Annotated in this window: 44 protein-coding genes and 2 pseudogenes (1 of these 46 running past the window's edge); 27 read left to right on the top strand and 19 right to left on the bottom strand. The window is 70.2% G+C overall.

Annotation, left to right across the window (positions count from 1 at the left end; genetic code table 11):
• Nucleotides 1-590: the 5' portion of a PucR family transcriptional regulator gene (locus OH809_RS22125; RefSeq protein ID WP_406425051.1), read on the bottom strand. It extends 481 nt beyond the left edge of the window; the window shows 590 of its 1071 coding nt (coding positions 1-590); its start codon is at nucleotides 588-590; its stop codon lies off the left edge, out of view.
• A 301-nt stretch (nucleotides 591-891) separates the two neighbouring features.
• Between OH809_RS22125 and OH809_RS22120 the strand changes: the two genes are divergently transcribed.
• From OH809_RS22120 to OH809_RS22095, 6 genes are all read left to right on the top strand, one after another.
• On the top strand, nucleotides 892-1551 hold the full coding sequence (locus OH809_RS22120; protein WP_406420746.1) for a hypothetical protein: 660 nt from the start codon (nucleotides 892-894) through the stop codon (nucleotides 1549-1551).
• 62 nt (nucleotides 1552-1613) lie between these two features.
• Entirely contained in the window at nucleotides 1614-3728 is a 2115-nt protein-coding gene (locus OH809_RS22115) for a flotillin family protein (RefSeq protein ID WP_406420747.1), read from the top strand.
• A gap of 280 nt (nucleotides 3729-4008) precedes the next feature.
• Entirely contained in the window at nucleotides 4009-9033 is a 5025-nt protein-coding gene (locus OH809_RS22110) for a DNA repair ATPase (protein ID WP_406515480.1), read from the top strand.
• Nucleotides 9034-9072: 39 nt separating this feature from the next.
• Nucleotides 9073-11076 (top strand): NAD-binding protein, encoded by a 2004-nt coding sequence (locus tag OH809_RS22105; RefSeq protein ID WP_406420749.1) that lies wholly within the window; start codon nucleotides 9073-9075, stop codon nucleotides 11074-11076.
• A gap of 52 nt (nucleotides 11077-11128) precedes the next feature.
• Nucleotides 11129-12157 (top strand): sensor histidine kinase, encoded by a 1029-nt coding sequence (locus OH809_RS22100; protein WP_406515479.1) that lies wholly within the window; start codon nucleotides 11129-11131, stop codon nucleotides 12155-12157.
• Between the two features lie 11 nt (nucleotides 12158-12168).
• On the top strand, nucleotides 12169-12825 hold the full coding sequence (locus OH809_RS22095) for a response regulator (protein ID WP_406516271.1): 657 nt from the start codon (nucleotides 12169-12171) through the stop codon (nucleotides 12823-12825).
• Between the two features lie 791 nt (nucleotides 12826-13616).
• Here OH809_RS22095 and OH809_RS22090 read toward each other — a convergent pair.
• On the bottom strand, nucleotides 13617-16640 hold the full coding sequence (locus tag OH809_RS22090; RefSeq protein ID WP_406515478.1) for a hypothetical protein: 3024 nt from the start codon (nucleotides 16638-16640) through the stop codon (nucleotides 13617-13619).
• A gap of 532 nt (nucleotides 16641-17172) precedes the next feature.
• Here OH809_RS22090 and OH809_RS22085 point away from each other — a divergent pair.
• The 3 genes from OH809_RS22085 (at nucleotide 17173) to OH809_RS22075 (ending at nucleotide 19227) form a co-directional block, all read left to right on the top strand.
• The gene (locus OH809_RS22085) at nucleotides 17173-17655 is read left to right on the top strand and encodes a tetratricopeptide repeat protein (RefSeq protein ID WP_406420752.1); all 483 of its coding nucleotides are present in this window, start codon (nucleotides 17173-17175) and stop codon (nucleotides 17653-17655) included.
• The gene (locus OH809_RS22080) at nucleotides 17652-18926 is read left to right on the top strand and encodes a glycosyltransferase (protein ID WP_406420753.1); all 1275 of its coding nucleotides are present in this window, start codon (nucleotides 17652-17654) and stop codon (nucleotides 18924-18926) included. The genes OH809_RS22085 and OH809_RS22080 overlap by 4 nt, the downstream gene beginning before the upstream one ends.
• A 139-nt stretch (nucleotides 18927-19065) precedes the next feature.
• Complete coding sequence (locus tag OH809_RS22075) at nucleotides 19066-19227, top strand: hypothetical protein (protein ID WP_406515477.1); 162 nt, start codon at nucleotides 19066-19068, stop codon at nucleotides 19225-19227.
• A 15-nt stretch (nucleotides 19228-19242) separates the two neighbouring features.
• Here OH809_RS22075 and trpS read toward each other — a convergent pair whose 3' ends face one another.
• Complete coding sequence (gene trpS / locus OH809_RS22070; protein ID WP_406515476.1) at nucleotides 19243-20301, bottom strand: tryptophan--tRNA ligase; 1059 nt, start codon at nucleotides 20299-20301, stop codon at nucleotides 19243-19245.
• A 340-nt stretch (nucleotides 20302-20641) separates the two neighbouring features.
• Complete coding sequence (locus OH809_RS22065; protein WP_234432866.1) at nucleotides 20642-20770, bottom strand: DUF6126 family protein; 129 nt, start codon at nucleotides 20768-20770, stop codon at nucleotides 20642-20644.
• A gap of 160 nt (nucleotides 20771-20930) precedes the next feature.
• Here OH809_RS22065 and OH809_RS22060 point away from each other — a divergent pair, with 160 nt between their 5' ends.
• The 3 genes from OH809_RS22060 (at nucleotide 20931) to OH809_RS22050 (ending at nucleotide 23218) form a co-directional block, all read left to right on the top strand.
• Complete coding sequence (locus OH809_RS22060) at nucleotides 20931-22013, top strand: LLM class flavin-dependent oxidoreductase (protein ID WP_037701859.1); 1083 nt, start codon at nucleotides 20931-20933, stop codon at nucleotides 22011-22013.
• A gap of 6 nt (nucleotides 22014-22019) precedes the next feature.
• Nucleotides 22020-22670: an FMN reductase gene (locus tag OH809_RS22055; RefSeq protein WP_406420755.1), complete on the top strand. Its 651-nt coding sequence runs from the start codon at nucleotides 22020-22022 to the stop codon at nucleotides 22668-22670.
• A gap of 125 nt (nucleotides 22671-22795) precedes the next feature.
• Nucleotides 22796-23218, top strand: a complete 423-nt coding sequence (locus OH809_RS22050) for a universal stress protein (protein WP_406420756.1) — start codon at nucleotides 22796-22798, stop codon at nucleotides 23216-23218.
• Nucleotides 23219-23420: 202 nt separating this feature from the next.
• Here OH809_RS22050 and OH809_RS22045 read toward each other — a convergent pair whose 3' ends face one another.
• Nucleotides 23421-23822 (bottom strand): hypothetical protein, encoded by a 402-nt coding sequence (locus tag OH809_RS22045; protein ID WP_406420757.1) that lies wholly within the window; start codon nucleotides 23820-23822, stop codon nucleotides 23421-23423.
• Nucleotides 23823-23939: 117 nt separating this feature from the next.
• Between OH809_RS22045 and OH809_RS22040 the strand changes: the two genes are divergently transcribed.
• From OH809_RS22040 to OH809_RS22025, 4 genes are all read left to right on the top strand, one after another.
• Nucleotides 23940-24827 (top strand): hypothetical protein, encoded by an 888-nt coding sequence (locus tag OH809_RS22040; RefSeq protein ID WP_406420758.1) that lies wholly within the window; start codon nucleotides 23940-23942, stop codon nucleotides 24825-24827.
• Between the two features lie 134 nt (nucleotides 24828-24961).
• On the top strand, nucleotides 24962-25906 hold the full coding sequence (locus tag OH809_RS22035; protein ID WP_406420759.1) for an NADP-dependent oxidoreductase: 945 nt from the start codon (nucleotides 24962-24964) through the stop codon (nucleotides 25904-25906).
• A gap of 30 nt (nucleotides 25907-25936) precedes the next feature.
• Nucleotides 25937-26182, top strand: coding sequence for a DUF2630 family protein (locus OH809_RS22030; protein WP_406420760.1), 246 nt, complete (start codon nucleotides 25937-25939; stop codon nucleotides 26180-26182).
• A 26-nt stretch (nucleotides 26183-26208) separates the two neighbouring features.
• Nucleotides 26209-28185, top strand: coding sequence for an FUSC family protein (locus tag OH809_RS22025; protein ID WP_406420761.1), 1977 nt, complete (start codon nucleotides 26209-26211; stop codon nucleotides 28183-28185).
• 145 nt (nucleotides 28186-28330) lie between these two features.
• Here OH809_RS22025 and OH809_RS22020 read toward each other — a convergent pair whose 3' ends face one another.
• Nucleotides 28331-28741, bottom strand: coding sequence for an RNA-binding S4 domain-containing protein (locus OH809_RS22020; protein WP_037701878.1), 411 nt, complete (start codon nucleotides 28739-28741; stop codon nucleotides 28331-28333).
• A gap of 250 nt (nucleotides 28742-28991) precedes the next feature.
• Here OH809_RS22020 and OH809_RS22015 point away from each other — a divergent pair, with 250 nt between their 5' ends.
• Both OH809_RS22015 and OH809_RS22010 read left to right on the top strand, forming a co-directional pair.
• Complete coding sequence (locus OH809_RS22015; protein ID WP_406420762.1) at nucleotides 28992-30473, top strand: APC family permease; 1482 nt, start codon at nucleotides 28992-28994, stop codon at nucleotides 30471-30473.
• A gap of 51 nt (nucleotides 30474-30524) precedes the next feature.
• The gene (locus OH809_RS22010) at nucleotides 30525-31496 is read left to right on the top strand and encodes a hypothetical protein (RefSeq protein ID WP_406420763.1); all 972 of its coding nucleotides are present in this window, start codon (nucleotides 30525-30527) and stop codon (nucleotides 31494-31496) included.
• Between the two features lie 19 nt (nucleotides 31497-31515).
• Here OH809_RS22010 and OH809_RS22005 read toward each other — a convergent pair whose 3' ends face one another.
• Nucleotides 31516-33585 carry a PhoX family protein gene (locus tag OH809_RS22005; protein WP_406420764.1) on the bottom strand — a complete coding sequence of 690 codons (2070 nt, stop codon included), beginning with the start codon at nucleotides 33583-33585 and terminating at the stop codon, nucleotides 31516-31518.
• A 237-nt stretch (nucleotides 33586-33822) separates the two neighbouring features.
• On the opposite strand from OH809_RS22005, the gene OH809_RS22000 reads away from it, so the two are divergent.
• The gene (locus OH809_RS22000; RefSeq protein WP_406515475.1) at nucleotides 33823-35691 is read left to right on the top strand and encodes a VWA domain-containing protein; all 1869 of its coding nucleotides are present in this window, start codon (nucleotides 33823-33825) and stop codon (nucleotides 35689-35691) included.
• On the opposite strand, the gene OH809_RS21995 is transcribed toward OH809_RS22000, so the two are convergent.
• Together OH809_RS21995 and OH809_RS21990 are read right to left on the bottom strand one after the other, a co-directional pair.
• Nucleotides 35622-36848 (bottom strand): sensor histidine kinase, encoded by a 1227-nt coding sequence (locus tag OH809_RS21995; RefSeq protein WP_406420766.1) that lies wholly within the window; start codon nucleotides 36846-36848, stop codon nucleotides 35622-35624. The genes OH809_RS22000 and OH809_RS21995 overlap by 70 nt on opposite strands.
• A complete protein-coding gene (locus OH809_RS21990) occupies nucleotides 36845-37498 on the bottom strand; it encodes a response regulator transcription factor (RefSeq protein WP_366136545.1) in 654 nt (217 codons plus the stop codon). The genes OH809_RS21995 and OH809_RS21990 overlap by 4 nt, the downstream gene beginning before the upstream one ends.
• Nucleotides 37499-37645: 147 nt before the next feature.
• On the opposite strand from OH809_RS21990, the gene metG reads away from it, so the two are divergent.
• Nucleotides 37646-39250 carry a methionine--tRNA ligase gene (metG, locus tag OH809_RS21985; RefSeq protein ID WP_406420767.1) on the top strand — a complete coding sequence of 535 codons (1605 nt, stop codon included), beginning with the start codon at nucleotides 37646-37648 and terminating at the stop codon, nucleotides 39248-39250.
• An 82-nt stretch (nucleotides 39251-39332) separates the two neighbouring features.
• On the opposite strand, the gene OH809_RS21980 is transcribed toward metG, so the two are convergent.
• The 3 genes and pseudogenes from OH809_RS21980 to aspS form a co-directional block, all read right to left on the bottom strand.
• The gene (locus OH809_RS21980; RefSeq protein WP_406515474.1) at nucleotides 39333-40139 is read right to left on the bottom strand and encodes a L,D-transpeptidase family protein; all 807 of its coding nucleotides are present in this window, start codon (nucleotides 40137-40139) and stop codon (nucleotides 39333-39335) included.
• A gap of 272 nt (nucleotides 40140-40411) precedes the next feature.
• A pseudogene (locus OH809_RS21975) lies at nucleotides 40412-40660 on the bottom strand (dioxygenase); the annotation flags it as partial.
• A gap of 95 nt (nucleotides 40661-40755) precedes the next feature.
• On the bottom strand, nucleotides 40756-42540 hold the full coding sequence (aspS, locus tag OH809_RS21970; protein WP_406420769.1) for an aspartate--tRNA ligase: 1785 nt from the start codon (nucleotides 42538-42540) through the stop codon (nucleotides 40756-40758).
• Nucleotides 42541-42723: 183 nt separating this feature from the next.
• Between aspS and OH809_RS21965 the strand changes: the two are divergent.
• Nucleotides 42724-44138: pseudogene (locus OH809_RS21965) on the top strand (GAF domain-containing protein).
• 34 nt (nucleotides 44139-44172) lie between these two features.
• Here the strand turns inward: OH809_RS21965 and OH809_RS21960 are convergent.
• The 3 genes from OH809_RS21960 to OH809_RS21950 all read right to left on the bottom strand — a co-directional run bounded on the left by OH809_RS21960 (nucleotide 44173) and on the right by OH809_RS21950 (nucleotide 46936).
• Nucleotides 44173-45273: an AI-2E family transporter gene (locus OH809_RS21960; protein WP_406420770.1), complete on the bottom strand. Its 1101-nt coding sequence runs from the start codon at nucleotides 45271-45273 to the stop codon at nucleotides 44173-44175.
• A gap of 86 nt (nucleotides 45274-45359) precedes the next feature.
• Nucleotides 45360-46322, bottom strand: a complete 963-nt coding sequence (locus OH809_RS21955; RefSeq protein WP_406420771.1) for a pirin family protein — start codon at nucleotides 46320-46322, stop codon at nucleotides 45360-45362.
• Nucleotides 46323-46495: 173 nt separating this feature from the next.
• Nucleotides 46496-46936: an SseB family protein gene (locus OH809_RS21950; RefSeq protein ID WP_037701899.1), complete on the bottom strand. Its 441-nt coding sequence runs from the start codon at nucleotides 46934-46936 to the stop codon at nucleotides 46496-46498.
• A 172-nt stretch (nucleotides 46937-47108) separates the two neighbouring features.
• Between OH809_RS21950 and OH809_RS21945 the strand changes: the two genes are divergently transcribed.
• The 4 genes from OH809_RS21945 (at nucleotide 47109) to OH809_RS21930 (ending at nucleotide 51105) form a co-directional block, all read left to right on the top strand.
• The gene (locus OH809_RS21945) at nucleotides 47109-48935 is read left to right on the top strand and encodes an acyl-CoA dehydrogenase (RefSeq protein ID WP_406420772.1); all 1827 of its coding nucleotides are present in this window, start codon (nucleotides 47109-47111) and stop codon (nucleotides 48933-48935) included.
• Nucleotides 48936-49138: 203 nt separating this feature from the next.
• Complete coding sequence (locus OH809_RS21940; RefSeq protein WP_406420773.1) at nucleotides 49139-49411, top strand: hypothetical protein; 273 nt, start codon at nucleotides 49139-49141, stop codon at nucleotides 49409-49411.
• A gap of 85 nt (nucleotides 49412-49496) precedes the next feature.
• Nucleotides 49497-50795 (top strand): M18 family aminopeptidase, encoded by a 1299-nt coding sequence (locus tag OH809_RS21935; protein WP_406420774.1) that lies wholly within the window; start codon nucleotides 49497-49499, stop codon nucleotides 50793-50795.
• A gap of 88 nt (nucleotides 50796-50883) precedes the next feature.
• Nucleotides 50884-51105, top strand: coding sequence for a DUF6458 family protein (locus OH809_RS21930; protein ID WP_406420775.1), 222 nt, complete (start codon nucleotides 50884-50886; stop codon nucleotides 51103-51105).
• A gap of 50 nt (nucleotides 51106-51155) precedes the next feature.
• On the opposite strand, the gene OH809_RS21925 is transcribed toward OH809_RS21930, so the two are convergent.
• Nucleotides 51156-52973 (bottom strand): NHL domain-containing thioredoxin family protein, encoded by a 1818-nt coding sequence (locus OH809_RS21925; protein ID WP_406515473.1) that lies wholly within the window; start codon nucleotides 52971-52973, stop codon nucleotides 51156-51158.
• 121 nt (nucleotides 52974-53094) lie between these two features.
• Here OH809_RS21925 and OH809_RS21920 point away from each other — a divergent pair, with 121 nt between their 5' ends.
• The gene (locus OH809_RS21920; RefSeq protein ID WP_406420777.1) at nucleotides 53095-53586 is read left to right on the top strand and encodes an LURP-one-related/scramblase family protein; all 492 of its coding nucleotides are present in this window, start codon (nucleotides 53095-53097) and stop codon (nucleotides 53584-53586) included.
• A 111-nt stretch (nucleotides 53587-53697) separates the two neighbouring features.
• Here the strand turns inward: OH809_RS21920 and OH809_RS21915 are convergent, their stop codons facing one another.
• The gene (locus OH809_RS21915) at nucleotides 53698-54498 is read right to left on the bottom strand and encodes a carbon-nitrogen family hydrolase (protein WP_406420778.1); all 801 of its coding nucleotides are present in this window, start codon (nucleotides 54496-54498) and stop codon (nucleotides 53698-53700) included.
• 182 nt (nucleotides 54499-54680) lie between these two features.
• Here OH809_RS21915 and OH809_RS21910 point away from each other — a divergent pair, with 182 nt between their 5' ends.
• The gene (locus tag OH809_RS21910; protein WP_406420779.1) at nucleotides 54681-55505 is read left to right on the top strand and encodes a maleylpyruvate isomerase family mycothiol-dependent enzyme; all 825 of its coding nucleotides are present in this window, start codon (nucleotides 54681-54683) and stop codon (nucleotides 55503-55505) included.
• Nucleotides 55506-55577: 72 nt separating this feature from the next.
• On the opposite strand, the gene OH809_RS21905 is transcribed toward OH809_RS21910, so the two are convergent.
• On the bottom strand, nucleotides 55578-56888 hold the full coding sequence (locus tag OH809_RS21905) for a nitrate/nitrite transporter (protein ID WP_406420780.1): 1311 nt from the start codon (nucleotides 56886-56888) through the stop codon (nucleotides 55578-55580).
• The gene (locus OH809_RS21900) at nucleotides 56885-57559 is read right to left on the bottom strand and encodes a GntR family transcriptional regulator (protein WP_406515472.1); all 675 of its coding nucleotides are present in this window, start codon (nucleotides 57557-57559) and stop codon (nucleotides 56885-56887) included. The genes OH809_RS21905 and OH809_RS21900 overlap by 4 nt, the downstream gene beginning before the upstream one ends.
• Between the last annotated feature and the right edge of the window lie 112 nt (nucleotides 57560-57671).

Raw genomic sequence — 57671 nt, 5'->3', positions numbered from 1 at the left:
CGCAGGACGTCCGGCTGGGCGCCCGGGGCGATGCAGACCAGGCGCCCGTCCTTGGTCGTGAGGAGGATCTTCCGGCCGTCGAAGCGGGCGAGCAGCGCCGCCTCCACCATGCGGGGCACCGCATCCGTCTCGGTGTACGCCTCCGGGCCCGTCGCCACCGCGACCGCGTGAGCGCGCGACAGCCGCAGCCCGAAGCGGGTGGCCCGCTCGGCGAGCCGGCCCAAATCGCTGCGCCCGTACAGCAGATCGTCGATGAACTCGCGGCGCGCCGCCTCCTCCCGCCGCACGGTGAGCCGCTGGGCGCGCTCGAACCCCTCGGCGAACGCGTCGACGGCCTGCTCGACCGCGGCCAGCACGCAGTCGGTGGACGCGGGGTGCGCGGCTGTGGCGCGCGGCCAGGCGGTGCGGGTCGCCGCCAGATGGAGACCGACCAGGGCGCGCAGCTGGAATCCCGCCTCGGCCGCCTCCCGGCCCAGGGTGCGGCGGGCGTCCAGCTCGTCGCGGGTCAGCCGGCGGCCGGTCGCCGCGACCTCCTCCAGGATGTGGGCGTACTCCCCCAGATACTCGTCGGGAATCTCCGGCTCCGGCACGCCCATGCCTCCAGTTCTGATGCGTTACTGACACCCACTCAACGCATATGAGCAGGTGTCGGTGCCCGGCATCAAAGACGTACAAAGATTGCCGGATTCCGGCAGTGCGATACGACGGCGTCGGCTGTCATGATCAGGCCCAGCACCAACCGGGGGAACACGGGGGAATACGGGGGATACGGGACGGGGGGGGGACGACCCGGTAGCCGCGACGCCGCATGTCGGCGGTGTCGCGGCTACCGGAGTCACCGCCGGACGTCCCATCCACCGCACCCCCACCGACAGGCAGGGGAGTGGACCGATGCAGGAATTCCTGAGAGCCGCATCCTCCTTCCCCGCCGTCCTCTTCGGCGCCGCTCTGATCGTCGTCATCTGCTTCTGGCTGCTGGTCCTGGCGGGCGCGGCCGACCATCACTCCTTCGACGCCGACCTCGACACCGACCTGGCCGGGATCGGAGGTGTGCCGGTCGCCGTCTCGGTGTCCGTGATGGTCGCCGTCGCCTGGTTCACCAGCCTGACCGGTTCCGTCCTGCTGCTCCGCAGCGCGGTCACCGGCACCGCCCGGGCCGCGCTCGCCTGTGCCGTGCTCGCCGGGGCGCTGCTGATCTCCTGGGCCGTGGTCCGGGTCCTCGTCAGCCGATACCGGCGCCACTTCCCGGCCGAACCCCCGCCGTCCCGGCAGGACTTCCTCGGCCGGGTCTGCACCGTCCGTACCGGCTCCGTCAGCTCCGACTTCGGCCAGGCCGAGGTCGCGGCGGCCGACGGTTCGACCGCGATGGTGCAGGTCAGGCTGTTGCGGCAGACCGATGAGGCGGCGTTCACGGCGGGCAGTGCGGGGCTCCTGTACGCGTACGACGACGAGGGTGAGTTCTTCTGGGTCTCGCCGTACGACGTGACGCTCGACCCGGGACCGCCGAAGCCCCCACGGCCGCTGCCGCGCACCCGACGCCGTACCCGCTGAGCCGCCCGCACCGCCGGGTGCCCCGCACTTCTCACCTTCCTCACCAGCCGCCAAGGACTGTCATGGATGCAATCTCCCTGGGCTTCGGTGTGCTCGTCGCCGTGGTCCTGCTCATCGCGATCGCCCTGCTCCTCGTCATCGGCCGGCTCTTCCGCAAGGTCGAACAGGGCAGGGCCCTGATCATCTCCAAGACCAAGAAGGTCGACGTGACCTTCACCGGAGCCGTCGTCCTGCCGGTGCTGCACAAGGCCGAGTACATGGACATCTCGGTGAAGACGATCGAGCTGCGCCGCACCGGGCGCGAGGGCCTGATCTGCCAGGACAACATCCGCGCCGACATCCACATCAACTTCTTCGTACGGGTGAACAAGACCGTCGAGGACGTCATCAAGGTCGCCCAGTCCATCGGCACCGAGCGGGCCAGCGACAAGGCCGCCATCCAGGAGTTCTTCGCCGCGAAGTTCGCCGAGGCGCTCAAGACGGTCGGCAAGCAGCTGGACTTCGTCGATCTCTACACCAAGCGCGAGGAGTTCCGGGACCGCATCATCCGGGTCATCGGCACCGACCTGAACGGCTACCACCTCGACGACGCGGCGATCGACCACCTGGAGCAGACACCGATGGCGCAGCTCGACGGCGCCAACATCCTCGACGCGCAAGGCATTCGTAAGATCACCGAGCTGACGGCGATCGAGCACGTGCGCACCAACGAGTACCAGCGCACCGAGCAGAAGGAGATCACCCGGCAGAACGTCGACGCCCGCGAGACCATCCTGGAGCTGGAGCGCCGGCAGGCCGAGGCCGAGATCAAGCAGCGGCGCGAGGTCGAGACGCTGCGGGCCCGCGAGGAGGCGGCCACCGCCCGGGTCCAGGAGGAGGAACGGCTCGGCGCGCAGACCGCGTTCATCCGTACCGAGGAGCAGCTCGGCATCCAGCGCGAGAACCAGGCGCGGGAGATCGCCGTCGCGCAGAAGAACCGTGAGCGGGTCATCGCGGTGGAGAACGAGCGCATCGAGAAGGACCGGCTGATCGAGGTCATCGGACGCGAACGGCAGACCGAGCTGAACCGGATCGCCGCGACGAAGGAGGTCGAGGCCGAGCGCCGCGAGGTCGCCGATGTGATCCGGGAGCGGATCGCGGTGGACCGAACGGTCGCCGAGCAGGAGGAGTCCATCAAGACGCTGCGGGCGGTCGAGGAGTCGGAGCGCACCCGCAAGTCGGTGATCATCGCAGCCGAGGCGGAGGCCCAGGAGAAGCTGGTCAAGGACATCAAGGCGGCGGAGGCGGCCGAGGCGGCGGCCACGCACCGGGCGGCGGAGCAGTTGACTCTCGCCGAGGCCCGGCTGAAGAGCGCGGACCTCGACGCCCGGGCCAAGCTGCGGCTCGCCGAAGGCGTCCAGGCGGAGTCCGCGGCGCCCGGACTTGCCGAGGTGCAGGTACGCGAGGCGGCGGCCGATGTCATCGAGAAGACCGGTCTCGCCGAGGCCGGGGCCACGTCCGCCCGGCTCAAGGCCGAGGCCGAGGGTGCGCGGCTGAAGGCTCTCGCCACAGCCGAGGGCACGCAGGCGCAGGCCACGGCGGACGCGGCGATGATCGGCGAGAAGCTGAAGGCGGAGGCGGCCGGACTCACTGAGAAGGCGGCCGCGATGGCGGCGCTGGACGACGCGTCGCGCGGGCACGAGGAGTACCGGCTGCGGCTCGCCGCCGAGAAGGAGATCCGGCTGGCCGGCCTCGATGTGCAGCGGCAGGTCGCCGAGGCGCAGGCGACGGTCCTGGCCACCGGTCTGGAGAACGCGGACATCGACATCGTCGGCGGGGATTCGGTCTTCTTCGACCGGCTCGTCTCGTCGATCTCGCTCGGCAAGAGCGTGGACGGGTTCGTGGAGAACTCGGACACCGCGAAGGCACTCGCAGGCCCGTGGCTGAACGGGTCGTCGTCATTCACGGACGACCTGACGCGGGTGCTCGGGTCGGTCTCGACGGGCGATGTGCAGAACCTGACGGTGTCGGCGCTGCTGATGCGGATGATGCAGGCGCCGGGGGTGGGGGCCGAGACTGGCCGGATGCAGCAACTTCTCGATTCTGCCCGCGCGTTGGGCCTCGCGGATCTGTCGGTCGGGGCGCTGACGGGCGTCTTTGATGCACCGGCCTCGCGGAACGGGACGCCGGTCGCGTAGGGGGCGGGGCGGGCGGTGACCGGGGCCGTCCGGTGACCGTTCTGTCCTCAAACGCCGGACAGGCTTGTTTTTGCTGGACGCCCGCCCCGCGAACCGTCCGCCCCCAAAAGCCGGACGGGCTGAAAGTAGCCGGGCGGGCTGGTTTTTGCCGGACGGGCGTACAAATCAAGCCCGTCCGGCGATTGAGGACAACGCGGGGCCGAAGGCCTCGCAACCCGGTGACCGTTCAAGGCCACACCCGGAAGGCCCGCACCACACAACCCCGCAGGGAGCCGTACGCATGGACAGCGACACCACACTCACCGCGCCGCCCCGCGGCGATGTGGACGCCGGCACCTACGACGTACTGCGGCGCCGCCTCACCGCCCAGGCCACCGAGCTCACCCACCGCGCCGAAGCGCTCAACACCCGCCGCACCGAGGAGTTCGGTTCGACGTGGCTCCATCTCCTGGCCACCGAGCGGATCCGTACGGAGCGCCCTTCCGTGCCCCGCGATCTCGTCGCCGTGGGCGGGCAGTTGCTGTTCGGCTTCGAGCGAGGACCGGGCGCACGCGGCGACGCCGAGGTCGGGGACGTACTCACCCTCTACGGACCCGATCTGTCACCCGGCCGGGACGCTCTCCTCGCCGACGAGGCCTTCGTACGCGAGTTCACCACCCTGCACCGCTACTACCGCGACGCCCGCCTGCTCCGTCTCCGCCGCGTCGACGGGCGGCTCCTCGCCGTGTTCCGTACCGGCGAGACCGCCGACGACATCCGCGTACTGCGCTGGGCGCTCACCCCGGACGGTTCCCCCGGCGCGTTCCTCGACGCGCGCGGCGACCGCGACCACGTCTTCCCGCCGTCGCACGACTTCACCTGGACCGCGGCGGGCCGCGAGTCGCACATCCCCGGCCGCCACCCGCACATCGCGATCGGCGGCAGCGGCGCGCTCTTCGTCGACACGCTCGGCGGCACCCTGACCGTCAAGACGGCCGACGACACCGACACACCGCACGGGATCTACGAGGAGCCGGTCACCGAACCCCTTCAGTCCCTCGCCGACGCCGACGTCGAGTACGCCGAGGTCGGCCCCCTGATCCTGCTGCGGATCCGCCCGTACAACGAGGACGCCTGGCGCCACCTGGTCTTCAACACGCTGCTCTCCACCGTGCTGCGCCTCGACGCCATCGGGCCCGCCTGCCACCGGCTGCCGGAGGACCAGGGGATCATCTTCCCCGGCGGCACGTACCTCACCACCGGCGCCGCCAAGACCTTCGACCTCGCCGAACCGCTCGCCGACCCGGTCTTCGAGGGGGCCGTCCGCTCCCCCAACGGCGAGGACGTCCTCTACCTCTTCCGCTCCCGCGACGGCGGCCGCGGCCTGCTCCTCCCGTACAACTTGATCCGCCAGGAGGTCGCCACCCCGCTGCTCTGCCGCGGCCACGCGCTGCTCGACGACGGCAGCCTCGTCCTCCTCAAGGACACCGCGTCGGCCGAGCCGGCCCGTGTGCACGCGGTGCAGCGCTGGCGGACCCCGTACGTCTCCGACACCCATGCCGCCTCCCGCCCGGCCGGGACGGGTCCGCTCGCCCGGGTCGGCAACGCCGACCTGGTACGCGGCGTCTCCGACTGTCTCGCCCTGGCGAACAGCGCGACGCGGACCACGCCGACCACGGCCGTGTACGCCCGGCTGGTCGCCGACTGCATCCGCACCACCGACCGCTACCACTGGCTCACCGACCCCGAACTCGGCTCGCTCAGCGACCCGTTGACCGCCCTCCACGACACCGCACAGCAGGTCCTCACCGAGTTCGAGACGGTGCAGGAGCTGACCCGGCAGGCCGCCGAGGCACTCACCGGCGCGGCGGACCACCTCACCGCGCTCGTCCGCCGCATCCGCGGCGAAGCCCCGCGCTCGGCCGCCGCCTGGGTCTCCCAGCTCACCGAACTGCGCCACGCGCACGGCCGCTTGGCGACGCTCGGCGAGATGCGGTACGCGGACACCGACCGGATCGCCGAGCTGACGGCGGCCACCACCGCCGATCTCACCTCCGCCGCCCAGCGCGCGGTCGCGTTCCTGAGCCGGGCCGACGCGTTCACGGGCTACCACCACGACATCGAGCAGCTCACCGCCGACGCGTCCGCGCTCGCCAGCGTCGCCGACGCGACCGCGCTCGGCGACCGGCTGACCGAGATGACGGACGGGCTCGCGACGGTCACCGATGTCGTCGCCGGGCTCGACATCGGGGACGCGACCGTCCGCACATCGATCCTGGAACGGATCGCCGAGGTCCTCGGCGGTGTGAACCGGGCCCGGGCCACGCTCGACGCGCGCCGCCGCGAGCTCCTCGATCACGAGGGGCGGGCGGAGTTCGCCGCCGAGTTCGCCCTGCTCGGGCAGGCGGTCACGGGTGCGCTGGCCGCCGCGGACTCCCCCGACGCGTGCGACGAACAACTGGCCCGGCTCTTGCTTCAGCTGGAGAACCTGGAGTCCCGGTTCGCCGAGTACGACGACTTCCTCGCCGAGCTGGCCGAGCGGCGGACCGAGGTGTACGAGGCGTTCTCGGCCCGTAAGCAGACGCTGCAGGATGACCGCGCCCGCCGCGCCGAACGGCTGGCGGACTCCGCGGCCCGGGTCCTGGAAACCGTCTCCCGGCGGCTGTCCGCCCTCCCGGACCTGGACGCCGTCCACACGTACTTCGCCTCCGACCCGATGGTCGCCAAGGTCCGGCGCACGGCGGACGAACTGCGCGGACTCGGCGACCCGGTGCGGGCCGAGGAACTCGACGGACGGCTGAAGGCGGCCCGCCAGGAGGCGGGGCGGGCCCTGCGCGACCGCAGCGAGCTGTACGCGGACGACGGGGCGACGATCCGGCTCGGCCGGCACCGGTTCGCCGTGAACACCCAGCCGTTCGACCTGACGCTCGTGCCCTCCGGGGACCGGCTCGCGTTCGCCGTCACCGGAACCGACTACCGGGCTCCGGTCACCGACCCGGCGTTCGAGGCGACCCGCCCGTACTGGGACCAGCTGCTGCCCTCGGAGTCCCCGTCCGTCTACCGCGCCGAACACCTCGCAGCCCGCCTCCTGGACGAGCACGGCGCGGATGCACTGGCCGCCCGCGAACCGGCCGACCTCGCCCTTCTCGTCAGGGAGTCGGCTGCGGCCGCGTACGACGAGGGATATCAGCGCGGCGTCCACGACGAGGACGCCACCGCCATCCTGACCACACTGCTGCGACTGCACGCCGGCGCCGGCCTGCTGCGCGTCCCGCCCTCCGTACGGGCGGCGGCGCAGCTCTTCTGGGCGCACGACACGGACGGCGCCCTCCGCGCCTCGTGGACGCGCCGGGCTGCGTCCCTGGCCCGGGCCCGCGAGACGTTCGGCCTGGCGCCCGCGATCACCGCACTCCAGGAGGAGTGGGCCACCAGGATCGGGACCGATGACGCGCACGCCACCGCCGCGTACCTCTTCGAGGAGCTGACCTCCGGCCCCGCCGGGTTCGTCACGAGCGCGACCGCCCGCACCTTCCTGGACAAGTTCCGACGCACGACCGGCACTTCGGCGTACGACGAGGATCTGGAGGCCCTCCGCGACGACCTCCCCGCTCGCCGCCAGCTCGTCGAGGGCTGGCTGACCTCGTACGCCTCCGCGAGCGGAACGGACCTCCCGAGCGGTGATCTCGCCGAGGCGGTCGCCGTCGAACTCTGCCCGGAGCCGGAGCTCACCCGCTACGACTGCGAGGCATCGCTCTCGGCGACCGTGGACGGCCTGCTGGGCACCCATCCGCGCGTCGACCGTGGCCGCCTGACCGTCCGGCTCGATGAACTCCTCGCCCGCACGCAGCAGTTCCGTGCGAGCACCGCCCCCGGCTTCCGCGCCTACCAGCGAACCCGCACCGCCCTCGTCACCGCCGAACGCGCCCGGCTGCGACTCGACGACCACCGGCCACGCGTGATGTCCGCGTTCGTCCGCAATCAGCTCCTCGACGAGGTGTACCTGCCGCTGATCGGCGACAGCCTCGCCAAGCAGCTCGGCACAGCCGACGCCGACCGGCGCACCGACTCGCAGGGCCTCCTGCTGCTCGTCTCGCCGCCCGGCTACGGCAAGACGACACTCATGGAGTACGTCGCCGACCGGCTCGGCCTGGTCCTCGTCAAGATCAGCGGCCCGTCGCTCGGCCGCGACGTGACCTCCCTCGACCCCGCGCAGGCACGCAGCGCGACCGCCCGCCGGGAGATCGAAAAGATCAACTTCGCACTGGAGGCGGGCAACAACACACTCCTCTACCTGGACGACATCCAGCACACGTCACCCGAACTGCTCCAGAAGTTCATCCCCCTCTGTGACGCCACCCGCCGTATCGAGGGCGTCCGGGGCGGCGAGCCGCGCAGCTACGACCTGCGGGGCAAGCGGTTCGCGGTGTGCATGGCGGGCAACCCGTACACCGAGTCCGGCGAACAGTTCCGGATCCCGGACATGCTCGCGAACCGGGCCGACGTGTGGAACCTGGGCGAGGTGCTGAGCGGCCGCGACGACGTCTTCGCGCTGAGCTTCATCGAGAACGCGTTGACCGCCAACCCGGTGCTGGCCCCCCTCGCCGGCCGCTCCCGCGAGGACCTCGCGCTGCTCGTCCGCCTGGCCTCCGGCACGGACCCTTCCCCAAGCTCTCAACTCCGTTCGAGCAGGGGAGACCCCATCGCGCGCGCGGACCGCCTCGACCACCCGTACACCCCCGCCGAGCTGGACAGGATCACCGCGGTCCTGCGCCACCTCGTGACCGCCCGCGACACCGTTCTCGCCGTGAACGCCGCGTACATCGCCTCGGCCGCGCAGACCGACGCGACGCGCACCGAGCCGCCCTTCCGGCTGCAGGGCTCGTACCGCAACATGAACAAGATCGCCGAGCGGATCGTGCCCGTGATGAACGACGCCGAACTGGCCGCCGTCATCGACGACCACTACGCGGGCGAGGCCCAGACACTCACCACGGGCGCCGAGTCCAACCTGCTGAAACTGGCGGCTCTGCGCGGCACCCTCACCGCCGAACAGGCGGACCGATGGGCGGCGATCACCGCCTCGTACGTACGCACCCAGGCGCTCGGCGGCCCGGACGGCGCCCTCTCCCCGAACTCACGAACCCATCCGAGCAGCGGAGACACCGTCTCACGGGCGGTCGCGGCACTGGACCTGCTCTCCGACCGGATCGCGGCGGTCGAGGCGGCGATCGTCCGCGCATCGGACCCACGTCATCTGCTCGCGAGCCCGGAGCGGTCCGCCCGGCACGCGGCTCCACGCACTCCGACGACACACAAAGATCACTGACCGGCCGGAATGAGTCGAACACCCGGAGGTGCGCAAGGCATGCTGGGATTCGTGTCCACACTTCCCCAGCAGCCCCAACGCTCCCCCTTCAGCGGCCACATGGTCATCTGCGGCGACGACGCACTCGCCCGGCGGCTGGCGGTGGAGCTGCGGTACGTCTACGGGGAGCGGGTCACACTCCTTCTCCCGCCGGGGCGCGATCCGCGCCGACCTGAGCTGCCGCTGACCCAGCGCGGCCGTGCGGCAACGCTGTTCGGCCGGATGTCGGCGGCGATGAGCCGCAACCTGGGCACCGGTGGCAACGGGACCACCGGCAGCCCCGGAAGCTCCGACAACGACACGAACGCCGGCGTCGAGGCGGTCCGCATCCTGGAGGCTGCGGAGCCGTCCGACGAGGCCTTCGAGGAAGCGGGCGTGGACACCGCCGCCGCGCTCGCACTCGTCTACGACGACGACGAGCGCAACATCCGCGCCGCGCTGACCGCCCGTCGCCTCAACCCCCGCGTCCGGCTGGTCATCCGGCTCTACAACCGCAAGCTCGGGCAGTACCTGGAGACCCTTCTCGACCAGGCCGCCGCGGTCGCCGTCCCCGGACTCGACCCGACGGCGCTGGACGCGTCCACCACCGTCCTCTCCGACGCCGACACCGCCGCACCCGCACTCGCCGCGACCGCGCTCACCGGTTCCAGCAAGGTCGTCCAGGCGGAGGGCCTGCTCCTGCGGGCCGTCGAACGCACCCCGCCCCGGCAGGGCGAGGTCGCCGACCCCGGACTCTGCACGCTCGCCCTGCTCTCCTCCACCACCCACGACCCGGCGGGCGCCGAAGGATCCGACAGCAGCGGCGCCGAAGGACCCCAACTCCTGCCCGATCACAATCAGGTGGCCGCGGCGACCGGGCGCGGCACGGTGGTCCTGGAAGCCATCCGCGACGCCGCACCGGACGGTCCGAAGCTGCGCATGGGGGGCCGCAGCGCCCCGCTGAGCCAGATCTTCTCGCGCCGTCTGCGCTGGTCGGCGCTGGGGGTCGGCTCGGCGGTCCTGGCCCTCGCTGTGGCCTCCACCCTCACCACGGGCGACCACCCGCTGCACGCCGCGTACCTGACCCTGCTCGACCTCTTCGGGATGGGTGACCCGGCGATCGGCGACCCCACCGCGCGGCAGATCATCCAACTGCTCTCCGGAATCGCCGGCCTGATGCTGCTGCCGCTGCTGGTGGCGGGCGTCCTCGAAGCATTCGGCTCGCTGCGTACGGCGTCGTCCCTGCGCCGCCCGCCGCGCGGAATCGCCGGCCATGTGGTGCTGCTGGGGCTCGGCAAGATCGGTACGAGGGTGCTGGTCCGGCTCCGCGAGCTCGACATCCCCGTGGTGTGCGTGGAGGACGACCCGGACGCGCGCGGCATCCCGGTGGCCCGGCGGCTGCACGTACCCGTCGTCCTCGGGGATGTCACCCAGGAGGGCGTCCTGGAAGCCGCGAAGATCCAGCGGTCCCGCGCCCTTCTCGCCCTGACCAGCATCGACACCACCAACCTGGAGGCGGCGCTCTACGCCCGCTCGGTCAAGCCCGATCTGCGGGTGGCACTGCGCCTCTTCGACGACGAGTTCGCCACCGCCGTCTACCGCACCCTGCGCACCGCCCACCCGCAGGCCCTGACCCGCTCCCGGTCCGTCTCCCATCTGGCCGCCCCGTCCTTCGCCGTCGCGATGATGGGACGGCAGATCCTGGGCGCGATCCCGGTCGAGCGGAAGGTGATGCTGTTCGCCGCGATCGAGGTGGCGGGCCACCCGCAGCTGGAGGACCGGACGGTCGAGCAGGCGTTCCGGGCAGGGGCATGGAGGGTGCTGGCCCTGGACGCGACCCCGCGCGAGGACCGCCACCCCGGCCTGACGACCGTCGCACCCGCCTCCCCGGACCGCCCGTCGGGCCTGATCTGGAACCTGCACCCGGGGTACGTGCTGCGCGCCGAGGACCGCGTGGTGATCGCGGCGACCCGGCGCGGGCTTGCGGAACTGCTCCGCAGACGACGGGCAGTGGCACCGCGTTAGTCGCGCACTTTCACGAGGTGCGTTGTCCGAGGCGTGACCGGAAGAGAGAGGAGTGCGCCTGACCTGCTTCGCGGCGGGTGTGCTCGCCGGTGCGCTGCCCTGGGTGTGCGCGCCGCCGCTCAGCGGAGGCGTGACGCCGACGTACGGCGCCGGGCTGCTGTTCGCGCTGGCGTTGACGGCCGGGTTGTGGTGGCACAGCCGTCGGCGGCTCATCGATTCGCTGAGCGAGCAGGTCGAACTCCGTGCCGAGCAGGCCAGGTTGGCGGAGCGGGCCCGGATCGCGGCCGAGATGCACGATGTGCTGGCCCATCGGCTGAGCCTGTTGGCGCTGCACACCGGGGTACTCGCACTGCGTGCGGAATCGCTGCCGCCGCAGGTCGGTGAGCGGATCGCACTGTTGCGCGCCACCTCGTCCCAGGCGTTGGCCGATCTGCGGGACGTGCTGGGCGCCTTGCGTGCGGAGGACGACGCGGCGCGGGAGGACGGGAGGGGTCCCGTGCAGAGAAAGGTGCCTGCTCCGGCGTTACGGAACCTGTCCGAACTGCTCGACGAGGTAAGGACCATCGGTCAGGATGTCGCGGCCGAACTGACGGGGGAACCCGGTGCCGCACCCGCGACTCACCTCCTCGCGGTGCACCGGCTCGTTCAGGAAGGTCTCACCAACGCCCGTAAACACGCACCGGGCACGGCGGTGCGACTGCGGGTGCACTACGGCGCACCGGCCACGGAGGTGGAGTTGGTCAACTCGCCGCCCGCAGTGACCGCTTCACGCGCCGATGGAGGCGTCGGCCGGGGCTTCGGCCTGATCGGGCTCGCCGAACGGGTGGCCGGGCTGCACGGCTCTCTCGCCCACGGTCCGGAGCCGGATGGGGGATGGCGGCTCGCGGCCCGTCTACCCATGAGTGCTCCGGACGGTCAGCCGACCCGAACAGCCTTCGAGGAGAACGGCGCGACCCGCACGGCCGGAGCTGTCGGCGGACGAGCGGGCAGAACCGTCGGCAAAGGTGTGGCCAAGGCCATGTGCGAGGGTGTGGTGAAGAGGATCGGGAAGCGGTCCGTGAATCGGATCGGGCAGACATGAGCGAGGCTCGGATCATCAGCACGATGGTGGTGGACGACGACGCGTTGGTCCGATTGGCCCTGACCGACCTACTGGCGACCGACGCCGGCATCGAGGTCGTCGCCCAGGCGTCGGACGGCCTCCAGGCCGTGGAGGAGGCTGCCGCCCATCGGGTGGACGTCGCCCTGATGGATGTGCGGATGCCGAGGCTGGACGGCATCGCGGCCATCGCGCGACTGCGGGCACTGCCGCATGCCCCTCGCATCATCACTCTGACCACCTTCGACCTGGACGAGTACGTGTACGAGGCATTGGCAGCGGGCGCCGACGGGTTTCTGCTCAAGGACTCGGACCCTGCGGAGATCCTGCGGGCCGTACATGTCGTGGCCGCCGGTTCGGCGATGCTGCATCCGTCCGCCGCACGTCGGCTGATCGACCGCTACCATCGCGGCGCCCGGCCCGGGGCCTCAGCTGTGCGCGGACGGGTGGGCCGGCTGACACCACGCGAGCGCGATGTCCTGGCATTGCTCGCGGAGGGGGCGACCAACTCGGAGATCGCCGGGGGGCTGCGGATGAGCGAGAGTACGGTGAAAGCCCATGTCAGTCGCATCCTGACGACACTGGAAGTCGGAAATCGCGTCCAGGCGGCACTGGCCGCCCGGGACGCCGGCCCGATGCCTGATGCCTGACGCGTGAATCGTGAGGTTCGCCGCGTTGCGTGGCGAAGCGAACCGAGTGACGCAACGAAAGCGCGGCCGACGGGCCCGGCATCAGATCACGCCGGCCTCCGACGTGAGCGGGGCGGCAAGCTCGTCTCGGACCGGGGTGGACGGTCCTGGGTCTGAGCCGGGGCCTCGCCCACGAACTCGGGCCGCACGGAGTATGTGTCAACACAGTGCTGCCCGGAACAATCCTCATAGAAATGTCGCCGCAGACAAAGGTGTGCCCGGATGCCGAACCATCGGCGCGAGGTCTTCCTCGACAGTCGAATAGGCAATGTTGTCAAAATATGATTCTCCATCCGCTTTCCAGACTACGGCGGTCAGGAGTCAGCAGAATTCCGATCGCCACCACATCCGATAACCAGCTCCGGTTCCAAAGCCTTTCGACAATGGCGGCCGGCGGACCTTCGACTGGACGGCCCATCCGCGCCTCCTGCCCCGCGTCGGCAGTTGACCATTCTCGGCATTCCTGACGAGGTCAATTCATCCGACCGTCAGAACATTCTATCCAGATAGCGCACCAACCTTCGCCCCCCACACGCGAGTTCGCCCTCCCATCGAAGAGGCACAGCGAATTCGCGACCGTCTCCGACCAGGGCCCACATTTCCGATTTCTTAGCCGGTACGGTGAAAGTGGATCAATGCACGGCGAGTTGGCATGGCACACAACACGGTGGATGCATACTCAAACCATCCAACAAGCCAACGCGACATACCTGTGCGCGCCCAAGAATGTGCGCATGCCTGCGTATTCGCTTTCAGCTCTGCAGGAAGGTTCCGGTGTGAAACGTCAGTCGCTTCGCAGATCTTGGGTCCAAACCGTCACCATGCTTTCCGCAGCGGGGACACTTGGCCTGATCGTCAACGTAGCTTCGTCGACGGCCGCCATGGCCGACGTGATCGAAAAGCCCGCAGTCGATTACGCACTTGGGGCGCCAGGCCCGAATGGCGCCGTGAGCGCCGATCAGGGTTCCCGTACGTTGTCGACGGCCAATCGCGACGATGACGACGATTGGGGTTGGCGGGACAACGGCAACCCTCACAGGAACCGAGGCCCGCAGGGACGCCCGGGCGCCCGGGGCCCGCAAGGACGCCCGGGCGACACGGGCGCACGGGGTCCGCAGGGACACCCGGGCGACTCGCACGGACACCCAGGCAGACGAGGCCCCCAGGGCGCCACCGGAGCCACAGGAGCCACCGGAGCCACAGGACCCCAGGGCAACCAAGGCGACCAGGGCTTCCAAGGCGACCAGGGCTTCCAAGGCGCCACCGGAGCCACAGGACCCCAGGGCAACCAAGGCTTCCAGGGCGACCAGGGTCTCCAGGGCATCCAGGGCTTCCAAGGCGACCAGGGTCTCCAGGGCATCCAGGGCAACCAGGGCTTCCAAGGCGACCAGGGTCTCCAGGGCATCCAGGGCAACCAGGGCTTCCAAGGCGACCAGGGTCTCCAGGGCATCCAGGGCAACCAAGGTTTCCAGGGCGACACCGGCCTCCAGGGCAACCAAGGCAACCAAGGCAACCAGGGCTTCCAAGGCGACACCGGTCTCCAGGGCATCCAGGGCAACCAAGGCTTCCAAGGCGACACCGGCCTCCAGGGCAACCAAGGCAACCAAGGTTTCCAGGGCGACACCGGCCTCCAGGGCAACCAGGGCAACCAAGGCTTCCAAGGCGACACCGGTCTCCAGGGCAACCAGGGCAACCAGGGCTTCCAAGGCGACACCGGCCTCCAGGGCAACCAAGGCAACCAGGGCTTCCAAGGCGACACCGGCCTCCAGGGCAACCAAGGCAACCAAGGCTTCCAAGGCGACACCGGTCTCCAGGGCAACCAAGGCAACCAAGGCTTCCAGGGCGACACCGGCCTCCAGGGCAACCAAGGCAACCAAGGCTTCCAAGGCGACACCGGTCTCCAGGGCATCCAGGGCAACCAGGGCTTCCAGGGCGACACCGGTCTCCAGGGCATCCAGGGCAACCAAGGCTTCCAGGGCGACACCGGCCTCCAGGGCAACCAGGGCAACCAAGGTTTCCAGGGCGACACCGGCCTCCAGGGCAACCAAGGCAACCAAGGCTTCCAAGGCGACACCGGCCTCCAGGGCAACCAAGGCAACCAAGGCTTCCAAGGCGACACCGGTCTCCAGGGCATCCAGGGCAACCAGGGCTTCCAGGGCGACACCGGCCTCCAGGGCAACCAAGGCAACCAAGGTTTCCAGGGCGACACCGGCCTCCAGGGCAACCAAGGTTTCCAGGGCGACACCGGCCTCCAGGGCAACCAAGGCAACCAAGGCTTCCAAGGCGACACCGGCCTCCAGGGCAACCAAGGCAACCAGGGCGACACCGGTCTCCAGGGCAACCAAGGCAACCAGGGCTTCCAAGGCGACACCGGTCTCCAGGGCAACCAGGGCAACCAAGGTTTCCAGGGCGACACCGGTCTCCAGGGCAACCAAGGCAACCAAGGCAACCAGGGCTTCCAAGGCGACACCGGTCTCCAGGGCATCCAGGGCAACCAGGGCTTCCAAGGCGACACCGGTCTCCAGGGCATCCAGGGCAACCAGGGCTTCCAAGGCGACACCGGTCTCCAGGGCATCCAGGGCAACCAGGGCTTCCAAGGCGACACCGGCCTCCAGGGCATCCAGGGCAACCAAGGTTTCCAGGGCGACACCGGCCTCCAGGGCAACCAAGGCAACCAAGGCTTCCAAGGCGACACCGGCCTCCAGGGCAACCAAGGCAACCAAGGCTTCCAAGGCGACACCGGCCTCCAGGGCAACCAAGGCAACCAGGGTTTCCAGGGCGACACCGGCCTCCAGGGCAACCAAGGCAACCAAGGCAACCAGGGCTTCCAAGGCGACACCGGCCTCCAGGGCAACCAAGGTTTCCAGGGCGACACCGGCCTCCAGGGCAACCAAGGCAACCAGGGCTTCCAAGGCGACACCGGCCTCCAGGGCATCCAGGGCAACCAAGGTTTCCAGGGCGACACCGGCCTCCAGGGCAACCAAGGCAACCAAGGCAACCAGGGCTTCCAAGGCGACACCGGCCTCCAGGGCATCCAGGGCAACCAGGGCTTCCAAGGCGACACCGGTCTCCAGGGCATCCAGGGCAACCAGGGCTTCCAAGGCGACACCGGCCTCCAGGGCATCCAGGGCAACCAAGGTTTCCAGGGCGACACCGGCCTCCAGGGCAACCAAGGCAACCAAGGCTTCCAGGGCGACACCGGCCTCCAGGGCAACCAAGGCAACCAAGGCTTCCAAGGCGACACCGGCCTCCAGGGCATCCAGGGCAACCAAGGCTTCCAGGGCGACACCGGCCTCCAGGGCATCCAGGGCAACCAAGGTTTCCAGGGCGACACCGGCCTCCAGGGCATCCAGGGCAACCAGGGCTTCCAGGGCGACACCGGCCTCCAGGGCAACCAAGGCAACCAAGGCAACCAGGGCTTCCAAGGCGACACCGGCCTCCAGGGCAACCAAGGCAACCAAGGCAACCAGGGCTTCCAAGGCGACACCGGCCTCCAGGGCATCCAGGGCATCCAGGGCAACCAGGGCTTCCAGGGCGACACCGGCCTCCAGGGCAACCAAGGCAACCAAGGCTTCCAAGGCTTCCAGGGCAACCAAGGCTTCCAAGGCAACCAGGGCTTCCAAGGCGACACCGGCCTCCAGGGCATCCAGGGCAACCAGGGCTTCCAGGGCGACACCGGTCTCCAGGGCTTCCAGGGCATCACCGGAGACCAAGGAGCCCAGGGCCTCCAGGGCGACACCGGCTTCCAGGGACTCCAGGGCAACCAGGGCTTCCAAGGCGCCCCGGGCGCGAGCTCCGGGGCGCTGAGCCAGGTCCTCACGACTACCACCGCAACAGGCAACGTCGTTGTCTCGTGCCCCGCCAACACCTTCGCCATGGGCGGCGGGTACCAGGGCGTGACGACAGGCACCGTCGTCTACGACGGGCCTGTCGGGGGTTCTCCGGCCAGTGGCTGGCAGGTCACCACGGCCATTCCACAAACTGTCACCGGATACGTGGTCTGCGCACCGTGACCCCCGGGCCGTGAGCCCCCTGCTCGGCCGGCCGGGGCTCACGGCCAACTGTGCGGACGACGCCCCAGGGCGCCGTCCGCACAGCCACCCCGTACTTGGCCCTGTCGGCCGACTCAGTCGTGTTACCGAACCGGTGAGGTAGAGCCCCGTGAAAAAGCGAATGGGACTGTGGACCGGACTCGCAGCAACGGTCCTCGCCGCCAACGTGGTGGCCGGTTGGGTTCACCTGCCCACATCGGTCTCCATGACCACACCCAGGGCTGGGTCGGGGCCCACGGCCGAGTTCGTTCCGAAGGTGGAGCGACTGCTCCAAGCAGGCATCAAGCAGGGCGAGAACAAGGATTTTTCTGGGGCCACACGTAGCTTCAGACAGGTCCTGGACCTGGATCCTGCCAACAAACTCGCCTGGTACAACCTCGGCGTCATCGCCCAGAAAGACAAAAAGGCGGCCGACGCCCGCGCGGCTTACGACAAGGCGCTGAAGATCGATCCGGATTTCGAATCGGCCCTCTACAACAAGGCAATCCTGGTCGGGTCGAGCGACACCGATCAGACGATCGAGATCCTGCAGCACATCGTGGGCGCCAACCCGAAGGCCGCCACGGCCTATCTGCACCTTGGACAGGCCCTGACCAAGAAGGGCCGTGACGGCGAGGCCGAGGACGCCTTCGGCCTCGCCGTCCGTGCCGACCCTTCGCTCCGACAGCTCGTCCCGGAACAGTTCCGGAATCCCACGAGCCCAGCACCGACAGCCACTCAGGCAGGTACCAAAAGATGACTTCTCTTCCGACCCCGAAGTTCTCTGTCTTCACCCCCAGCCATCGACCGCGTTTCCTGGACGAATGCCTCGCGACCCTGCAGGCGCAGACCCGCTCCGACTGGGAGTGGGTCGTGCTCCTCAACAACGGCGCGCGCTGGCGGCCCGAACACCCCGACGACCGTGTCCGGGTAGAGATCGCGGACGACGTCACGGGCGTCGGAGCGGCCAAGCGCCGCGCCTGCGAACTGGCACGCGGAGAGATCCTCGTCGAACTCGACCACGACGACCTGCTGGCGAAGGACTGCCTGGCGGAACTGTCGGAGGCTTTCGACGAGCATCCCGACATCGTCTTCGTCTACAGCCATACCGCTCAGATCACCGAGGACGGAGGCCGGGAGGACTCGCGGTTCAACGAGGCGCACGGCTGGCAGTACGAGGAGGTAAATGTCGACGGTCGTCAGCTCCTGCAGGCCGTCTCCATGGCGCCGACGCCGCACAACATCTCGTACATCTGGTACGCCCCCAACCATGTGCGGGCGTTCCGTAGGAGCGCCTACGAGCAGGTCGGTGGGTACGATGCCACGCGCACGGTGCTGGACGACCAGGACTTGATGTGCCGTCTCTTTCAGGCGGGTGACTTCCACCTGATTCCCCGCTGCCTGTATCTGCAGCGGCAGCACCCTCACAACACCCAGCGCGATACCGAAATCAACGCGCACATCCAGCGCGAGACGGTCGCCCTGTACGACAAATATGTGGAGGTCAACGCGCTCGCCTGGACCAAGCGGCGCGGGCTCCTCGCGCTGGACCTCGGCGCCGCGCACCGCAAGCCACCCGGCTACCTGGGAGTGGACCAGTACCCGAGGGACGGCGTCGACATCGTCGCGACGCTGCCCGGGCGACTGGACCTCCCTGACGACTCGGTCGGTCTGCTCCGGGCGGTGGACTTCCTGGAGCACGTGCCTGCGAAGATTCCGCTGATCAACGAGCTGTACCGCCTGTTGGCCCCGGGCGGCATGCTCCTTTCCCGGACCCCGAGCTCCGATGGCAGGGGCGCCTACCAGGACCCGACGCATGTCGCCTATTACAACGAGAACTCGTTCTGGTACTACACCGACGAGCAGTACCGCGCCTTCGTACCGGAAATCCGGGCCCGGTTCCAGCGTTCACGGTTGGTCACCTACTTCCCGACCGACTGGCACACCAGGAACAACATCTCCTACGTACAGGCCAATCTGATCGCGATGAAGGACGGCGCCGAACGGTGCGGCGGTCTCCTGCTGGTGTGATGTCTTCCAGCGGGGGCGTGGACGCCCTGTCATACGGCGGAGGCCGGCGCAGCCGGCCTCCGCCGTATGGGTGCGGGGGCGAGGCGCGACCGTCGGACGAGCACCGCGCGCGGGTGGACCTGCTGACCGACGCCCCGGCATGGCCCAGGCCCTGCGGGTCGCGGGCCTCCCCCTGGAGGGCCGCCACCACAGCGGCGCCGACGACGCCTGGAACATCGCGGCACTGATCCTGGACGGGTCGACACGGAACGCCTGGCCCGAAGCCGGTCCGCCCGGGCCCGAGCCGGACCGGCTGCCGTGACCCGGCCGGGTTCCGCTACAGCACGCCCCCCATCACCCCCCGCACCTCCGCCAGCGTGGCCTCGGCGACGGCATTGGCTCGCTCGTTGCCGGTCCGCAGGACCGACCGTACGTACGCCATGTCCTGCGCGTACTCCGCCCGCCGCGCACGCACCGGCGCCAGCCGCTCGTTGACGGCGTCCGTCACGGTCCGCTTGAGCACTGCGCCACCGCCGTCTCCGATCTCCTCGGCGACCTCGTACGGGTCGCGGCCGAGGCAGAGCGCGGCGAGGAGGACGAGCCCCGACACTTCGGGACGGGTCTCCGGTTCGTAGGTGATGTGCCGGTCGGTGTCCGTCTTCGCCCCGCGGATCAGCCGGGCGGTCTCGTCGGCGGTGGCGCCGAGCGCGATGGAGTTGCCCCGGCTCTTGCTCATCTTGCCGCCGTCGGTGCCGAGCAGGAGGGGCGCGGCGGAGAGCAGGGCGTCCGGCTCCGGGAAGACCGTCCCGTACCGCTCGTTGAAGCGGCGGGCGATGCTCCGGGTCACTTCGAGGTGCGGCAGCTGGTCCTGCCCGACGGGGACGAGGTTGCCCTTGCAGAACAGGATGTCGGCGGCCTGATGCACCGGATACGTGAACATCAGCCCGCTGACGGCGGACTGCCGGGAGTGCGCGATCTCGTCCTTGACCGTGGGATTACGGTTCAGCTCGGCAACGGAGACGAGGCTGAGGAACGGTAGCATCAGCTGGTTCAGCGCGGGCACGGCACTGTGGTTGAAGATCGTGGTGCGGGCCGGGTCGATACCGATGGCCAGGTAGTCCAGCAGCATCCCCTCCATGTGCTCGGTGAGCCGGTCGGCGACGTCCCGGTCGGTGAGCACCTGGTAGTCGGCGATGATCACGAAGACGTCCACGCCGAGGTCCTGGAGCCGGACACGGTTGTGGAGGGTCCCGAAGTAGTGCCCGAGGTGCAGCACCCCGGTGGGCCGGTCCCCGGTCATCACCCGGAACCGCCCGGGATCCTGCTGGATCTGCTGCTCCAGCTCGGCACTGCGGCGCTGGGCGGGGGTGGTGACGGGTGTGGCGGCGATGGTCATGGTCTCTCCTCGCGGGTGCTGGTTGCGTGGAGGACGGCCCGCCGGGAGCGGCATCCGTACCCGTACGAGGGCAGAGAAGAGGGCCGTCCATGTCGAACGGCCCTGGTTCCGTGCAGATGAGGCGGCCGCTCCTAAGTGGAGCGCCACCAGTTTCGGCACGGTACGGAGGTCATGGGCCGAGTGTAACCCGGTCAAGCTCCGCCCACCCGGCCTCAGAGGAGCTCGCCGCCCCGCATGGCGCGAGGGGAACCATCGAATCCCGAGCCCACGGCGGTGGGGGTTCCTGCCGCAATCACGGCGAGGACCCTCGCGGCAGTCGGCGTTCCGCCCGGCGGGCGGCTCACTTGTGGGCGTGCTCGCCCACGTAGAACAGCAGATAGACGAAGCCCGCGAAGAGATGCGTGGCGAAGACGTAGACGAAGACGCGGAGCGCGACGCCGCGCTCCTTCCAGCTCTCGCTCTCGCTCACGTGCCCTGCCTCCTTCATCCCGGCGCGTTCCCTTCCTGTCTCGCCGTCCAGAGTACGCACCGCCGGAATCCGGCGGCGGAATAGGCAGAAGGGGTGCCCCGTTGTAGGGTGTGACTCAAGTAGTTCAAAGTTCAACCATTACCTCACGGAGGCGGGCGCCATGGAGTTCGGGATCTTCACCGTCGGAGACGTCACCACCGACCCCACCACCGGCAGGACGCCGACCGAGCACGAGCGGATCAAGGCGACCCTCGCGATCGCCCTGAAGGCCGAGGAAGTGGGCCTGGACGTCTTCGCGACCGGCGAGCACCACAACCCGCCGTTCGTCCCGTCCTCGCCGACGACCACGCTCGGCTACATCGCCGCCCGCACCGAGAACCTGATCCTGTCGACGTCCACGACGCTGATCACCACCAATGACCCGGTGAAGATCGCCGAGGACTACGCGACGCTGCAGCACCTCGCGGACGGCAGGGTCGACCTGATGATGGGGCGCGGCAACACGGGGCCGGTCTACCCGTGGTTCGGCAAGGACATCCGCCAGGGCATCCCGCTCGCCATCGAGAACTACGCCCTGCTGCACAAGCTGTGGCGGGAGGACGTCGTCGACTGGGAGGGCAGGTTCCGTACGCCCCTGCAGTCCTTCACCGCGACCCCGCGCCCGCTGGACGGCGTCCCGCCGTTCGTCTGGCACGGTTCCATCCGCTCCCCGGAGATCGCGGAGCAGGCCGCGTACTACGGCGACGGGTTCTTCCACAACAACATCTTCTGGCCCATCGAGCACACCAAGAAGATGGTGGACCTCTACCGGCAGCGGTACGCGCATTACGGGCACGGCACCGCCGAGCAGGCCATCGTCGGCCTCGGCGGCCAGGTGTTCATGCGGAAGAACTCGCAGGACGCGGTACGGGAGTTCCGCCCGTACTTCGACAACGCACCGGTCTACGGGCACGGGCCCTCCCTGGAGGACTTCTCGCAGCAGACGCCGCTGACCGTCGGCTCCCCGCAGGAGGTCATCGAACGGACCCTGTCGTTCCGTGACGCCGTCGGCGACTACCAGCGCCAGCTGTTCCTGATGGACCACGCGGGACTCCCGCTGAAGACGGTCCTGGAGCAGCTCGACATTCTCGGCGAGGAGGTCGTCCCGGTGCTGCGCAAGGAGTTCGCCAACATGCGGCCGGCCGGAGTGCCGGAATCCGCCCCCGTCCACCCGGCCGTCGCCGCCCGCACGAAGGAGATCTGACCCACCATGCAGAACGAGGCTCTGAAGATCGTCGCCGTGTCCGCAGGGCTGAGCCAGCCGTCGTCGACCCGGCTGCTGGCCGACCGGCTGGCGGCCGCCTCCCGGGAGCGGCTGGCCGCCGAGCAGGACCGGCCGGTGGAGGTCCGGGTGATCGAGCTGCGCGATCTGGCCGTCGACATCGCAAAACACCTGGTGACGGGGTTCCCGCCGCGGGCGCTGAGCGAGGCGATCGACGCGGTGACGGCGGCGGACGGCCTGATAGCCGTGTCGCCGGTCTTCACCGCCTCGTACAGCGGACTGTTCAAGTCGTTCTTCGACCTGATCGACAACACGGCGCTGACCGGTAAGCCCGTCCTCATCGCGGCGACCGGCGGTACCGGCCGGCACTCGCTCGTCCTGGAGCACGCGATGCGACCGCTCTTCGCCTACCTGCGGGCCTCCGTCGTACCGACGTCCGTGTACGCCGCGTCGGAGGACTGGGGCTCGTCCGGTGACGAGTACACCGAGGGGCTGCCGTCCCGGATCCGGCGCGCGGGCGGCGAACTCGCGGGGATGATCGCGGGCGGCCGGGCGGTCTCCGGGGCGTCCAGGGCACCGGGGCTCGACGACGAGGTGGTGCCGTTCGAGCAGCAACTCGCCGACCTGCGGCTGGACTGACCTGCCGTTGCCCGAGCGGGGTGGACCCACCCGGGGGCTTCTGTCCGGTTTGATTACAGTTACCCGTAAAGATGCACTGCGAGGTGTATCACGCAGATGTGAGCTGAACCGAGCTGGAGGCAGAGATGGGCAGGATCGTGGTGGGCGTGGACGGCTCCGAGTCGTCGATCAAGGCGCTGCACTGGGCCGTACGCCAGGCCGAGCTGACCGGTGACTCGGTGGAGGCCGTCAACAGCTGGGAGTACCCCGCGACCAGCTGGGCGTCCATGATGCCGGGTATGCCGGAGGACTTCGATCCGCAGGCCCTGGCGATCGTCTCGCTCACCGAGGCGCTGGAGGAGGCCCTCGGCGCCGAGGGCGCGGCCGCGGTCAGCAAGATCGTGGTGATCGGCAACCCGGCGCAGGCCCTGCTGGACCGCGCAAAAGGCGCGAACCTGCTGGTCGTCGGGGCACGCGGATACAGCGGCCTCAAGGCGACCCTGCTCGGCTCGGTCAGCCTCCATGTCACCCAGCACGCGCCGTGCCCGGTGACGGTCGTCCGCGACTGACCGAGTGAACTCGACGAACGAAAAGGAGGGGCGGTCCCGTTCGGGGCCGCCCCTCCTTGAATCCGCGGCGTCATTCGTGCGCGCCTCGCGTTCCACCGCTGACCTCCTCGTGCCGGACGGTCCCGCCCGGCCCCGCCGATGCTGGGGCTTCCCCGCGGAGAAGGTCAAGGACGAAGGAGGAAGGAAGAGACGGGGCACGGAGTCAGTCCTCCGTCACGTGGAACGCGTAGAAGGCGCACACCCACATTGCGGCTCCGGTCACCAGGGCCAGGACGGCGCACGCGAGCACGGTCTTGTCGGACAGGCTGTACAGGAAGCCGACCGACCCGCCGAACAGCACGCCGTACGCGGTGGCCTTGGTTCCCGTCGGCAGTCGCTTCTGTACCCGGCCGAGGCCGTAGCAGAGCACCGCCAGCACGGCGCCGGTGATCAGACCGAGCGCGAGCTGCGTGCCGGTGAGCACACCGCCGCCGCGCACGATGGACGTCGCCCACCAGCCCCCGATCACGCCCAGGGCGACGGGCATGGCCCAGCCGAGTGTGCTGGGGCGGTGGGTGCGCGCCCGCGCGCGCCGCCGCCTCGGCATCGAAGCGTGTGTCGTCATGGCCGAAGCTCCTTCCGTCACCCCGTTCCCTCCAGAGCACACCCGCCCGTGGGGCCCGGCAACTCGAATGGGGTACCGCCCGGAGCGCACCGCTGCCGTCCGGGATTCCCTTGAGGGGTGCGGACCTCTCTCTCGGTGGCGTTGTCGACGGTACTGGTTGTGCTGCTCGCCGTCCTCGTTCCGCTGAGTGCGCTGGCCGCATGGGTCGATCTGGAGATCGACAACACGGACCGGTACGTCGCCGCGGTGGAGCCGCTCGCCTCCGACCCCGATGTGCAGGCCATCGTGGCCGGTCTGATCACCGACGAGGCGATGAAGCAGATCGACGCCGGGCCACTCCAGGACACCGTGCGGGGCTTCCTGTACGAGGCGGTGCAGTCGTTCACCACCACCGATGCCTTCCGTACCGCTTGGGACGCCGCCAACCGCACCGCCCACAAGGCGGTCACCGCCGCGCTGAACGGGAACACCGGCGAGGCAGTGACCATCGATCTGGCGGCGGTGTCGGAGCAGGTCAAACAGAATCTGCTGGACAACGGGGTGCCGCTCGCCGACCGGATCCCGGTCCAGCACACCGAGATCACGCTGATCTCCGCCGACCGCGCCGACCAGCTGCGCCACACCTTCCGTCTGCTCCGGACCGGCAGCATCTGGCCCGCCATCGGGACCGTGCTGTTCGCTCTCGCGGCCGTGGCCGTCGCGGCGGTGCGCGGCCGCCCGGGACGCCGGGGCGCCGCCCTCGCCGCACTGACGTCCACGGCGCTCGTCGGGCTCGGATTCGCCCTCGGTGCGCTGGTGCTGCGCGCACTGATCGCGATTGCCCGGAACCGGGTGCTGGCCGGGGTGCCGGGCAGCGACCACGACGCGGCGGCAGCGGTGTACGACGCGCTGACGGCTTCGCTCCGTACGACGGTGTGGATCGTCCTCGGTACGGGGCTGGGGGTGGCGCTGTGTGCGGTGGTCGCGCGGGTGTGGGTGGGGCGGGGATCCACCGTACGGGCGTGATCCGGCCCGCCCGCCCGTGCACGCCGACTGAGCGCCGGGCGCCGCACCCGGTTCGACGTGCGGCGGCGCGCGGGCCGGGCAAGAGTGGTGTCCAGGACTGCGTGACCGTCGGGGTCGACTGAGAGGTCTTCCGTATGCGAGCCATAGCCGTCAGCGCGTTCCGGGCCGATCCTTCACTGATCGAGCTTCCCAAGCCGGATCCCCGGGCCGGCGAGGTGCGGGTGAAGATCATGTACGCCGCGCTCAACCCGTGCGACTGGCAGATCGCGGACAAGGCCCCGGAAGGGGCTGCGGAGCCGGTGTTCCCGCTGGTCGTCGGCGTGGACTATGCGGGCCGGGTGGACATGATCGGCAGCGGCGAGAACCGCTTCCGGGTCGGCGACGAGGTCTTCGGCCGGGTGAGCGGATCGCCGGCCGGCCCGGGCACGTACTGCGACTACGTGTCCGTCCCGCAGGACTCCGCGATCACCCTGGTCCCGGACGGTCTCCCGCTCCGGACCGCTGTGGCGCTGCCGTCCGCCGGGATGACCGCGGCGCAACTCCTGGAGACCGCGGTGCTCCGCGGCCACGAGAGTCTGCTCGTCATCGGGGCGGCGGGCGGCGTCGGCAGCTATCTGACCCAGCTCGCGTCCGCCCGGGACCTGCGCGTCATCGCCGCCGTGCGCGGCGACGAGCGCGGGCGGATGAGGGCGCTCGGCGCCACGGTCACGATCGACACGACGGCCCGTCCGCTCGAAGCGGCGGTACGGGAGGCGTGCCCGGAAGGCATCGATGCGCTCGTCGACCTGGTGTCCACCGCCCCGGACGGTTTCGTGGCGCATGCGGCGCTGGTGCGGGCCGGGGGTGTGGCCGTCTCCACGCGGGGCGTCGCCGGGCGGGCCGCCCTTCCCACCGGTGTCAGCGGTATCGACTTCCGCCTGGAGCCGACTCCCGTGCTGCTCGACGTCCTGGCGACGGGGGCCCTGGAGGGTGTCCTCAAGGTGCCCATCGACATCGAACTCCCGCTGGAGAAGGCCCCGCAGGCGCTCGACCGGAACCGCACGGGCGGCGCCCGCGGCAAGACCCTGTTCGTGCTCTGACCCGCGTTCGGAAATTCCGGAGGAGACGACATGGACGAGCAGGAGATCATCGACGACATCGGCGGGCTGATCTTTGAGGAGCGGACCCTTCGCAACCGCTCCACCCGGGAAATGGGCCTCTCCGCCGACGAGAAGTCCCGCCTGCGTACGGTGGAGGTCCAACTCGATCAGTGCTGGGACCTGCTGCGGCAGCGTCGCGCCCTCAGCGAGTTCGGCGACGACCCGAACACGGCGAGGGTCCGTTCCGCCGACGAAGTAGAGGGTTACCAGAGCTGACCGCACGTCATCGTAGGGGGAGCCCGTTGGCAGAGGCCGAGGCGGAACGGAAGCGTTCCGCACCACCGAGCTGGCTGCTGAGCGGGCTCCGTCCGCTGTCCGCTCCCATCCCGTGGGCCGCCGCCGTCCGCGCCTCCGTCGCCATGGCCGGACCGCTGGCCGTCGGCTTCGCGCTCGACCGGCCGGCCTACGGCGCGCTCGTCTCCATGGGCGCGCTCTCCGGTGTCATCGGCGACACCGCCGACGCGTACCGGATGCGGGTCCTGAACATCGCCGTGCCGCAGCTGTTCGGCGCGGTCGGCATCATGCTCGGCACGCTGGTCTACGGCACCGGCTGGGCGGCCGTCGCCGTGCTGACCGCCGTCGGGCTGGTCTCCGGGATGATGTCGACGATCGGCGCGGTCGCTTCCGTGTCCGGGCTGCTGCTCCTGCTCAACTCGGTCGTCGGAGCCGGACTGCCCCTGCCGGCTCCCTGGTGGGTGGCGCCGCTGCTGCTGACGCTCGGCGGACTGTTCGTACTCGCCCTGACGCTGCTGGCCTGGCCGATGCGGCGGAAACTGCCGGAGCGGGTCGCAGTCGCGGACACGTACCTCGCGGTCGCCGATCTGCTGGCCGCCGCGGGCACCGACGCGTACGAGAAGCGGCGGCAGGCGGTCACCCAGTCGCTGAACACCTCGTACGACCTGATCCTCGCCCGCCGGGCCCGCTACCACGGGCGCAGCGGCGCGATGGTGCGGCTGCTCGCCCAGCTCAACGTGGTCATCCCGCTCGTCGAGGCGGCGCCCGCGGTGCATGTGCGGCGGCACCGGCTGCCCGACGCGATCCCGGCGGCGGTACGCGAACTGGCGGTGGCCGTCGAGGAGAGCCGCACCGGTGGCGCCGAACCGGAGCTGCCCGCGCCCGGCTCGCCCGCCACCCGGGCCGTGGACAGCGCGCTGCGCCACGCGGCGGCCGTCGTGCACAACGCCGACGTCGATCCGTACAACGTCGACGACCGGCTCGGACGCCCCGCCGCGCTGGGGGTACGGATGCGACGGGCTGCCCGGGCCGTGCTGCTCTCCGGAACGTCCTGGCGGTACGGGCTGCGGCTGGCCCTCTGCATCGGCCTGGCCCAGGCGCTGACCTCGCTGGTCTCCGTGGACCGCTCCTACTGGGTGGCGCTGACCGTCACGTTCGTGCTGAAGCCGGACTTCGGCTCGGTCTTCTCGCGTGCGGTGCTGCGCGCCGTGGGCACGGCGGCCGGTCTCGTCATCGCCACGCCGATCCTCACCGCGGTGCCGATCGGATGGTGGGACGTCCTCGTGATGGTGGTGCTGGCCGCGCTGATCCCGGCGTTCACGGCCAAGGGATACGCATTCCAGACCGCGGCCGTCACGCCGGTCATCCTGCTGCTGTCCGACGTGCTGAACCACAAGGGCGTCGCCCTGGTCGAGCCGCGGCTGGTGGACAGTCTCCTCGGCTGCGCGATCGTGCTCGTGGCGGGCTATCTGCTGTGGCCGGAGAGCTGGCACACCCGGATCGGACACCGGCTCGCGAACGCGGTCACGGACATCGCCGACTATGTGGCGTACGCCTTCGACCCGGGCAGTGGGGGTGGCGGGGGCGAGCGGATCTCCCCCGTCGACCAGGCGGAACGGGTACGGGCGCGGCGCCGCATCTACCGCGATCTGTCCTCCGTACGGTCCGAGTTCCAGCGCGCCCTGACGGAACCGCCCCCGGTCGGCACCCGGGCCGCCGCCTGGTGGCCCCTGGTCGTCGCGGTCGAGCGGATCGTGGACGCGGCGACGGCGGCACGGGTCCGGGTCGACCACGGTGCACCGGAACCGGCGCCCGAGGAAGTGGCCGAGATCCAGCAGCAGCTCCGGCAACTGGCGGAGGGGCTGCGGGCGAGCGAGGACCTGGTGAGCGTACGGACCGAGCTGCCGGGCGACGAGAAAGGGGTACTGGGGCCGCTGCGCCAGGAGGTCGCGGCGGCCCGGGCGATCGCCTCACCGCAGCCTTAGACCGACCGGCAATTGGGGGCGGCGTCGTGCGGCTTCGATGGCAAGGCGGAGGACTGAGTCGACGCGGAGCGTCGGTGACCGACGACAACGCCGCAAGCAAAGTCGCAGGGCGTCGGGAGCCCACTCTCAGTCGTGGGGGAGGCCGTCAGGCCGGCCGGTCCCCGTGGCCGCGGCTCTGCAGGCGTTCCATCTCGCGGCGGTCGCGCTTGGTCGGGCGGCCCGTGCCGCGGTCGCGGACCGGCACCTGGATGACCGCTTCGCGCGGCGGCGGGGGCGGGCTGTTGTCGACGAAGCACTCCGCCGCGACCGGCGGGCCGACCCGTTTCTTCACGATCCTGGACACGACGACGATCCGGTCGCGGCCGGCGTGCCGGAGCCGCACCTCGTCCCCCACATGCAGGGTCTGCGCCGGCTTGGCACGGTCCCCGTTGACCTTGACATGCCCCGCGCGGCAGGCGGCAGCGGCCTGCGAGCGGGTCTTGGTCAGCCGTACCGACCAGATCCAGCTGTCGACGCGGACGCTTCCCTCCGCCTGCGGTGCCTCACCCGAAACCATGTCTCCGACTGTAGGCCTTCCGCCCGAGCTGTGAACGTCGTACGGGACTCACGTAACACTCGTACCGCCCAAGCCGACACAGCTGTAACCACGGGACTACGATGCGGACGATCTTTCCGAACGGACTGACCGCATCCATTCGGAGTTTCGAAGATCTGTTTCTGACATGCCGCCACATGTCGTGCCTCTGAAGGATGTACGGGGACTCCGCCGGGGCACGCCGTACTTCCGGAAGCAGTTGAGAACAGCGATGCGCAACACGCCCGCCCGGCCCGGCCGTGGGCTCCAGCCCAATGCACTCGGTACGTTCAACACGATCGTGATGGCGGTCGCGGGCAGCGCCCCCGCCTATTCGCTGGCCGCCACCAGTGCCGTGCTCGTCGGTACGGTCGGTCTCGCCGGGCCCGCCGCCCTGCTGTACTGCGCGATACCGATGCTCGGCATCGCCCTCGCCTACCGGCAGCTCGGCCGGATCGACGTCAACGCGGGCGCCGGCTACTCCTGGGTCGGCAGGACCCTGCACCCCTTCCTCGGTTTCCTCAGCGGCTGGGCGCTGGTCGTCGCGGCGACCCTGTTCATGGTCGCCGGATCGCTGCCCGCGGGAACGATGACGCTGACCGTCATCGACTCGCGCTCCGCCGACAACACGACACTCGCCACCCTCATCGGGGCGGGCTGGTTCTTGCTGATGCTGCTCGTCGTGCTCGGCGGGGCCCGGCTCAGTGCCCGTACCCAGCTGCTCATCTCCGGGGTCGAGCTGGTGATCCTGCTGGTCTTCGCGGTCGTCGCGCTGGTCCGCGGCTCCACGGACACCGGGGCCGGTGCCGCACACGCCTTCGCGTGGTCCTGGCTCGGCTTCGGGCACTTCGGCGGGGTCTCCGACTTCGCCTCCGGCGCGCTGATCGCAGCGTTCTACTACTGGGGCTGGGACGTCACCGGCAACCTCAGCGAGGAGACCCGCGACAGCCGCCGCACCACGGGGCTGGCCGGGATCATCGGCGTGCTCACCGTCTTCGCGCTCGTCGAAGTGTTCGCGATCGCGGTGAACGTGATCCTCTCCGCCGACGACATCCAGCAGCACAGCGCCAACGTCCTGACCGTGCTCGGGGAGAAGGTGTGGCCCGGCGTCGGCGGAAAACTTCTGGTGGTGGCGGTGATGCTGTCCACCGTCGCGACCCTGCAGACCACGCTCATCCAGGTCACGCGCTCCCTGTTCGCGATGGGCCGCGACCGCACGATGCCCGCCGCGTTCGGCCGGGTGCACCGCAGCTGGAACACGCCGTGGGTGGCTGTCGCGGCCGTGGGCGGGGTCGCCCTCGTCCTGATCCTCGCCTCGCTCGCCCTCGGCCGCGTGCAACGGATCCTGGGTGTGGCCGTGCAGGCCATCGGGCTGCAGATCGCCGTGTACTACGGGCTCGCGGGGCTGGCCGCCGTCGTCGCGTACCGCAAACTGCTCCTCCGCTCGGTCCCGGACTTCGTCCTCGGCGGGCTCTGGCCGCTGGTCGGCTCGCTCTTCATGTTCTGGATCTTCTTCGAGGCGCTCGGCGACTTCAGCAGAACGGCGCTCGCGCTCGGCCTCGGCGGTCTTGCCGTGGGTATCGTCCCGATGTTCTGGTACCGACGGCGCGGCAGCTCGTACTACCGTCCGGCGAAGCTCGATGCTTCGCGGACCGTGCAGGCCGAGGATTCGTCCGGTTGCACCGATTCCGCCACGATCGTCACCGACTTCTGATCCCCGGCCCCTCCGCCCCCACCGGCCCCGAGAGGAGACGACCCTCCGAGCATGGCTGTACGCCGACGCCGCACCCCCCCACCCGTGCACTTCGACCCGGATTTCGGCGACCGGTCGCTCACCGCGGCCCGCCAGGACATCGTCATCGGGCGCTGGCAGGGCGTACGCGATCTGCTGCACGCCACCGGCAACGCGTGGGCGCTGCGCACCCACCGGACCCGGCTGCTCGCCCACGCCGCCGCGGGCAGCTCCACCGTGGAGACCTGGCTCGCCGCCGAACCGAAGAACGCCGACGCGCACGTACTGAAGGCGGCGACCGACGTCGTACGGCTCTTCGGGCGGGCCGTCATGGCCGGCCGCGGCATCGCCGTCGACCAGGACCGGGTGGACCGGGTCGTCCGCTGCTGCCTGCGGGCCGCCGAGGCCTGCCCGTCCGACCCGATGCCGTGGGCGTCGCTGCTGACCGTGGCGCGGCTGTACGAGGACGGGACCCGGTGCCGGATCACGCAGTGGTGGGACGAACTGCTGCGCCGCGACCCCCACCACATGGAGGGGCACACGCAGCTGCTGCGCTACTACTCGGCGCGCTGGCACGGCACCCACGGCACCATGTACGACTTCGCGCGCGACGCGGCGGGCGCGGCGCCGCCCGGTTCGTCGCTTCCGGTGCTGGTGCAGATCGCCAGGGTCGAGGAGTACCGGTACGTCTCCGATGCCACGCACGGGCGGCCCGTCGTGGCGCCGCGCACCGGACAGCAGCACTGGGACCACGAGCTGGCGGTGACCGAGGTGTGCCGCACCTGGGAGCGGTGGCTCGGGATGCGCGCGGCGGGACCGGTGCCCCCGGAGGAGGTCGGCGAACTGAACTACCTCGCGCACGCGGCCTGTTACGCGGGGCGGCCCGCGGAGGCCGCGGACGCGTTCCGGCTGCTGGACGGACGGGCGGTGCGGGTGCCGTGGTCCTACACCGGGGACGCGGAGGCACAGTTCACGCGGTGGCACCGTCAGGTCGCCACCGCGTGAACCCTTGCCCGGGCGGGGCTCAGACGCCGATGTCGCGGCCGTCCTCGCGCCAGACGGCGACGACCGACGGACGCACGATCCTGCCCGGACCGTCCGGCCAGCTGCTCGCCGGCTTTTCGACGGACGCGCCGTCGATCTCGCCCGGGTGCTGCACCGCGACGAGCACCCGGCGGTCCTGGACCAGCGGACCACAGGTCTCGGCGCCGCTCGGCACGGTCAGGAACTGCTTGAGCTCACCGCATCGCTCGCCCTGGGTGGCGACCCCGAACAGGCCGTCGTGCGAGCCGAGCTGGTTGCCGTCCGTGGCGATCCACAGGTTGCCGTGCGGGTCGAACGCCACGTTGTCCGGGCAGGAGATGGGGCTGACCTTCTCCTTGGGGAAGCCGGAGAAGTACGTCGACGGGTCGTTCGGGTCGCCCGCGACGAGGAACAGCCGCCAGGCGAACGTGTCGCCCGCCGGGTCGTCCCCCTGCTCTGCGAGCTCCAGGATCTGGCCGTGCTTGTTCAGGTTGCGCGGGTTCGCCTCGTCGGCGCCCGCCTTGCCCGGCTTGCCGCGGTCGGTGTTGTTCGTCAGCACGACATAGACCCGGCCGGTGCGCGGCGACGGCTCGATGTCCTCGGGGCGGTCCATCTTCGTGGCGCCGACCTTGTCACCGGCCAGTCGCGTGAAGACGTACACCTCCTCGGCGGTCATCCCGGGCACGTGGGAGGTGTCGCCCGTCGCCAGCGGGATCCAGACGCCGCTGCCGTCGAACTCACCGTCGGAGGGCAGCTTCCCGGTGCCGTCGATCTCGGCGGCCGGGGAGTCGCCGGTCAGCCTGGCGACGTACAACGTCCCCTCATCCAGGAGGGTGAGGTTGTGCTCGTGGGCGGCCCGCGAGTTCCCCTTCTTCATCTTCTTCGACGATACGAACTTGTAGAAGTAGTCGAAGCGTTCGTCGTCACCCATGTAGACGACCGGCCGGCCGTCGGCGGTCAGGCGGGGCTGCGCGGCCTCGTGCTTGAAGCGGCCGAGGGCGGTGCGCTTGCGCGGCGTCGCTTCCGGGTCGTACGGGTCGAGCTCGACGACCCAGCCGAAGCGGTGTGCCTCGTTCGGCTCCTGCGCCAGGTCGAACCGCTTGTCGAAACGCTCCCACTTGCGCTCGGTGGCGCCGGTCGCGATGCCGTACCGCTTGTCGGTGGCGCTGGAACCGTTGGCGAAGTACTGGTTGAAGTTCTCCTCGCCGTGCAGCGTGGTGCCCCACGGGGTCGTGCCACCCGCGCAGTTGTTGAGCGTGCCGAGCACCTTGCGGCCCGTGCGGTCGGCAGAGGTACGGAGCAGGGGGCTGCCCGCGGCCGGGCCGGTGACCTCGAACTCGCTGGTCGCGGTGAGGCGGCGGTTCAGCGGGTGGCGGCTGACCGGCGACAGCTTGCCGGTGCGGCTCTCGTCCTGGACGACGACTACGGACAGTCCGTGCGCGGCCCAGGCGATCTCGACCTGCTCGCGGGTCGGGTTGGCCGGATCGTAGCCACGGAACATGAGGTTCTCGTCCGTGTACTCATGGTTGGCGACCAGGACCTGGCGGCCGTGCTCACCTTGGAGCGGGAGCAGGGAGAGGAAGTCGTTGTTGTAACCGAACTGGCCCGCCTGCGCCTTCGCGGACTGCTTGTCCGGGTCGAAGGCGGGCGCACCGCGCAGAATCGGCTCGCCCCAGCGGATCACGACATTCTGGCCGTAGCCGTCCGGGACGGTGACCTTGTCGTCCTTGTTCGGCGCGACGGGCTCGAAGCGCAGGCCACGGGCGCCGGAGGCGGCGGGAGTCGTCGGCCCGTCCGGCGTCTGCCCGTGGCCCGCGAGCGCGGCGGCCTCGGCCTGCGGCGCGGCCGGGCCGGCCAGGACGGTCGTCCCGGCGGCAGCGGCGACGGTCACCACGGCTGCGGCGCGCATCATCGAACGGCGCGAAAGGGCACCGGCGATGACATCGCCGACGTATTCGTTGTCGCTGGTGTTCGGAATCTCCTGGAAGCAGGCGTCCCCACAGCGGTAGCGGCAGGTCAGCGCGGAGCGCCCGCCCGGGTGCGAGCTGATGAGCGGCAGCAGGTTGCGCACGTGATGTCCCTCCATATATGTGTCTCGCGTGACGGTAGGTGCGCAGTCACGCGACACGAGGGACTCCGCATGAACGGGGAGTGAAGTCAGGGCCACCGCTGCACGTTTGACACGGGCGCGGGCCGAACCAACGAACGGCCGGATCCGGCCGCTAACCTTACGTATCCGCCCTGGCCAGGGATAAATTCCCGCAGTACGGACATTCATCGCACCCAACTCATGCGAAAGGCCTCGCCCATGGGCATTCGGAGCTTGCTGCGCAAGGTGTTCGGCCGCGACCGCGCGGAGCAGGACGAGCCGACGACGGCCACGGTCCCGCCCCAGACGGAGCGCACCGGGCCGACGGAGTCGGAGCCCGTCGCGGTGACGGTGACGGCGAACGAGACAGTGGCGGCGGCCACCCCGCCCGCCAAGGCCTCGGTGCCCGCTCACGCCTCGCGCCGGTCCGCCTCGCCCGAGAGCGGACTGGCGGCGGACCTGGTGGCGGAGGCCTTCGACAGGGCATCGGCCCCCACCCCGAAGTCCACCCCCACAGTCCCGGCCCAGGGCTCGGCCCCGGAGCCGGCCGCGGCCGAGGCCTCGGTGGAGCCGGTCGCGGAGGCGATCGCTGCGGAGCCGGAGACGGAGGTTGAGGCGGAGCCGGTCACCGCCGACGCCGAGATTGACGCCGAGCCGGTCACCGCCGACGCCAAGATTGACGCCGCGCCGGTCTCCGCCGACGCCGAGATTGACGCCGCGCCGGTCACCGCCGACGCCAAGATTGACGCCGAGCCGGTCTCCGCCGACGCCGAGATTGACGCCGCGCCGGTCACCGCCGACGCCGAGATTGAGGCCGCGCCGGTCACCGCCGACGCCGATCCGGTCGCCGCCGAAGTCGAGCCGGAGGCTGCTCCCGAGGCCACGGTGGAGCCGGAAGCGGAGGCGGTCACTGCGGTGCCCGAGGCCAAGCCGGTCACCGCCGACGCCGAGATTGAGGCCGCGCCGGTCACCGCCGCCGATCCGGTCGCCGCCGAAGTCGAGCCGGAGGCTGCTCCCGAGGCCACGGTGGAGCCGGAAGCGGAGGCGGTCACTGCGGTGCCCGAGGCCAAGCCGGTCACCGCCGACGCCGAGGTTGAGGCCGAGGCCGAGCCGGTCGCTGTGGCCGCCGCGCCGGAGACCCCGGCCGAGCCCGAGCCGACCGCGCCGGAGACCCCGGCCGAGCCGGAGACGGTCGTCGTCGTGGCCGAGGCCGAGCCGGAGACGCCGGTCGAGAGCGAGCCGACCGCTCCGGCCTCCGCCCCCGAGCCCGCACCGGTCGCCGCCGCGGTCGACCCCGCTCCCGCACCGGTCGCCGAGCCCGCACCGGAACCCGCCGCAGAAGCACCCGTCACCGACACACCCTCCGAGGCCCCCGCACCCGCCGCCGACGAGCCCACCCCCGCCCTCCCCCTCGCCCGGGTCACGTCCAGTGCACCTGCGCTCGCCGATCCGTACAAGGCTGCCCAGGCCGCACTGGAGGCGCACGGGCTGACCGGGCTCCGCGCCACCGTCTACCTGGTGCTCGACCGTTCCGGCTCCATGCGGCCGTTCTACAAGGACGGCAGCGCCCAGCACCTGGGCGACCGCACGCTCGCCCTCGCCGCGCACCTGGACGAGGACGCGACCGTGCCCGTCGTCTTCTTCTCGACCGACATCGACGGCACCGGCACGGTCGACCTCACCGCTCACGAGGGCCGGATCGACGAGCTGCACGCGGGGCTCGGCCGTCTGGGCCGTACGAGCTACCACCGCGCCGTCGAGGAGGTCGTCGCGCACTACGAGAAGTCGGAGGCCACCGGTCCCGCCCTGGTGATCTTCCAGACGGACGGCCCGCCGGACACCAAGCAGCCCGCCAAGCAGGCGCTCGTCGACGCGGCGCGGCTGCCGTTGTTCTTCCAGTTCGTCGCATTCGGCGAGGAGGACGCGAAGGGCTTCGACTTCCTGCGGAAGCTGGACGCCCCGAACGCCGCGTTCTTCCACGCGGGCCCCGCCCCGCGCGAGGTGCCGGACGCCACGCTCTACCAGGAGCTTCTCGCCGCGCTCCCGACCTGGCTCACCACCCGCGGGACCGCCGCCGACAAGGGCTGACCCGGCAGGTCGACCGGCAGACGTACGGTCACGGCGAGCCCGCCCCCGGGGCGCGGCACCGCCGTGACCGTACCGCCGTGCGCCACCGCTATGGAACGCACGATCGAAAGACCGAGTCCGGAGCCCGGACCCATCCGGTCCCGGCCCTCGCCCCGCCGGAACGGCTCGAAGAACCCCGGGATGTCCGCCTCCGCCACCACCGGCCCGGTGTTACGCACCTCCAGGACCGGCTCATCGGCCCCGCCCCGTGCGACGGACACCTCCACCGACCCGTCGGGCACGTTGTACGTCACCGCGTTGGCCAGCAGGTTGGCCACCAACTGGGCCAGCAGCAGCCGGTTCCCCCGCATCCCGCACGGCTGCGCCGAGACCCGCACACCCGGATACCGGGCCGCCTCCTCCGCCACCACCTGTGCGAGATCGACCGCGTCCCGCTCGCCCGCCGCGAGCCCCCGCTCGCTGCGCGCCAGCACCAGCAGCCCCTCGATGAGCCGCTCGCTGCGCCGGTTGTTGTCGAGGAGCGTCTCCCTGGTCCGTACGAGATCCTCAGGGGTCGGGTCGTCCAGTCCGATCTGGATCGCGGCCCGCTGGGTGGCCAGCGGTGTCCGCAGCTCGTGCGAGGCGTTGGCGATGAACCGCCGCTGGCTGTCGAACGCCTTCTGCAGCCGGGCCAGCAGCGCGTCCAGCGTGTCACCGAGCTCCTTCAGCTCGTCGTGGGGTCCGTTCGAAGCGATCCGTTCGTGCAGCGTGTGCTCGGAGAGGCGGCGCGCCTTCGCGGTCATCGCGTGGACAGGCCGCAGTACCCGCCCCGCGGTCCACCAGCCCACCCCCACGGCGCACGCCGTCATCACGAGCAGGGCGGCCGCGGACCAGATCAGCAGCTGGTGGCCGGCCGCGTCGCTGACATGGTCGGTGAGGTCGTAGACGGTGGGCGGGCCGAGGCTCCGCCGGGTGATGAGCGGACCGTTCACCGCGTAGCCCGGCTGGATGACCGCGGCGGTGGCGGCGATCGCGCGGGCCTGCGAGTCCGTACCGGCACGGGAGGCAAGGTTGACGGTGGTGAGCAGCGCGGTCCCGAGGACCAGGAACACCCCGCCGTACACGAGCGCGATCCGCGTCCGGATCGTGGCGTGCCGGACGGCCGACGGCCGCTTCACAGGGCGTACCCCACACCTTGCACCGTACGGATCAGGGCGGGCTCCCCGAGCTTCCCGCGCAGCTTGCTCATGCAGACGCGGACGGCGCCGGTGAACGGGTCGGCGTTGGCGTCCCAGGCGCGCTCCAGCAGCTCCTCCGCGCTGACCGTCCCGCCGTCCGCCTCCAGAAGCAGCTGCAGCACGCTGAACTCCTTCGGCGAGAGGTCCAGCTCCCGGCCGTCGCGGGACGCGGTGCGCCGTACTGAGTCGAGCCGGACGCCGTGCCGCTGCAGCTGCGGCGGCACGGGCCGGGCGCTGCGCCGCCGCAGCGCCCGTACCCGCGACACCAGCTCCGGGAACTCGAACGGCTTGCCCAGATAGTCGTCGGCGCCGAGGTCGAGACCCGAGACGCGGTCCTCCATGGAACCGGCAGCCGTGAGCATCAGGATGCGAGTGCGCGAACCGGAGGCGACGAGTCCGCGCGCCACGTCGTCTCCGTGCACCCGCGGCAGATCGCGGTCGAGGACGACGACGTCGTAGTCGTGGAGCCCCAGGTAGGCGACGGCCGCGTCGCCGCTGTAGACCGTGTCGACGGCGAACCCCGCCCGCCGCAGACCGGTGGCGACGAGCTCCGCCAGGATCTCCTCGTCCTCGGCGACCAGTACCCGCATCGTGATGTCCCCTGCCTCGTGCATGCCTGTCCGCTCCCTCCCAGGATGGGTCATTGCTACCGGAAGGCATGTTTCGCAAAGGTCTCCATGGCCGGGCGACGTTTATCGGTGTGAGTGGATCACCCACGGGCCGTTAGGATTTCGACCATGGCGGCCACTGGATCCGAGAAGCAGGGGGCGACGGCGTACTACGTCTCGACCCCCATTTACTACGTCAACGACGCTCCTCACCTGGGCCACGCCTACACGACCGTCGCAGGCGACGTGCTCTCCCGCTGGCACCGCCAGCGCGGCGAGAAGGTGTGGTACCTCACCGGCACGGACGAGCACGGTCAGAAGATCATGCGCACTGCCGAGGCGAACAACGTCACCCCGCAGGAGTGGTGCGACAAGCTCGTGGAGGAGGCCTGGAAGCCCCTCTGGGAGCACCTGAACATCGCGAACGACGACTTCATCCGCACGACGGAGAAGCGGCACACGGACCGTGTGCAGGAGTTCGTGCAGGACCTGTACGACAAGGACGAGATCTACAAGGGCGGGTACGAAGGCCCGTACTGCGTGGGCTGCGAGGAGTACAAGCTCCCCGGCGACCTCATCGAGGCGGAGGACGGCACGAAGCTGTGCGCGGTCCACAAGAAGCCGGTGGAGATCCTCAAGGAGGAGAACTACTTCTTCAAGCTGAGCGAGTACGGCCCGAAGCTGCTGGAGTTCTACGCGAACAACCCCGGCTTCATCCAGCCCGAGTCGGCCCGCAACGAGGTCGTGAACTTCGTCCGGCAGGGCCTGCAGGACCTGTCGATCTCGCGCTCCACGTTCGACTGGGGCGTCCCGGTGCCGTGGGACGAGAAGCACGTCATCTACGTGTGGGTCGACGCGCTGCTCAACTACGCGACGGCGGTCGGCTACGGCGCCAACCAGGAGAAGTTCGACGGGACGTTCCCGGCCGATGTGCACCTGATCGGCAAGGACATCCTCCGCTTCCACTCGGTCATCTGGCCCGCGATGCTCATGGCGCAGGGTCTGCCGCTGCCCGGCAGGGTCGTGGCCAACGGCTGGCTGATGGTCGGCGGCGAGAAGATGTCGAAGTCGAACCTGACCGGTATCAAGCCGCAGGACCTGACCTCGCACTTCGGTGTGGACGCGTACCGCTGGTACTTCCTGCGGGCGATCGCGTACGGCAGCGACGGCTCGTTCTCCTGGGAGGACTTCGCCGCCCGCTACACCTCCGAGCTCGCCAACGACTACGGCAACCTCGCCTCGCGCGTCGCCGCCATGGTCGGCAAGTACTTCGGCGGGGCGCTCCCGGAGGCCACGGCCGCCGGTGAGGCCGAGAAGGCGGTCCAGGAGGGGCTGGCGAAGGCTGTCTCGACGGCCGACCGGAAGATCGGCGAGGAGCTGGACTTCCAGGCCGGCATCCTGGCGATCTTCGACTTCGTGAAGCAGGTCAACGGCTACATCACGGAGCAGGAGCCCTGGAAGGTCGCCAAGGACGAGTCCCCCGAGGGCCGGGCCCGCCTCGCGACGATCCTCTACACGGCGGCCGAGTCGCTGCGCGGTGTCGCGGTGCTGCTGAACGCCGTGATGCCGGAGACCTCGCAGAAGCTGTGGGAGTCCCTCGGCGCCGAGGCGTCCCTGGGCGCTCTGCCCGACCAGCTCGTGCAGGACGCGGGCAACTGGGGTCAGCTGCCGGCGGGCGCGACGGTGACGAAGGGTGCGGTGCTGTTCCCGCGCCTGGAGGAGAAGCCCGCGTAGGTCTCGCCACGCAGAAGAGGGGCCCGGACCGGTGACGGTGCGGGCCCCTCGCGTATGCGGGCTCCTCGGGTGCGTGAGGTCATCAGCGACCCAGGGCCGCAGCGTCACCCATCACGACCACCGGCACCTTTGCCGGGTCGAGGGCGCGCAGCAGTTCCCTCATCCGGTCTGCGGGGAGCGAGATGCAGCCCTGGGTCGGTCCGCCGTGGTCGACATGGAGCCAGATGCCGCCGCCCCGCTCCTCGCCGAGCGGACGTGTCGGATCCAGCGGGGAGGCGCCAGGAATGCGGTTGTAGTCGATGGCGATGACGTAGTCGAAGGACCCCTCCAGGGAATCCCCCTGGAACCCTTCTCCGCTGATGTTGAACAGCGGGTTCTGCTCGTACGGGAACGCGGTGCCCGGAGCGGCGAGCAGACCGCCCGCGGCCGTCAGCCCGTAGACCCCGATGGGGGTCCGGAGGTCACCCGCCTGGTGCTCGTCGGTCCAGCCCTTCAGGGCGTTGTGGGCGGGCCACGGGCCCATGGCCGGCTGCCAGCCCGCCATGGAGTCCTCACGGGTGTAGAGGACGGCGGTGGCCAGGCTGGAGTCCGGTGAGTCCCCGGTGACGACCAGCGCCTGCCTCGAATCGGCCGGGATCGCCGCCCTGATCCCCCGCCCCAGCAACCGGATCTCGCGAGGACGCGTGGGGGCGGCCGGTCCACGGGCGGCGGCGACCGGGCCCGCCGCACCGGAGGTACCGGCGGGTGCGGGGGCGCGGGAGCCGTCGCTGGGGACAGCGGCGGGTGCGGTGCCTGAGGCACCGCACCCGGTCAAAACGAGGAACAGCGCGGCGCAGACGGCGTACGGCGGTCGTCTGGACCTGCGTGGACGTGACACGCGTTCGGGCACGGGGGCTCTCCTAGGGGTTGGTGTCAAAGGCGGCGGAGGCGAGTCCCCGCGCCAAGTCCCCGAGCCAGTCTTTGCCGACCCCACTGCCGACTAATCAGACAAAGCGGCCATCCGGCCGCATCCGATCAGGTTCTCTTTGTCGCCGCGGGCGTGTCCCGCTGTTCAGCTGCCGACGCGCAGGCACGGAAAGGCCCGGAGCCGTGCCCTGTCGAGCCGGTTCTGGGCCCTTCCACTCCGCGGAGGACCAAAGGGTCAGAGGTCCGTGCCGTCGCGCCCCGCAGGTAGCGCTTGTCGTCGGTGGGCTCCGAGTGCCCGCCGCCACCGCCACCGGGACCTCCGGACGGGGGCGTGCCGGTCGGGGCGTCGGTGGGAACGCCGGCCGGGGCATCCGTCGGAGCGCCGCTCGGCGGGGTGCCGCCCCCGCCTGGGCCGCCCGAGCTCATGGACTCGTAACCGGGGTAGATGCCCAGCGCATCGCAGTGCCAGATGTCGACGGCCGCGTGCTTCAGCGGCTTGCAGGACGGTCGACCCGGGGCAGAACGCGGCACAGCCCCCGGCCGGCGGCCGGGGGCTGTTTCACGTGGAACGGAAGCGGACCTCGGTGGTCCGGGCCGGTCTACTTCTCGGTCTTGTCCTTTGCCGCCGTGACAGGCTTGCGCAGCTGGATGTTCAGCTCACGCAGACGGCCCTCGTCCAGCTCGGTGGGCGCGCCCATCATCAGGTCCTGCGCGTTGCCGTTGAGCGGGAAGGCGATCGTCTCGCGGATGTTCGGCTCGTCGGCCAGCAGCATCACGATGCGGTCGACGCCGGGCGCGATGCCACCGTGCGGAGGGGCGCCGAGACGGAACGCGCGGAGCATGCCCGCGAACTCGTGCTCGACGGTCTCGCGGTCGTAACCGGCGATCTCGAACGCCTTGAGCATCAGCTCGGGCTCGTGGTTACGGATGGCGCCGGAGGACAGCTCGATGCCGTTGCAGACGATGTCGTACTGCCAGGCGAGGATGGACAGCGGGTCCTTCGCCTCCAGGTCCTCCAGGCCGCCCTGGGGCATGGAGAACGGGTTGTGCGAGAAGTCGATCTTGCCGGTCTCCTCGTCCTTCTCGTACATCGGGAAGTCGACGATCCAGCAGAAGCGGAAGACGCCCTCCTCGAAGTGGCCGGCGCGCTTGGCGGCCTCGACACGGACGGCCGACATGATCTTGGAAACCTCGTCGAACTCACCGGCGCCGAAGAAGACGGCGTGGCCCGGGGCGAGCGACAGGCGCTCCGTGAGGGTCTTGATGTCCGCCTCGGTGAGGAACTTGGCGATCGGACCGGCGAGGGTGCCGTCCTCGCCGACGCGGACCCAGGCGAGACCCTTGGCACCGTGCTCGACGGCGTACTCACCGAGACCGTCGAAGAACTTGCGGGACTGGCCCGCGGTGTCCGGCACCGGAAGGGCGCGGACGTGCTTGCCGGCGAACGCCTTGAACTCCGAGTCCGCGAAGACGTCGGAGATGTCGACGAGCTCCAGCTTGGCGCGCAGGTCCGGCTTGTCGTTGCCGTACTTCAGCATCGACTCGCGGAACGGGATCCGCGGGAACGGCGACGTGACGTGGCGGCCGTTGCCGAACTCCTCGAAGAGCTCGGTCATCAGCTTCTCGATCGGCTGGAAGACGTCCTCCTGCTCGACGAACGACATCTCGACGTCGAGCTGGTAGAACTCGCCGGGGGAGCGGTCGGCGCGGGCGTCCTCGTCGCGGAAGCACGGCGCGATCTGGAAGTAGCGGTCGAAGCCCGAGATCATCAGCAGCTGCTTGAACTGCTGCGGGGCCTGCGGCAGCGCGTAGAACTTGCCGGGGTTCAGCCGGGACGGGACGACGAAGTCACGGGCGCCCTCGGGGGAGGTCGCGGTGAGGATCGGGGTCGCCATCTCGTTGAAGCCGAGAGCCACCATCTTCGAGCGGATCGAGGCGATGACGGCGGAGCGCAGCATGATGTTGCGGTGCATGCGCTCACGGCGCAGGTCGAGGAAGCGGTACTCCAGACGCCGCTCCTCGTTGACCCCGTCGTCGGTGTTGATCGTGAAGGGCAGCGGGGCGGCCTCGCCCAGCACCTCGACCTCGGTGACCTCGATCTCGATCTCGCCGGTCGGGAGGTCCGGGTTCACGTTGTCGGCGCCACGTGCGGAGACCTTGCCGTCGATCCGGACGACGGTCTCCTTGGTGAGCTTCGACAGGGCTTCGTTGCCGGGCGTGCCGGGGCGGGCGACGAGCTGCACCAGACCGTAGTGGTCGCGCAGATCGATGAAGAGGATGCCGCCCAGGTCTCGACGATTGTGCAGCCAGCCGCTCAGCCGGACGTCGGTGCCGACGTCAGAGGCGCGGAGCTCGCCGCAGGTGTGGGACCTGTACCGATGCATCGTCGTTCATCCAGTCTTCGCGGTTGGGGTGGATTCAGCCTCCCCAGGCTACCGCCCACGCCCGCACCACTTCATTGCCATAACCCCAGGCAAGATCATCCGGCGTGGTCGGGCGCTCCGCGGGAGCCCGCCGGCGGCCGTCCTCGGTGGCGTCAGCCGAGCACATCTTCCTAAAGTAGGGCAATGCGCACCGAGGACGTCCTGGCCGCGACGGCGACCGGCCTGTGGCGCTGGGACAGCGGAACCGGGACCGTCACGCTCGATGCGGAGGCGGCCCGGCTGCTGGAGCTGCCCGCCGAAGCCGGTGTCTTCCGGGAGGCGGCGGTGCGCGCGCGTTTCCATCCGGTCGACTGGAACGAGATCTACGGGGTGGTGAACCTCGCGGTCGTCGAGGGCACCCTGGCCGAGGCTCGGCTGCGGATCGTGGACGACCGCGGGCGGGTGCTCCGTACCGTACGCAGCCGTTCCAAACCACTGCCGGCGGGCAGCGAGGACTATCTGCTGGTCGGCACGCTCCAGGAGGTCGCCGAGCCGCAGCCGGGCACCACCGGCGCGCACACCCCCATCACCGGGGACCGGCGCCGCTCCCGGGAGGCGTTCCTGCTGGACGCGGGGCGTGCGCTGGCCGAGGCCCGGTCGACCGCCGAGGTGCTGCGGGTAGCCGCGTCGCTCTCCATGCCCGGGTTCTCGCCGGACGGGCTCGCCGTCTTCGGTGTCGCGGGCGACCGCCTGACGATCATCGGGCATCACGGGCACGCCATGGGCGACGAGGACCCGTTCACCGACATGACGCTGGAGACGGACTATCCGGCCGCGGAGGTCGTACGGACCGGGCGGGCGGTCTATCTCCCGTCGCCGGAGGAGTACCGCCGCCGCTTCCCGGCCACCTGGCCGCTCGCCGGCCGCTTCGGACGCCGCTCCTGGGCCTTCCTCCCGCTGATCGTGTCGGGCCGCACGATGGGCGCCTGGATGGCGGGGTTTCGGCACCCGGTGTCGTTCTCGCCGGACGAGCGGTCCGTGCTGACGACCGTCGCCAGGATGCTCGCCCAGGCCCTGGCACGGGCCGGGGTGGCCGAGACCGAGCGGGAGCTCTCGGAGGGGCTCCAGCGGTCGATGATGCCGTCCCTGGGGCCCGACATCCCCGGTATGACGGTCGCCGCCCGGTACGTACCGACCGGCGGCGGGCTCCACCACGCCGCACCGCACTGACCATCGCGCAGGCCGAGCCCGAGCGGATCGCGGCGGCCCGGCAGCAGCTGCGCGAGCTGCTGCACGACTGGGCGGACCCGGAGCAGGTCGACGCGGCGGTGCTGATGGTCTCCGAGATGGCGACCAATGTGCTCCTCCACACGGACGGGGACGCGCTGATGGTCGCCGAGGCGACCGGAGAGCGGGGGGAGCGGCGGCTGCGCGTGGAGGTGGCTGACGGCAGCGACGAGCTGCCGCACAAGCGGCGGCCCGGCGAGATGGCCTCCAGTGGGCGGGGGCTGGTGCTGATGGAGATGCTGGCCGACGCGTGGGGGGGGGTGGATCCGCAGGGGGCCGGGAAGTCGATCTGGTTCGAGTTGTACGAGCCGGTGGAGCCGGCAGAGGCATAAAATTTCCGGGTGCGGCCGGGTGCCGTTCCCGTCCTCAGTCGCCGGAGGGGTTCGGCGGGGCGGACGGGCTCGGTGGGGTGGATGGCGGTTCGTCCTGGGCGTGGCGCGTGCGGAGTTCGCCGATGATGCCGAATGCCGCCGCGCACACCGGTACCGCCAGCAGCATGCCCAGCAGACCCGCCACACTCGCGCCCGCAGTCAGCGCGATCATGATGGTGGCCGGGTGCATCTGGACCGTACGGCTCTGGATCATCGGCTGCAGGACATGGCCCTCCAGCACCTGTACCGCGAGGACGATCCCCAGCGCCCAGAGCGCGATCACGAACCCCCGGTCGGCGAGAGCCACCAGAACGGCGACGGCGCCCGAGATGAACGCCCCGAGGTACGGGATGTACGCGCCGACGAAGACCAGCGCCCCCAGCCCCACTGCCCCGGGAACCCGCAGGATCACCAGACCTACGGTGATGCAGGTGGCATCGATCAGCGCGATGAACGTCGTGCCGCGCATGAAGCCCTCGACCGCTTCGAACGCCCGCCGTCCCATCGCCTCGACCAGGTCACCGGTGCCGCGCGGGGCGACGGAGTGCGCGAGGTCCACGGCGCGGTCGGAGTCGCGCAGGAAGAAGAAGGTCAGCAGCAGGGCGAGGACGCCGGTCGCGATCAGCGAGCCGATCAGGCTGATCCCGGTGAGCAGTCCGCCCGCGGCGCTTGCGCCGAATTTTTCGACGAGCTTCCGCGCATTGGTGACGAGGGCGTCCACATTGGTGTTCCGGGCGATCCCGAAGTGGTCGACGACCCACTGCCCGGCGTCCTTCAGTGAATGGACGATCTGATCGCCGGTATCGATGAGTGCGGTGACGACGATGTACCCGGCGCCGCCGCCGATCGCGACGAGCAGCGCGCAGGTGAGCCCGGCGGCCACCGACCGGTTCACCCCTCGGGCGGCCAGCCAGCGGTGGACGGGACCGAGCAGCGCCGTACCGAGCAGTGCGAGCAGCACCGGGGTGACGGCCGTCTTGAAGATGATGCACAGCCAGATGGCGACCGCGGCAACACCGGTGACCAGCAGAAGTACGGCGCACCAGGCAGCTGTTCGCCGGGCGATGTCGGGCAGGAGGGGTTTCCGGGTATCCACCCTCCCACCCGATCACGCTGCGGGAGCCATGTCCCGCTTGTACGACCGAATGGGTGACGAGCCGTCAGGCCGGCCCGTCACGCAGGTCACTCACCCATGCCGTGGACCGCGGGCACGGTGCCGAGGCGGCCGGCCTGGAAGTCCTCGAAGGCCTGCTTCAGTTCGGCCTGGCTGTTCATGACGAACGGCCCGTAGTGCGCCATCGGCTCCCGGATGGGGCGGCCGCCGAGCAGGACGACCTCCAGGTCCGGGGTGTGGCCGTCCTGCTTCTCGTCCGCGCGGACGGTCAGCGAGGAGCCGGCGCCGAAGACGGCGGTCTGCCCCATGTGGACGGGACGGCGCTCCTGGCCGACCGCGCCGCGACCGGCCAGCACGTACGCGAGTCCGTTGAAGTCCTCGCGCCACGGCAGGGTCACCTCGGCGCCGGGGCGCACGGTGGCGTGGATCATCGTGATCGGGGTGTGGGTGACCCCCGGACCCTCGTGGCCGTCGAGCTCACCGGCGATGACGCGGATCAGCGCGCCGCCGTCCGGGGAGGCGAGGAGCTGGACCTGGCCGCCGCGGATGTCCTGGTAGCGGGGGGCCATCATCTTGTCGGCCTTGGGCAGGTTCACCCAGAGCTGCAGCCCGTGGAAGAGGCCGCCCGACATGACGAGGGACTCCGGCGGCGCCTCGATGTGGAGGAGGCCGGATCCCGCCGTCATCCACTGGGTGTCACCGTTCCGGATGGTGCCGCCGCCACCGTTGCTGTCCTGGTGGACGAAGGTTCCGTCGATCAGGTACGTCACGGTCTCGAAGCCCCGGTGCGGGTGCCACGGGGTGCCCTTCGGCTCTCCGGGCTGGTACTCCACCTCGCCCATCTGATCCATCATGATGAACGGGTCGAGGTACTTGTAGTTGATCCCGGCGAACGCGCGGCGAACCGGGAAGCCTTCGCCCTCGAATCCGCTCGGCGCCGTCGTGACGGCGAGCACGGGACGGGCCGTGGCGTCGCCCGAGGCGGCGACCTTGGGCAGGGTCAGCGGGTTTTCGACGGTCACTGCGGGCATGGGAGCCACCTCCGGGATTGTTCTGCCTTCAATTTAGTTGAACAGTGAACATCTTGCAAGGGCTGCGGCATTCCCGCACCGCGGCAGCCCCTCCCCGGACAACGAGAAGGGGCCCGTACCCGACAGGTGCGGACCCCTTCTCGAAGGTCAGGAATCAGACGCCCGCGAAGCGCCTAGCCGTACATGCGACGCATCGCGAAGTCGACCATCTGCTCCACGGCCTTGGCATCGAAGACCATGCGGTGCTCGCCCTCCATGTCGAGGACGAAGCCGTAGCCGGTCGGCAGCAGATCGATCACCTCGGCGCCGGTGATCACGAAGTACTTGGACTCCTTGCCCGCATACAGCCGCAGCTCCTTGAGCGTGGTGAACATGGGGATCACCGGCTGCTGGGTGTTGTGCAGGGCGAGGAAGCCGGGATTGTCGCCGCGCGGGCAGTAGACCTTCGACGACGCGAAGATCTGCTGGAAGTCCTCGGCGGACAGAGAACCCGTGGTGAAGGCCCGTACCGCATCGCCGAGGGAGGGCGGCGAGGGCTCGGGATACAGCGGCTGCTCGCCGTAGCCGCCACCCATCTGCTGCTGTGCGCCCTGGTTCTGGTCGTAGCCGTACATACCGCAAAGAGTAATCGGACACATCAGACCCTTGAGGGGTTGCGTCTTATTACTGACGGGTAGCATCATCGGTGAGGTCAGCTGATATACGCACCGCCAGCTCGTCGCCCGCCCGGCCCTCACCCCTCCCCGGGGCGCTGAGCGCCACTGCTATTGATTACGGAGCCTTCCCATGGGGCACTACAAGTCGAATCTCCGCGACATCGAGTTCAACCTCTTCGAGGTCCTCGGGCGCGACAAGCTGTACGGCACCGGACCGTTCGCGGAGATGGACGTCGAGACCGCGAAGAGCATCCTCGACGAGGTCAACCGCCTCGCCGAGAACGAGCTCGCCGACTCGTTCGCCGACGCCGACCGCAACCCGCCGGTCTTCGACCCGGAGACCAACACCGCACCGGTCCCGGCCTCCTTCAAGAAGTCCTACCAGGCCTTCATGGACTCCGAGTACTGGCGCCTGGGTCTGCCCGAGGAGATCGGCGGCACCACCTCGCCGCGCTCCCTGATCTGGTCCTACGCGGAGCTGCTCCTCGGCTCGAACCCGGCCGTGTGGATGTACTCCTCCGGCCCGGCGTTCGCCGGAATCCTCTTCGACGAGGGCAACGAGGCACAGAAGAAGATCGCCGAGATCGCCGTCGAGAAGCAGTGGGGCTCGACGATGGTGCTGACCGAGCCGGACGCCGGTTCGGACGTCGGCGCCGGCCGCACGAAGGCCGTCGAGCAGGAGGACGGCTCCTGGCACATCGAGGGTGTGAAGCGCTTCATCACCTCGGGCGAGCACGACATGTCCGAGAACATCATTCACTACGTGCTGGCCCGCCCCGAGGGCGCAGGCCCCGGCACGAAGGGCCTGTCGCTCTTCATGGTCCCGAAGTTCCACTTCGACTGGACCACCGGCGAGCTGGGCGAGCGCAACGGCGTGTACGCGACGAACGTCGAGCACAAGATGGGCCTCAAGGCGTCCAACACGTGCGAGATGACGTTCGGCGACCAGCACCCCGCCAAGGGCTGGCTGATCGGTGACAAGCACGACGGCATCCGCCAGATGTTCCGCATCATCGAGTTCGCCCGGATGATGGTCGGCACGAAGGCCATCGCCACGCTCTCGACGGGTTACCTGAACGCGCTGGAGTACGCCAAGGAGCGCGTCCAGGGCACCGACCTGGCGAACTTCATGGACAAGACCGCGCCCAAGGTCACCATCACGCACCACCCCGACGTGCGCCGTTCGCTGATGACGCAGAAGGCGTACGCGGAGGGCATGCGCTCCCTCGTGCTGTACACCGCCTCCGTCCAGGACGCGATCCAGGAGAAGGAGGCCGCGGGCGAGGACGCGAAGGCGCTGCACGGCCTCAACGACCTGCTGCTCCCGATCGTGAAGGGCTACGGCTCCGAGAAGTCGTACGAGCAGCTGGCGCAGTCGCTCCAGACGTTCGGTGGCTCCGGGTACCTCCAGGAGTACCCGATCGAGCAGTACATCCGGGATGCCAAGATCGACACCCTCTACGAGGGCACGACGGCCATCCAGGGCCAGGACTTCTTCTTCCGGAAGATCGTCCGTGACCATGGTGCCTCGCTCAACGCGCTGTCCGAGGAGATCAAGAAGTTCCTCGCGGGCGCCCAGGACAACGAGGAGCTGTCCGGCGCGCTGGACTCGCTCGCCAAGGCGGTCGTGGACCTGGAGGCGATCGTCGGCACGATGGTTGCCGACCTCACCGCGACCGGCGAGGATGTCAAGAACATCTACAAGGTGGGCCTCAACACCAGCCGCCTGCTGCTGGCCTCCGGCGATGTCGTCGTCGGCTACCTGCTGCTGAGGGGCGCGGCCGTGGCGGCCGAGAAGCTGCCGACCGCCTCCGCGAAGGATGTCGCCTTCTACCAGGGCAAGATCGCCGCCGCGAAGTTCTTCGCCGCGAACGTCCTGCCGGGCGTCTCGGCCGAGCGCGCGCTCGCCGAGACGGTCGACAGTTCGCTGATGGAGCTGGACGAGGCCGCGTTCTAGTCCCCACCCCGCTCACGATCGTCAACACGCGCCGTCACCCGGACACGCTTTCGGGTGGCGGTGCTGTCGTATCAGCTGGGTACGCTGAGTGCACGGCCGACATCGACTTGACCACCATCGACCGGCTGTAGACCTGGTCTCCCGGACGGACCGGGCCCTCTCTATGATCGGGCATCCGGTAACCGGAGGGGGCGGGCTCACTCATGGGTGGCAAGGGTTTCGTGGGTACGCGGGAGAGTCGGCGGCGGCTCGTGCCGGGCGCGGCGGCCAACCGTGCCGAGGTCGGCGCCACGGGCGGCCCGGCCACGATCACGCATATCCGGGTCGGCACGACCGTCCCGGGCATCAGCACCGGCACCACGGGCACAGCGGTCGTCCCCGACAAGCAGGTCAAGGAGTTCGCCGCCATGTTCGCCGAGCGGGCGCAGCAGGCCCAGAACGGCGAGACGCCCTCCGCTGCGCTCCCCGGCCACTGAGCGGGCGGCCACGTACGGCGCCCGCCGCAGCCGGCCGCGGGGCGACGGTGAATCCGGCCGGTCCGGCCTCGTTACAGTGAAGAACATGAGTTCTCCCCTCCGCTTCGACCGCGGTCACACCGACGACCTGATGGCCTTCCTGATGGCCAGCCCCTCCCCGTACCACGCCGTGGCCACCGCCGCGGCGCGGCTGGAGAAGGCCGGCTTCCGGCAGGTCGAGGAGACCTCGGCCTGGGACGCTTCCACCGGTGGGAAGTACGTGCTGCGCGGCGGGGCGATCGTCGCCTGGTACGTGCCGGAAGGCGCTGGGGCGCACACCCCCTTCCGGATCGCCGGCGCGCACACCGACTCGCCGAATCTGCGGGTGAAGCCGCTGCCCGACACGGGGTCGTACGGCTGGCGGCAGATCGCCGTCGAGGTGTACGGCGGCACGCTGCTCAACACCTGGCTGGACCGGGACCTCGGTCTCGCGGGCCGGATCAGCCTGCGCGACGGCACGCACCGGCTGGTCAACATCGACCGGCCGCTGCTGCGCGTGCCTCAGCTGGCCGTGCATCTGGACCGGTCGGCCAACACCGACGGCCTCAAGCTCGACCGGCAGAAGCACATGCAGCCGATCTGGGGGCTCGGGGACGTCGAGGAGGGCGGCCTGATCCGGTTCGTCGCCGAGGAGGCGGGTGTCGCCGCCGACGACGTGACCGGCTGGGACCTGATGCCGCACCCGGTGGAGCGGCCGTCGTACCTGGGCCGGGACCGTGAGCTGCTGGCCGGGCCGCGGATGGACAACCTGCTCTCCGTGCACGCGGCGACCGCCGCGCTCGCCGCCGTTGCCGGACAGCCGGACGACGAGATTCCGTACATCCCGGTGCTCGCCGCGTTCGACCACGAGGAGAACGGTTCGCAGTCCGACACCGGCGCGGACGGCCCGCTGCTCGGAACGGTGCTGGAGCGCTCCGTCTTCGCCCGCGGCGGTTCGTACGAGGACCGCGCCCGGGCGTTCGCGGGGACCGTCTGCCTCTCCTCCGACACCGGTCACGCGATCCACCCCAACTACGGGGAGCGCCACGACCCGACGCACCGCCCGGTCGCGAACGGCGGGCCGATCCTGAAGGTCAACGTCAATATGCGGTACGCGACGGACGGCAGCGGCCGGGCCGTGTTCGCGGCGGCGTGCGAGAAGGCGGGCGTGCCGTGGCAGACGTTCGTCTCCAACAACTCGATGCCGTGCGGCACGACGATCGGCCCGATCACCGCGGCCCGGCACGGCATCCAGACCGTGGACATCGGCGTCGCGATCCTGTCGATGCACAGCGCGCGTGAGCTGTGCGGCGCGGACGACCCGTATCTGCTGGCGAACGCGCTGGCGTCGTTCCTGGCCGGCTGATCGGCCGTCCGCACATGGTCGTTGCCGGGCCGGGTACGCGATCCGTACACCGGCCCGGAGCCTCCGGGCCGCCAAGGAGGCGTGACCCATGGGACTCGGAGGATGCATCATCCTCATCGCCGTCGGGGCGATACTCACCTTCGCCACCGACTGGAAGACGGACACCGTCAATGTCGACCTGGTCGGCTGGATCATGATGATCGTCGGCGTCATCGGCGTCTTCGTCTACGCGAGCATCGCGCGGCGCCGCCGACTGGTCGTACCGCCCAGCACCACGGTCGTGTCCGACGACGACCGCCGCGGCCTCTGAACCGACTCCGGCCTCTTTTCTGTTGCGGCGCAGCTCACAGCGGTTCCCCGTCAGGCCTGCTCGTCCATTCCGGCGAGCACCAGCGGCAACCGCGGCGTTCCCTGCGCACTCACGCGGACGGGGACGCCCCAGTCCTGCTGATGGACATGGCAGGCCGGGTACTCGTTCTCCGGGTCGTCGTCGCAGGACGCCGCCATCGCGGACACATGCAGGACTCCTTCGGTGACGCCGTCGGCCAGGACCAGGTCTCGGAAGAGATCGGTGCCGGGCCCCGCACCCTCCGCCAGCAGCTCGGGCGGGGTCGACGAGACCAGCAGCCGGGTCGAGGGACCGTACCGGGTGTCCAGCTTCTGCCCGGCAGGCGCCTGGAAGACCACGTCGAGCCGGAGCGCGCCGGGGGAGATCTCGGTGGCCGCGCGCTGGGTGCGGTGCGCCTGGTCGGCGACGCGTACGGCCTCCTCGGGCAGCCGCAGCCGGGTCAGCCGGTGGCGGGCGGATTCGACGACGACGAGATCGCCGTCGACCAGCACCGCGTCGCTCGGCTCGCACAGATCCGTGGCCAGCGTGGTGACCTCGCCACGGGCGGGGTCGTAACGGCGCAGGGCGTGGTTGTACGTGTCGCTGACGGCGACGGACCCGTCCGGCAGCGCGGTGACGCCCAGCGGGTGCTGGAAGAGCGCCTGGCCGGCGGCGCCGTCGCGGTGGCCGAAGTCGAAGAGTCCGGTGCCGACGGCGGTGTGCACGGTCCCGTCCCGGTCCACGTACCGCAACGCGGACGTCTCCGAGTCGGCGACCCAGAGCCGGTCGCCGTCGGCCGAGGCGGCAAGCCCCGACGGCTGGGCGAACCACGCCTCGCCGGCCGGACCGTCGACCAGTCCTTCGTTCGTCGTACCCGCGGCGACCTGCACGGTTTCGGAGTCGGGGTCGTACGACCATAGCTGGTGCACGCCCGCCATGGCGATCCACAGCCGGTCCGCGAACCAGGCGACGTCCCACGGGGAGGAGAGGTCGACCTCGCGCGCCGGGCCGGTCGTCGGAGAGCCCTGCCACCACTGGCGGCCGGTGCCGGCGAGCGTCGTCGTCACCCCGGTCGTGAGATCGAGGGCGCGGATGGCGTGGTTGACGGTGTCGGCGACGGCGATCCGGCCGTCGGGCAGCGCGGCGAGCCCCTGCGGCTCGCTGAACCGGACCTCGTCGGGTCCGCCGTCCGCGAACCCGCGGTCCCCGGTGCCGAAGCGGCGGCGCACCGTTTCGCCGTCGGGGTCGAGCTCGACCAGACGGTGCCGGGTGGTGTCGGAGACCAGGAAGCCGCCGTCGGCCAGCAGCAGGGCCTTGCCGGGGAAGCGCAGATGCGTGGCGACGGGCTCGGGCGCCACGTACGGGCCGTCGCCGCGGCGCAGCGTGCCCTTCTCGGCGTGCTCGGCCTCCAGCTCCTCGACGAGCTTCTCGATGGCGTGCGCATGGCCCTCGCCGGCGTGCTGGGCGACGACATAGCCCTCGGGGTCGATGACGACGAGCGTCGGCCAGGCCCGTACGGCGTACTGCTTCCAGGTGGCGAGCTCGGGGTCGTCGAGCACGGGGTGGTGGACCTCGTACCGCTCGACGGCATCGACGACGGCCTGGTGCTCGGCCTCGTGGACGAACTTCGGCGAGTGCACACCGATGATCACCACGGTGTCGCGGTGCTTCTCCTCCAGCTCGCGCAGCTCATCGAGGACATGCAGACAGTTCACACAGCAGAACGTCCAAAAATCAACAACAACGCACTTACCTCGTAGGTCGGCGAGGGTCAGCTCTTTGCCCCCGGTGTTCAGCCAGCCGCCCTTGCCGATCAGCTCGGGGGCCCTGACGCGCGCACGTGTTGCCATGTGAACAGTCAACATCACCGTGGTGCGTCCGCATTACGGAGGGTCTCCGGCACTTTTGAGGTCCCACGCGTCCCGGGGAGTCTCACGTATCCCGGGGGGTCACCGGGGGAACCTGTCAGCCATGAGATTCCTGGTGCGTGAGCGACTGTTCGCTGTCGGCGACGACTACTGGATCGAGGGCGCGGACGGGCGCAAGGTCTTCCTCGTCGACGGCAAGGCGATGCGGGTGCGCGACACCTTCGAGCTGAAGGACGCGCAGGGCCGGATCCTGGTCGAGATCCGGCAGAAGCTGCTCACCCTGCGCGACACGATGCTCATCGAGCGCGACGGCGAGCAGCTCGCCAGGGTCAAGCGGAAGCGGCTCTCGCTGCTGCGCAACCATTACCGGGTGACGCTGGTCGACGGCACCGAGCTCGATGTCAGCGGCAAGATCCTGGACCGCGAGTTCGGCATCGACTACGACGGCGAACTCCTGGCCCGGATCTCACGGCGTTGGCTGACCGTACGGGACACGTACGGCATCGATGTCGTACGGGAGGACGCCGACGCGGCACTGCTCATCGCCGTGTCGGTGTGCGTCATCGTGCTCGCGGACAAGGAGCACGATGGCTGACCGGGACGTTTCACGTGAAACTGGGCCGCGCCCGACGGTGGGCGAGGACCGGTCCGACGGATACGCCGGCGGATGCCCGACGGTGATGCGAAGTCCGGTCCGAGCGATGCGTCAGCAGCCGCTCGACGGCGGGACGAGACCCAGCCGTCGGTCCTTGAGCGCCGGGAACTGCTCCCGCGTGGTGGCGACCTTCGCCGGGTCGAACTCCACGGTGAGCACCTCCTCGTCCGCGCCCGCCTCGGCGAGCACCTCGCCCCACGGGTCGACGGCGATGCTGTGCCCGGCCTGCTGGACCCCGGCGTGGGCGCCGGCGGTGCCGACGGCCAGGACGTACGCCTGGTTCTCCACGGCGCGCGCCCGGGCGAGCAGCGTCCAGTGGGCGCGGCGCCGCTCCGGCCAGCCCGCCGGGACGACGAGCGTCTGCGCACCGGCGTCGACGAGGCCGCGGAACAGTTCGGGGAAGCGCAGGTCGTAGCAGGTGGCGAGGCCGAGCGTGGTCTGCGGCAGGGCGACCGTGACCAGGTCCTCGCCGGCTCCCATCATCACTGCCTCGCCCTTGTCGAAGCCGAAGCGGTGGATCTTGCGGTACGCGGCGGCGCGCTCGCCCTCGGGCGTGAAGACCAGCGAGGTGTTGTAGAGCGTGCCGTCGTCGGCGCGCTCCACGAAGGAGCCCGCGTGCAGCCAGACCCCGGCGTCGGCCGCGGCCTTCGCCATCAGGTCGTGGGTGGGCCCCCTGAGCGGTTCCGCCTCGTCGGCGAAGGCGGTGTACGCGAACGCGCCGACCGGCCACAGCTCGGGAAGGACCACCAGATCGGCACCGCGCTGGCCCGCGACCAGGGAAGCGACTCGGTCCCTGCGGGAATTGACGGATTCGTCCGGGTCTACTGCGATCTGGATGAGGGAGGCGCGCACACTACCACCGTCCTGGCATTCGAGCCGTCAACACGGGCCTACGATCGTCACACGAAAGCACTGCCGGGGTGCCTGCTCGCAGCGTAACTTAGCGATCGAACCTCCCACGCAGCCCGCAGCCGCCGCCCGCCGACCGCGCCAGCAGTCCAGCCCATGCACCGCAGAACCGCACGAGGGGTCCCGTGACCGTCCATCCCAGCCTCCAGACCTACGCCGATGCCTGGACCCACTCCGTCGAGTCGATAGCCGAGCTGGTGACGCCGCTCGCCGAGGGGGAGTGGAATCGCCGTACACCGTGCCCCGGTTGGTCGGTGCGCGACATCGTCTCGCACATCATCGGTATGGAGTGCGAGCAGCTCGGCGATCCGCGGCCGATCCACACGCTGCCGCGCGATCTCTACCACGTACAGAACGACTTCACCCGTTACATGGAGATGCAGGTCGATGTGCGGCGCCACCACACCGCACCCGAGATGACCTCCGAGCTGGAGTACACGATCATCCGCCGCTCGCGTCAGCTGCGGAACGAGTCACGTGCCCCGGAGACCATGACCCGCGCACCGCTCGGCGCCGAGCAGACCCTCGAACTGGCACTGCGGATGCGGGCCTTCGACGTCTGGGTGCACGAGCAGGATCTGCGTACGGCGCTGGGCAGGCCCGGCAATCTCGACTCCCCCGGCGCCACCATCACCCGGGACACGCTCCTCGCCGCGCTGCCGAAGGTGGTTGCCAAGGACGCGGGCGCACCGCCGAATTCGGCGGTCGTGCTCGATGTGCACGGGCCGATGGAGTTCCTGCGCACGGTCAGGGTCGACGCGGACGGCCGTGGTTCGGTGGACGGTTCGCCGTCGCTGGGGCCCGCGGTGACGCTGGCGATGGACTGGGAGACGTACGTCCGGCTGGCCTGCGGACGGGTGCGGGCGACGGCGGCCGCGGACCGGATCAAGGTCGAGGGCGACCAGGAGCTGGCGACAGCGATCCTGCAGAACTTCGCCGTCACGCCGTAAGGGCAGGGTCGGCGGCGCCCGTCTTTGTGAGGCGAAGAGATGGGCGCGCCGCCGGACCGGCCGCAGCAGGCGTCACGCGGGAACGTGCACAGCCTCCACGCGGCTGATCACATGGTGGTTCCGCTCGCGGAGCGTGGCGCGGGCGTGCAGCCGCAGGATCTGTACGACCCCGAGCGCCTCCAGGACGAAGACCGAGGCGAACGCGATGCGGTAGTTGTCCCCTGTCGCGTCGAGCAGCACACCGACGGCGAACAGTGTCGTCATCGAGGCAATGAAACCGCCCATGTTGACGATCCCCGATGCGGTGCCCTGGCGCTGCGGCGGGTTGGCCGGGCGTGCGAAGTCGAAGCCGATCATCGAGGCGGGTCCGCAGGCGCCGAGTACCGCGCAGAGCGTGATCAGCAGCCACATCGGCGCATGGTCGCCCGGGTACAGGATCGTCGACGCCCACACGACGGCCGTCACCGCGACCGTGCCGAGGGCGAGTGGCGCGCGCGCGGCGTGGTGGCGGGCGATGACCTGTCCGTAGACGAGGCCGACGGCCATGTTGGAGAGCACCACCAGGGTGAGCAGCTCCCCGGCGGTGGACCGGCTCAGCCCCTGTGCCTCCACCAGGAACGGCATCCCCCACAGCAGCAGGAACACCATCGCCGGGAACTGCGTGGTGAAGTGCACCCACATCCCGAGCCGGGTGCCGGGCTCCCGCCACGAGGCGGCGATCTGCTTGCGTACGTAGGCGGCGCCCGCGTGTTCGACGGGCGGCGGCTCGTGCCCCTCGGGGTGGTCCTTCAGGAAGAGGAGGAGCAGGACGAGGACCACGACCCCGGCGGCCGCGCTGCCCGCGAACGTGGCGGTCCAACCGAAGCCGTGCAGGGCGCGGGCGATGAAGAGCGTGGAGACGAGGTTGCCCGCCATGCCGAAGAGCGCGGCGATCTGGCCGATCATCGGTCCGCGCCGGGCCGGGAACCAGCGGGCGCCGAGCCGCAGCACGCTGATGAACGTCATCGCGTCGCCGCAGCCGAGCAGCGCCCGGGAGGCCAGCGCCATGCCGTACGACGGGGAGAGCGCGAAGCCGAGCTGCCCGACGGTGAACAGGACGGCCCCGAGGGTGAGGACCTTCTTGGTGCCGAGCCGGTCGACCATCAGGCCGACAGGTATCTGCATGCCCGCGTAGACGAGCAGCTGAAGGATGGAGAACGTCGACAGCGCGGAGGCGTTGACGTCGAACCGGTCGGCGGCGTCGAGACCGGCGACCCCGAGGCTCGTACGGAAGATGATGGCGACGAAGTAGACGGCGACGCCGATGCCCCAGACCCAGGCGGCCCGCCGGCCGCCGGGCGGATCACCGGGCAGGGACAGGGTGGGGGCGGCAGCAGAACTCACCGGTCCTCACCCCGGACCAGCACCCTGACCCGGCTGACGTGGCGTCGTACGACCTGCGCGGCACCGTCCGCGTCCCCGGCCCTGATGGCCTCCAGCAGCTCGGTGTGCTCGGTGATGTTGGCGGCGATCCTGCCGGGATGCGCCTCCATCACGGCGACGCCCATCCGCAACTGCCGGTCGCGCAGCTGGTCGTAGAGGCGCGACAGGATCTCGTTGCCGGCGTTGCGCACGATCTCGGCGTGGAAGCAGCGGTCCGCGACCGACACGGCGGCCAGGTCCCCGGCCGCCACCTGCCGCCGCTGCTCGTCGAGCAGTTCCTCCAGGCGGGCGATCAGCTTCGCCGAGGCGGGCACGGCCTTGCGGGCGGCGAACTCCTCCACGAGCAGCCGGGTCTCCACCACGTCCGCGATCTCCTGCGCGGAGACGGCAAGCACCAGGGCCCCCTTCTTCGGATAGAGCTTGATCAGCCCTTCGACCTCCAGCCGCAGCAAGGCCTCGCGCACGGGCGTACGGGAGACGCCGACGGCCTCCGCGAGGTCGCCCTCGGTGAGGAGCGTGCCCCCCTCGTAACGGCGGTCGAGGACCGCCTGCTTGATGTGGATGTAGACGCGTTCGGCGGCGGGCGGCTGCTTGGCGGGCGGGTGCGTCACGACAGGGGGTGCGGCAGGCATGCACACAGCATAGATACAACATGCGCGCATGTGGCGGCGCTGTCCGGGATCTGGACGGTAAAACCCCGGAAATTACCCGGGGATTCAGCACATCCATTCGCACACCTCGTGA

This window comes from Streptomyces sp. NBC_00873 (assembly GCF_045207415.1).
GTDB lineage: Bacteria > Actinomycetota > Actinomycetes > Streptomycetales > Streptomycetaceae > Streptomyces.
This window is presented reverse-complemented; position numbering and strand designations above follow the sequence as displayed.

Coding starts and splice junctions, on each gene's coding strand:
- OH809_RS22120 (WP_406420746.1), top strand. CDS start 892: ATGCAGGAATTCCTGAGAGCCGCATCCTCCTTCCCCGCCGTCCTCTTC.
- OH809_RS22115 (WP_406420747.1), top strand. CDS start 1,614: ATGGATGCAATCTCCCTGGGCTTCGGTGTGCTCGTCGCCGTGGTCCTG.
- OH809_RS22110 (WP_406515480.1), top strand. CDS start 4,009: ATGGACAGCGACACCACACTCACCGCGCCGCCCCGCGGCGATGTGGAC.
- OH809_RS22105 (WP_406420749.1), top strand. CDS start 9,073: ATGCTGGGATTCGTGTCCACACTTCCCCAGCAGCCCCAACGCTCCCCC.
- OH809_RS22080 (WP_406420753.1), top strand. CDS start 17,652: ATGACTTCTCTTCCGACCCCGAAGTTCTCTGTCTTCACCCCCAGCCAT.
- OH809_RS22075 (WP_406515477.1), top strand. CDS start 19,066: ATGGCCCAGGCCCTGCGGGTCGCGGGCCTCCCCCTGGAGGGCCGCCAC.
- trpS (WP_406515476.1), bottom strand. CDS start 20,301: ATGACCATCGCCGCCACACCCGTCACCACCCCCGCCCAGCGCCGCAGT.
- OH809_RS22060 (WP_037701859.1), top strand. CDS start 20,931: ATGGAGTTCGGGATCTTCACCGTCGGAGACGTCACCACCGACCCCACC.
- OH809_RS22055 (WP_406420755.1), top strand. CDS start 22,020: ATGCAGAACGAGGCTCTGAAGATCGTCGCCGTGTCCGCAGGGCTGAGC.
- OH809_RS22050 (WP_406420756.1), top strand. CDS start 22,796: ATGGGCAGGATCGTGGTGGGCGTGGACGGCTCCGAGTCGTCGATCAAG.
- OH809_RS22045 (WP_406420757.1), bottom strand. CDS start 23,822: ATGACGACACACGCTTCGATGCCGAGGCGGCGGCGCGCGCGGGCGCGC.
- OH809_RS22035 (WP_406420759.1), top strand. CDS start 24,962: ATGCGAGCCATAGCCGTCAGCGCGTTCCGGGCCGATCCTTCACTGATC.
- OH809_RS22030 (WP_406420760.1), top strand. CDS start 25,937: ATGGACGAGCAGGAGATCATCGACGACATCGGCGGGCTGATCTTTGAG.
- OH809_RS22020 (WP_037701878.1), bottom strand. CDS start 28,741: ATGGTTTCGGGTGAGGCACCGCAGGCGGAGGGAAGCGTCCGCGTCGAC.
- OH809_RS22015 (WP_406420762.1), top strand. CDS start 28,992: ATGCGCAACACGCCCGCCCGGCCCGGCCGTGGGCTCCAGCCCAATGCA.
- OH809_RS22010 (WP_406420763.1), top strand. CDS start 30,525: ATGGCTGTACGCCGACGCCGCACCCCCCCACCCGTGCACTTCGACCCG.
- OH809_RS22000 (WP_406515475.1), top strand. CDS start 33,823: ATGGGCATTCGGAGCTTGCTGCGCAAGGTGTTCGGCCGCGACCGCGCG.
- OH809_RS21990 (WP_366136545.1), bottom strand. CDS start 37,498: ATGCGGGTACTGGTCGCCGAGGACGAGGAGATCCTGGCGGAGCTCGTC.
- metG (WP_406420767.1), top strand. CDS start 37,646: ATGGCGGCCACTGGATCCGAGAAGCAGGGGGCGACGGCGTACTACGTC.
- aspS (WP_406420769.1), bottom strand. CDS start 42,540: ATGCATCGGTACAGGTCCCACACCTGCGGCGAGCTCCGCGCCTCTGAC.
- OH809_RS21955 (WP_406420771.1), bottom strand. CDS start 46,322: ATGCCCGCAGTGACCGTCGAAAACCCGCTGACCCTGCCCAAGGTCGCC.
- OH809_RS21950 (WP_037701899.1), bottom strand. CDS start 46,936: ATGTACGGCTACGACCAGAACCAGGGCGCACAGCAGCAGATGGGTGGC.
- OH809_RS21945 (WP_406420772.1), top strand. CDS start 47,109: ATGGGGCACTACAAGTCGAATCTCCGCGACATCGAGTTCAACCTCTTC.
- OH809_RS21940 (WP_406420773.1), top strand. CDS start 49,139: ATGGGTGGCAAGGGTTTCGTGGGTACGCGGGAGAGTCGGCGGCGGCTC.
- OH809_RS21935 (WP_406420774.1), top strand. CDS start 49,497: ATGAGTTCTCCCCTCCGCTTCGACCGCGGTCACACCGACGACCTGATG.
- OH809_RS21930 (WP_406420775.1), top strand. CDS start 50,884: ATGGGACTCGGAGGATGCATCATCCTCATCGCCGTCGGGGCGATACTC.
- OH809_RS21925 (WP_406515473.1), bottom strand. CDS start 52,973: ATGGCAACACGTGCGCGCGTCAGGGCCCCCGAGCTGATCGGCAAGGGC.
- OH809_RS21920 (WP_406420777.1), top strand. CDS start 53,095: ATGAGATTCCTGGTGCGTGAGCGACTGTTCGCTGTCGGCGACGACTAC.
- OH809_RS21900 (WP_406515472.1), bottom strand. CDS start 57,559: ATGCCTGCCGCACCCCCTGTCGTGACGCACCCGCCCGCCAAGCAGCCG.